Annotated in this window: 40 protein-coding genes (2 of these 40 running past the window's edge); 22 read left to right on the top strand and 18 right to left on the bottom strand. The window is 63.6% G+C overall.

Annotation, left to right across the window (positions count from 1 at the left end; translation table 11 throughout):
• Both QD172_RS15045 and gltA read right to left on the bottom strand, forming a co-directional pair.
• Positions 1-526, bottom strand: partial view of an NAD(P)-dependent oxidoreductase gene (locus QD172_RS15045; protein ID WP_279856183.1) — the 5' portion only. The gene continues 362 nt to the left of window position 1, outside the view; the window shows 526 of its 888 coding nt (coding positions 1-526); it begins with the start codon at positions 524-526; the stop codon falls past the left edge of the window.
• A 239-nt stretch (positions 527-765) separates the two neighbouring features.
• Complete coding sequence (gltA, locus tag QD172_RS15050; RefSeq protein ID WP_077379217.1) at positions 766-2052, bottom strand: citrate synthase; 1287 nt, start codon at positions 2050-2052, stop codon at positions 766-768.
• A 391-nt stretch (positions 2053-2443) separates the two neighbouring features.
• Between gltA and sdhC the strand changes: the two genes are divergently transcribed.
• The 10 genes from sdhC to QD172_RS15100 all read left to right on the top strand — a co-directional run bounded on the left by sdhC (position 2444) and on the right by QD172_RS15100 (position 14943).
• Positions 2444-2821 (top strand): succinate dehydrogenase, cytochrome b556 subunit, encoded by a 378-nt coding sequence (gene sdhC, locus QD172_RS15055; protein ID WP_043333108.1) that lies wholly within the window; start codon positions 2444-2446, stop codon positions 2819-2821.
• Complete coding sequence (sdhD, locus tag QD172_RS15060; RefSeq protein WP_077379219.1) at positions 2815-3162, top strand: succinate dehydrogenase, hydrophobic membrane anchor protein; 348 nt, start codon at positions 2815-2817, stop codon at positions 3160-3162. The genes sdhC and sdhD overlap by 7 nt, the downstream gene beginning before the upstream one ends.
• 3 nt (positions 3163-3165) lie before the next feature.
• Positions 3166-4938 carry a succinate dehydrogenase flavoprotein subunit gene (sdhA, locus tag QD172_RS15065; RefSeq protein ID WP_077379221.1) on the top strand — a complete coding sequence of 591 codons (1773 nt, stop codon included), beginning with the start codon at positions 3166-3168 and terminating at the stop codon, positions 4936-4938.
• Positions 4939-5052: 114 nt separating this feature from the next.
• Complete coding sequence (locus tag QD172_RS15070; RefSeq protein ID WP_077379223.1) at positions 5053-5757, top strand: succinate dehydrogenase iron-sulfur subunit; 705 nt, start codon at positions 5053-5055, stop codon at positions 5755-5757.
• A gap of 228 nt (positions 5758-5985) precedes the next feature.
• A complete protein-coding gene (locus tag QD172_RS15075) occupies positions 5986-8820 on the top strand; it encodes a 2-oxoglutarate dehydrogenase E1 component (protein ID WP_077379225.1) in 2835 nt (944 codons plus the stop codon).
• Positions 8821-8871: 51 nt separating this feature from the next.
• Positions 8872-10422 carry a 2-oxoglutarate dehydrogenase complex dihydrolipoyllysine-residue succinyltransferase gene (gene odhB / locus QD172_RS15080; RefSeq protein WP_077379227.1) on the top strand — a complete coding sequence of 517 codons (1551 nt, stop codon included), beginning with the start codon at positions 8872-8874 and terminating at the stop codon, positions 10420-10422.
• A 110-nt stretch (positions 10423-10532) separates the two neighbouring features.
• Positions 10533-11972: a dihydrolipoyl dehydrogenase gene (gene lpdA, locus QD172_RS15085; protein WP_077379229.1), complete on the top strand. Its 1440-nt coding sequence runs from the start codon at positions 10533-10535 to the stop codon at positions 11970-11972.
• A gap of 108 nt (positions 11973-12080) precedes the next feature.
• Positions 12081-13247, top strand: a complete 1167-nt coding sequence (gene sucC / locus QD172_RS15090) for an ADP-forming succinate--CoA ligase subunit beta (RefSeq protein WP_077379231.1) — start codon at positions 12081-12083, stop codon at positions 13245-13247.
• Positions 13247-14119: a succinate--CoA ligase subunit alpha gene (gene sucD, locus QD172_RS15095; protein ID WP_065392579.1), complete on the top strand. Its 873-nt coding sequence runs from the start codon at positions 13247-13249 to the stop codon at positions 14117-14119. The genes sucC and sucD overlap by 1 nt, the downstream gene beginning before the upstream one ends.
• Positions 14120-14400: 281 nt before the next feature.
• Positions 14401-14943, top strand: coding sequence for a DUF302 domain-containing protein (locus QD172_RS15100; RefSeq protein WP_136939005.1), 543 nt, complete (start codon positions 14401-14403; stop codon positions 14941-14943).
• Between the two features lie 185 nt (positions 14944-15128).
• On the opposite strand, the gene glpQ is transcribed toward QD172_RS15100, so the two are convergent.
• The 7 genes from glpQ to QD172_RS15135 form a co-directional block, all read right to left on the bottom strand.
• Entirely contained in the window at positions 15129-16274 is a 1146-nt protein-coding gene (gene glpQ / locus QD172_RS15105; RefSeq protein WP_279856186.1) for a glycerophosphodiester phosphodiesterase, read from the bottom strand.
• 142 nt (positions 16275-16416) lie between these two features.
• Positions 16417-17421 (bottom strand): lysylphosphatidylglycerol synthase transmembrane domain-containing protein, encoded by a 1005-nt coding sequence (locus tag QD172_RS15110; protein ID WP_077379233.1) that lies wholly within the window; start codon positions 17419-17421, stop codon positions 16417-16419.
• A gap of 63 nt (positions 17422-17484) precedes the next feature.
• Positions 17485-18300: a polysaccharide deacetylase family protein gene (locus QD172_RS15115; protein WP_279856187.1), complete on the bottom strand. Its 816-nt coding sequence runs from the start codon at positions 18298-18300 to the stop codon at positions 17485-17487.
• Positions 18293-19402 carry a glycosyltransferase family 1 protein gene (locus QD172_RS15120; RefSeq protein WP_077379411.1) on the bottom strand — a complete coding sequence of 370 codons (1110 nt, stop codon included), beginning with the start codon at positions 19400-19402 and terminating at the stop codon, positions 18293-18295. The genes QD172_RS15115 and QD172_RS15120 overlap by 8 nt, the downstream gene beginning before the upstream one ends.
• A 646-nt stretch (positions 19403-20048) precedes the next feature.
• Positions 20049-20402, bottom strand: a complete 354-nt coding sequence (locus tag QD172_RS15125; RefSeq protein WP_084209305.1) for a hypothetical protein — start codon at positions 20400-20402, stop codon at positions 20049-20051.
• Between the two features lie 272 nt (positions 20403-20674).
• Positions 20675-22621: an exoribonuclease II gene (locus QD172_RS15130; protein WP_136939002.1), complete on the bottom strand. Its 1947-nt coding sequence runs from the start codon at positions 22619-22621 to the stop codon at positions 20675-20677.
• A gap of 172 nt (positions 22622-22793) precedes the next feature.
• Positions 22794-23459 carry an NAD(P)H-binding protein gene (locus QD172_RS15135; protein WP_279856188.1) on the bottom strand — a complete coding sequence of 222 codons (666 nt, stop codon included), beginning with the start codon at positions 23457-23459 and terminating at the stop codon, positions 22794-22796.
• 406 nt (positions 23460-23865) lie between these two features.
• Here QD172_RS15135 and QD172_RS15140 point away from each other — a divergent pair, with 406 nt between their 5' ends.
• Complete coding sequence (locus QD172_RS15140) at positions 23866-24987, top strand: oxidoreductase (protein WP_240499595.1); 1122 nt, start codon at positions 23866-23868, stop codon at positions 24985-24987.
• A 100-nt stretch (positions 24988-25087) separates the two neighbouring features.
• Here QD172_RS15140 and QD172_RS15145 read toward each other — a convergent pair whose 3' ends face one another.
• The 7 genes from QD172_RS15145 to QD172_RS15175 all read right to left on the bottom strand — a co-directional run bounded on the left by QD172_RS15145 (position 25088) and on the right by QD172_RS15175 (position 35990).
• Positions 25088-26293, bottom strand: a complete 1206-nt coding sequence (locus tag QD172_RS15145; protein ID WP_279856189.1) for a TIGR01620 family protein — start codon at positions 26291-26293, stop codon at positions 25088-25090.
• Positions 26290-27777, bottom strand: a complete 1488-nt coding sequence (locus QD172_RS15150) for a YcjX family protein (RefSeq protein WP_279856190.1) — start codon at positions 27775-27777, stop codon at positions 26290-26292. The genes QD172_RS15145 and QD172_RS15150 overlap by 4 nt, the downstream gene beginning before the upstream one ends.
• A gap of 121 nt (positions 27778-27898) precedes the next feature.
• Positions 27899-29104: an MFS transporter gene (locus QD172_RS15155; protein ID WP_136939135.1), complete on the bottom strand. Its 1206-nt coding sequence runs from the start codon at positions 29102-29104 to the stop codon at positions 27899-27901.
• A 166-nt stretch (positions 29105-29270) separates the two neighbouring features.
• Positions 29271-30107 (bottom strand): DUF2927 domain-containing protein, encoded by an 837-nt coding sequence (locus tag QD172_RS15160; RefSeq protein ID WP_279856191.1) that lies wholly within the window; start codon positions 30105-30107, stop codon positions 29271-29273.
• Between the two features lie 157 nt (positions 30108-30264).
• Positions 30265-31857: a solute:sodium symporter family transporter gene (locus tag QD172_RS15165; RefSeq protein ID WP_136938999.1), complete on the bottom strand. Its 1593-nt coding sequence runs from the start codon at positions 31855-31857 to the stop codon at positions 30265-30267.
• Between the two features lie 434 nt (positions 31858-32291).
• Positions 32292-33887 (bottom strand): solute:sodium symporter family transporter, encoded by a 1596-nt coding sequence (locus QD172_RS15170; RefSeq protein ID WP_077379247.1) that lies wholly within the window; start codon positions 33885-33887, stop codon positions 32292-32294.
• Positions 33888-34280: 393 nt separating this feature from the next.
• A complete protein-coding gene (locus tag QD172_RS15175) occupies positions 34281-35990 on the bottom strand; it encodes an alkaline phosphatase D family protein (RefSeq protein WP_279856192.1) in 1710 nt (569 codons plus the stop codon).
• Between the two features lie 327 nt (positions 35991-36317).
• Here QD172_RS15175 and QD172_RS15180 point away from each other — a divergent pair, with 327 nt between their 5' ends.
• The 4 genes from QD172_RS15180 (at position 36318) to QD172_RS15195 (ending at position 41769) form a co-directional block, all read left to right on the top strand.
• Positions 36318-36944: a DUF924 domain-containing protein gene (locus QD172_RS15180; protein ID WP_279856193.1), complete on the top strand. Its 627-nt coding sequence runs from the start codon at positions 36318-36320 to the stop codon at positions 36942-36944.
• Positions 36945-37043: 99 nt separating this feature from the next.
• On the top strand, positions 37044-37289 hold the full coding sequence (locus QD172_RS15185; protein WP_084209300.1) for a GlsB/YeaQ/YmgE family stress response membrane protein: 246 nt from the start codon (positions 37044-37046) through the stop codon (positions 37287-37289).
• 259 nt (positions 37290-37548) lie between these two features.
• Complete coding sequence (katE, locus tag QD172_RS15190; protein WP_279856194.1) at positions 37549-39792, top strand: catalase HPII; 2244 nt, start codon at positions 37549-37551, stop codon at positions 39790-39792.
• A gap of 450 nt (positions 39793-40242) precedes the next feature.
• Positions 40243-41769 (top strand): catalase, encoded by a 1527-nt coding sequence (locus tag QD172_RS15195; RefSeq protein WP_084209298.1) that lies wholly within the window; start codon positions 40243-40245, stop codon positions 41767-41769.
• 126 nt (positions 41770-41895) lie between these two features.
• Here QD172_RS15195 and QD172_RS15200 read toward each other — a convergent pair whose 3' ends face one another.
• Positions 41896-44040 carry a prolyl oligopeptidase family serine peptidase gene (locus tag QD172_RS15200; protein WP_279856195.1) on the bottom strand — a complete coding sequence of 715 codons (2145 nt, stop codon included), beginning with the start codon at positions 44038-44040 and terminating at the stop codon, positions 41896-41898.
• 241 nt (positions 44041-44281) lie between these two features.
• On the opposite strand from QD172_RS15200, the gene QD172_RS15205 reads away from it, so the two are divergent.
• The 3 genes from QD172_RS15205 to QD172_RS15215 are packed head-to-tail and all read left to right on the top strand — an operon-like array spanning position 44282 to position 47839.
• Positions 44282-44800 carry a hypothetical protein gene (locus QD172_RS15205; RefSeq protein ID WP_279856196.1) on the top strand — a complete coding sequence of 173 codons (519 nt, stop codon included), beginning with the start codon at positions 44282-44284 and terminating at the stop codon, positions 44798-44800.
• A gap of 44 nt (positions 44801-44844) precedes the next feature.
• The gene (locus QD172_RS15210; RefSeq protein WP_279856197.1) at positions 44845-46959 is read left to right on the top strand and encodes a VWA domain-containing protein; all 2115 of its coding nucleotides are present in this window, start codon (positions 44845-44847) and stop codon (positions 46957-46959) included.
• Complete coding sequence (locus tag QD172_RS15215; protein WP_077379264.1) at positions 46952-47839, top strand: class II glutamine amidotransferase; 888 nt, start codon at positions 46952-46954, stop codon at positions 47837-47839. The genes QD172_RS15210 and QD172_RS15215 overlap by 8 nt, the downstream gene beginning before the upstream one ends.
• Positions 47840-47959: 120 nt before the next feature.
• Here QD172_RS15215 and cysK read toward each other — a convergent pair whose 3' ends face one another.
• On the bottom strand, positions 47960-48925 hold the full coding sequence (gene cysK, locus QD172_RS15220; protein WP_077379423.1) for a cysteine synthase A: 966 nt from the start codon (positions 48923-48925) through the stop codon (positions 47960-47962).
• Positions 48926-49395: 470 nt separating this feature from the next.
• Between cysK and QD172_RS15225 the strand changes: the two genes are divergently transcribed.
• The 4 genes from QD172_RS15225 to QD172_RS15240 all read left to right on the top strand — a co-directional run.
• On the top strand, positions 49396-51144 hold the full coding sequence (locus QD172_RS15225) for an AMP-binding protein (protein ID WP_077379266.1): 1749 nt from the start codon (positions 49396-49398) through the stop codon (positions 51142-51144).
• A 221-nt stretch (positions 51145-51365) separates the two neighbouring features.
• Positions 51366-55532, top strand: a complete 4167-nt coding sequence (gene hrpA, locus QD172_RS15230; protein ID WP_279856198.1) for an ATP-dependent RNA helicase HrpA — start codon at positions 51366-51368, stop codon at positions 55530-55532.
• 289 nt (positions 55533-55821) lie between these two features.
• Positions 55822-57066 (top strand): beta-ketoacyl-ACP synthase III, encoded by a 1245-nt coding sequence (locus QD172_RS15235; RefSeq protein WP_279856199.1) that lies wholly within the window; start codon positions 55822-55824, stop codon positions 57064-57066.
• A gap of 142 nt (positions 57067-57208) precedes the next feature.
• A protein-coding gene (locus tag QD172_RS15240) for a VacJ family lipoprotein (protein ID WP_240499592.1) crosses the window boundary here: on the top strand, positions 57209-57671 show its 5' portion. The gene runs 293 nt beyond the window's last position; 463 of the gene's 756 nt are visible here — the first part of the coding sequence; the start codon lies at positions 57209-57211; the stop codon falls past the right edge of the window.

Raw genomic sequence — 57671 nt, forward strand, 5'->3', positions numbered from 1 at the left:
GGCCGGCGCCGGTCTCCCCGATACGCTTCACCATGCGCCCGTAATGCGCCAGTACCGGTGCTGCGCGATCGTAATCTTGCGGGTCACCGCCGCACATGATGGTCAGCGCGCCATTGATGGCCCCCTGCTGGCCGCCAGACACGGGGGCGTCCACGAAGCCGACCGAATGCTCGCGCGCCGCCACGTAAAGCTCTCGCGCCAGATCAGCGCTGGCCGTGGTGTGATCCACCAGCAGTCCCCCCTCCGACAGACCGGCCAGTACGCCATCGGCGCCGTAGGTGACGCTGCGCACGTCATCATCATTGCCGACGCACATCAGCACGATCTCGGCGCCTTCCGCGGCTTCTCGCGGCGTGGCGTGATGGGTGCCGCCGTACTCCTCGCACCACTGTTCGGCGCGCGAGCGGGTCCGGTTGTAGACGCGCACTTCCCATCCTGCGCGTGTCAGGTGGCCGGCCATGGGGTGACCCATGACGCCGAGTCCGATGAAGGCGGCAATGCGTGGCGTTGCGTGTGTCTCTGACATGCGAAGGGCTCCTGGCCATCTATCAGCGAAAGGCGGACTTGCTGGGCATGACGGCGGTGTCGGTACCGCGTGACATTACGCTAGCACGTCTGGCGTGGGGCGAGGGACTGTATATGACTGATGGCTTGTGCAGGAGGGGTGACAGGGGCGTGAGGCAGGCGAGCAGGGCAGGGGCGTCAGAAACGAAAAAACCGCCTCCTGAGAGGCGGTTTCGGTCGGCTGCCGGGGTGCGACGTGGCTTACTTGGCCGGGTAGTCGCGCTGCGGGTGGCCGGTGTAGAGCTGGCGCGGGCGGCCGATACGATGGCCGCCGGCGATCATCTCGTTCCAGTGGGAGATCCAGCCGATGGTGCGTGACATGGCGAAGATGACCGTGAACATGTTGGTCGGGATGCCGATCGCCTTGAGGATGATGCCGGAGTAGAAGTCGACATTCGGGTACAGCTTGCGCTCGATGAAGTACTCGTCTTCCAGTGCGATCTGCTCCAGACGCTTGGCGATCTTGAGCTGCGGATCATCGGCCATGCCCAGCTGCTCCAGCACCTCGTCACAGGTCTCCTTCATGACCTTGGCGCGCGGATCGAAGTTGCGATAGACGCGGTGACCGAAGCCCATCAGCTTGAACGGGTCATCCTTGTCCTTGGCCTTGTCGATGAAGCGCTGGATGTTCTCCTCGGAATCCTCACCGATCTCATCGAGCATGTTGAGCACGGCCTCGTTGGCGCCGCCGTGTGCCGGGCCCCAGAGTGCCGCGATGCCGGCGCTGATGCAGGCGAACGGATTGGCACCGGTGGAGCCTGCCAGACGCACGGTGGAGGTCGAGGCATTCTGCTCGTGGTCGGCGTGGAGCATGAAGATGGTGTCCATCGCCTTGGCGAACACCGGGTTGATCTTGTACTCCTCACACGGATTGCCGAACATCATGTACAGGAAGTTCTCGCCGTAGGAGAGGTCATTGCGCGGGTACATGAACGGCTGGCCGATGTTGTACTTGTGGCACATGGCCGCAAGGGTCGGCATCTTGGCGATCAGGCGCACCGCACTGACGTAGCGTTCCTTCTCGTTGTTGATGTTCAGATTGTCGTGGTAGAAGGCGGCCAGGCCACCGACGACGCCACACAGGATCGCCATCGGGTGGGCATCACGACGGAAGCCCTTGAAGAAGTTGACGATCTGCTCGTGCACCATGGTGTGGTTGCCGATCAGTTGCGCGAACTTGTCGTACTCTTCCTTGTTCGGCAGCTCTCCGAACAGCAGCAGGTAGCACAGCTCTATATAGTTGGAGCTCTTGGCCAGCTGGTCGATGGGGTAGCCGCGATGCAGCAGGACGCCTTTCTGGCCATCGATGAAGGTGATGGAAGATTCGCAGGCGGCGGTGGAGACGAAGCCCGGGTCGTAGGTGAACATGCCTTCGGCGGTCAGGCCGCGGACATCGATGACGTCCTGGCCGAGCGTGCCGGAATAGACCGGAAATTCGATGGTCTTGTCGATACCGTCTACCGTCAGTGTCGCTTTCTTGTCAGTCATGCCGACCTCCTCATTATTCGCGTAACTCTTTGACTTGCTTGCCATGCCGGGCTTGCATCAATCCCGCCCACTATAGAAGCCCGCCAAAGATTGTCAATTCGCCACTCGGCGTAGAGACGTGCGATGCTGCGCTGTGCGTCAGTTTCCCGACGTTTGTCGTTCCATGCCCTTCAGGTTGCGTCCTGATCGCCGCATTTTGTGCAATTCGTGGTTGCGGCTATGCGACGTCGTGTCATTTGTCATGCCAATGGCCAACCCCTATAATCCTCCGTCGCGCGACTGGCGGGAAATTCGGCTCGGTACCGTGGATGGCCTGCGCCCGAGACCCTTCCTCAAACCACCGCCCCTGCGGGCTTGCGTCCGTGTTGGGCCAAGAGAGTGTGTAAGAGCCGTGAATAGCAAACGACCCGTAAATCTCGATCTGACGACGATCAAATTCCCTCTCCCTGCCCTTACTTCAATCACTCACCGTATTACCGGCGTGATTCTGTTCGTGGGCCTGGTGTTCGCGTTGTGGGCACTCGATGCCTCGCTGTCCTCCCCGGAAGGGTTCGAGGCAGTGCGTGACACCCTGGCAACCAATTTCCTTGCCAAGATCGTGGCCTGGGGCCTGCTGTCTGCCCTCGGTTTCCATTTCGTGGCAGGTATCAAGCACCTGCTGATGGACATGGACATTGGTGTCGAACTTGAAAGTGCGAATCGCAAGGCGCAGGTCACTGTCGTGATCAGTGCCGTTCTCGTGGTCCTGGCGGGAGTCTGGGTATGGTAAACAACATCACCAATTTCAGTCGCAGTGGTCTGTCTGACTGGGTGCTGCAGCGTGTGTCTGCCGTGGTTCTGGCAGCCTATTCCGTGTTCATGGTCGGCTATCTCCTGCTGCACCCGAACCTCGATTACGCCACCTGGAGTGGTCTGTTCGAGAACACGGCAATGCGCATCTTCTCTCTGATGGCATTCATCGCGATTGCCGCACACGCCTGGATCGGTCTGTGGACTGTGGCGACCGATTACATGAAGCCGACCGCGCTGCGCTTCGGTTTCCAGGTCTTCGTCATCCTTGCGTTGTTCATCTTCTTGGTCTGGGGCGTTCAAGTCCTGTGGGGAGCCTGATACATGTCCACCATGCGTAGCCTGACATTCGACGCGATCATCATCGGCGGCGGCGGCGCTGGCCTGCGTGCCGGTCTCGAACTGTCCCAGTCCGGCAAGAAGACTGCCGTGCTGTCCAAGGTCTTCCCGACCCGCTCGCACACTGTCTCTGCCCAGGGCGGTATCACCTGTGCCATCGCCTCTGCTGATCCGAACGACGATTGGCGCTGGCACATGTATGACACCGTCAAGGGCGGCGATTACATCGCTGACCAGGACGCGGCTGAATACATGTGTACCGAAGGCCCGAAGGCGGTCTTCGAGCTGGAGCACATGGGTCTGCCGTTCTCTCGCTTCGACAATGGCCGCATCTATCAGCGTCCGTTCGGTGGCCAGTCCAAGGACTTCGGCAAGGGTGGCCAGGCAGCACGTACGTGCGCCGCGGCTGACCGTACTGGCCACGCGCTGCTGCACACGCTGTATCAGGCCAACCTGAAAAACGGCACCGTCTTCCTCGACGAGTGGTACGCCATCGACCTGGTCAAGAATGCCAACGGCGACATCGTCGGTGTGATTGCCCTGTGCATCGAGACTGGCGAGACCGTCGTCGTCAAGTCCAAGGCCACCGTTCTGGCCACCGGTGGTGCGGGCCGTATCTATGCCTCCACCACCAATGCCCTGATCAACACCGGTGACGGTATCGGCATGGCACTGCGTGCCGGCCTGCCGGTCCAGGACATGGAAATGTGGCAGTTCCACCCGACCGGTATCCACGGTGCGGGCGTGCTGGTCACGGAAGGCTGCCGTGGTGAAGGTGGCTACCTGGTCAACAAGGACGGCGAGCGCTTCATGGAGCGTTACGCGCCGAATGCCAAGGACCTCGCGGGCCGTGACGTCGTCGCGCGCTCCATGGTCATGGAGATCCTCGAAGGTCGTGGTTGTGGCGAGAATGGCGATCACGTCTTCCTGAAGCTGGATCACCTCGGTGAGGAAGTGCTCAACAAGCGCCTGCCGGGTATCTCCGAGCTGTCCAAGACCTTCGCGCACGTCGATCCGACCAACGCGCCGATCCCGGTCGTGCCGACCTGTCACTACATGATGGGCGGTATCGCCACCAACGTGCACGGTCAGGCCATCGCGCAGAATGAAGACGGCACCGACCGCATCGTCAACGGCCTCTATGCCGTGGGTGAAGTGGCCTGCGTCTCCGTTCACGGTGCCAACCGTCTGGGCGGCAACTCGCTGCTGGATCTGGTCGTCTTCGGTCGCGCGGCGGGCAAGTACATCGAGAGCGCGCTCAACGAAGGCATCGAGTACCTCGAGCCGACCCAGAGCGACATCGATTCTGCCCTGGTGCGTCTGAATCGCTGGAACGAGTCCGAAAGCGGCGAGTCCGTGCCGGAACTCAAGCGCGAACTGCAGCAGATCATGCAGAACTCCTTCGGCGTCTTCCGTCAGGAAGACAAGATGGAAGAAGGCGTCAAGCAGCTGTCCGAGCTGCGTGAGCGTATCGCCAAGGCGGGTCTGGCTGACAAGTCCCAGGTCTTCAACACCGCGCGTATCGAAGCCCTTGAGCTGGACAACCTGATGGAAGTGGCGGAAGCCACCGCCATTGCGGCCCTGACCCGCAAGGAAAGCCGTGGTGCCCACTCCCGTTACGACTTCCCGGATCGTGATGACGAGAACTGGCTCAAGCACTCTCTGTTCTTCCCGAACGAGAAGCGTGTCGGCAAGCGTGACGTGAACTTCGCGCCGAAGACCGTCGAGCGTTTCGAGCCGAAGATTCGTACCTACTGAGTCTGACAAGCACCAGTTCGCACTCGCTCGAGTTCACGCTCGCTTGAGTTCGCCGTGATCCAGGTGCGTGCAGGGCATCGCACGCACCTGACCCGTTTGCCCGGAGGGGAAACCATGCTTCAGGTATCCATATACCGCTACAACCCTGAAACCGATACTGCGCCGTACATGCAGGAGTTTCAGGTCGACACCCAGGGCCGTGACCTGATGGTGTTGAACGTGATGGAAATGCTCAAGGAACAGGACAGCTCGCTGGCCTATCGTCGCAGCTGCCGCGAAGGTGTCTGTGGTTCCGACGGCATGAACATGAACGGCAAGAACGGCCTGACCTGTGTCACCGCGCTGTCCGAAGTCGTCAAGGACAACAAGCTGGTGCTGCGTCCGTTGCCGGGCCTGCCGGTCGTGCGTGACCTGGTCGTCGACATGAGCCTGTTCTACAAGCAGTACGAGCGCATCCAGCCGTACCTGCTCAACGACACGCCGGCCCCGGCCATCGAGCGTCTGCAGTCGCCGGAAGACCGCGACAAGCTCGACGGTCTCTATGAATGCATCCTGTGTGCCTGCTGCTCGACGGCCTGCCCGTCCTTCTGGTGGAACCCGGACAAGTTCGTCGGTCCGAGTGGTCTGCTGCAGGCCTATCGCTTCCTGGCCGACTCGCGTGACACGGCCACCAAGGAGCGTCTGAGCGAACTGGACGACCCGTTCTCCGTATTCCGCTGTCGCGGAATCATGAATTGTGTCGCGGTTTGCCCGAAAGGTCTGAACCCGACACGTGCCATCGGCAAGATTCGTGAGCTTTTGCTGGCAAACGCCACTTAAAAGCCGAGCGCTAGCTTGTTATGATTGCACGTCAGCTGCGGCAGGGTGTCACACCTTGTCGCAGCGCACAGCTTGCTGGAGCCGGTGCCTTGTGCACCGGCTTTTGACGATAAAAGAAGACTCAGATGGTGAAGGCCTCCATGGTTTCGCCATACAGGGCATAATCGAGTGACGCCGACAGCGCTTGTCCGGCGCCTACCCCACCCCATCAGTCAGGGTGACCGAGAGATGCAAGAAGGCACAATGGAGTTGATGTGGCGCACTTCCCATATGAGCGGCGGGAATGTCCACTACGTAGAAGATCTCTACGAGCGTTATCTTGTCGACCCGAACGAGGTTCCCGACGAGTGGCGCAACTACTTTGATACTCTGCCGCGTCATGACGGCAGCCCCTCCCAGGATGTTCCGCTGACCCCGATCCGTGAGCAGTTCTACGAGATGGGTCGCAACAGTCGCCGCTCGGTGGCTGTCTCGGCGGGCGAGAGCAGCGAGAACAAGAAGCAGGTTCGTGTTCTTCAGCTGATCAACGCCTATCGCTTCCGTGGCCACCAGAAGGCGGACATCGATCCCCTCGGTCTGCGCAAGCCGGCACCGATTCCTGATCTTGAGCTTTCCTTCCACCAGCTGTCCTCCGCTGACATGGACGTCGAGTTCCAGACCGGCTCGCTGTTCCTCGGCAAGGACGTTGCACCGCTGAAGGAAATTCACGCCGCGCTGGAGCAGACCTACTGCCGCAGCATCGGCGCCGAGTTCATGCACATCGTCAATACGGAAGAGAAGCGCTGGCTGCAGCAGCGTTTCGAGTCCGTGCGTTCCAAGCCGAACTTCTCACGCGATGTCCGCCATCACGTGCTGGAACGTCTGACCGCCGCCGAAGGTCTCGAGAGCTACCTCGCCAGCAAGTACCCGGGGACCAAGCGCTTTGGTCTGGAAGGCGGCGAATCCTTCATTCCGATGATGGATGAGCTGATCCAGCGCAGCGGCAAGTACGGTACCAAGGAAGTCGTGATCGGCATGGCCCACCGTGGCCGCCTCAACCTGCTGGTCAATCTGCTGGGCAAGAGCCCGTCCGAGCTGATCGAGGAATTCGACGGCAAGAAGCAGATCGCCAAGGGCTCCGGTGACGTGAAGTACCACCAGGGCTTCAGCTCGAATGTCATGACACCGGGCGGCGAAGTCCACCTGGCACTGGCGTTCAACCCGTCGCACCTGGAGATCGTCTCTCCGGTGGTCGAGGGCTCGGTGCGTGCCCGTCAGGATCGTCGTGAAGACGCCGAGGGTGACAGCGTACTGCCGATTTCCATCCACGGTGACGCGGCATTCGCCGGTCAGGGCGTGGTGATGGAAACCTTCCAGATGTCGCAGACCCGTGCCTACAAGACGGGTGGTACCGTTCACGTCGTCATCAACAACCAGGTGGGCTTCACCACCTCGCGTGCCGATGACGCGCGTTCCACCGAATACTGCACCGACATCGCCAAGATGGTTCAGGCGCCGATCATCCACGTCAATGGTGACGACCCGGACGCCGTGCTGCACGCCGCCCAGGTCGCCATCGACTATCGCCAGCAGTTCAAGCGTGACGTGGTGATCGACCTCGTGTGCTACCGCAAGCGCGGTCACAACGAGGCGGACGAGCCGTCCGGCACCCAGCCGCTGATGTACGCCAAGATCAAGTCCCAGAAGACCGCTCGCGAGAAGTATGCGCAGCGTCTGGTCGAGGAAGGCGTGCTCAGCGAGGAAGAGACCCGGCAGCTGGTGGATCAGTACCGCGCGGATCTCGATGCCGGCAATCACGTCGCCAATGCCCTCGTGAAGCAGCCGAATACCGGTCTGTTCGTCGATTGGACGCCGTACCTGGGCCACGAGTGGACCGGCGATGCCGATACCTCGATGGACATGAAGCAGCTGCAGGCGCTCGCCAACAAGATGTGCGAAGTGCCGGACGGCGTCTCGGTCCAGCGTCAGGTCAACAAGATCTACGAAGACCGTCGCAAGATGGCCGCCGGCGGCATGCCGCTGAACTGGGGCTTCGCCGAGACGCTGGCCTACGCCACCCTGGTGGATGCCGACCATCCGGTACGCATCACTGGCCAGGACGTGGGTCGTGGCACCTTCTCCCACCGTCACGCGGTGGTGCACAACCAGAATGATGGCAATACCTACGTGCCGCTGCAGCACATCAAGGATGGTCAGGCAACCTTCACCATCCATGACTCCTACCTCTCCGAGGAAGCGGTGCTGGCCTTCGAATACGGCTACGCCACGACCATGCCGACGGCATTGGTGGTGTGGGAAGCCCAGTTCGGTGACTTCGCCAACGGTGCCCAGGTGGTGATGGACCAGTTCATCTCCTCCGGCGAGAGCAAGTGGGGCCGCCTGTGCGGTCTGACCATGCTGCTGCCGCACGGTTACGAAGGGCAGGGGCCGGAGCACAGCTCCGCGCGCCTCGAGCGCTATCTCCAGCTGTGTGCCGAGCACAACATGCAGGTGTGCATGCCGACCACGCCGGCGCAGATCTATCATCTGCTGCGTCGTCAGGTCATCCGCTCGCTGCGCAAGCCGCTGGTCGTGTTGTCGCCCAAGTCACTGCTGCGTCACAAGGAAGCGACTTCCACCCTCGACGAGCTGGCCGATGGCCGCTTCGAGATGGTGCTGGCCGACAAGGGCAATCTTGAAGCTTCCAAGGTCAAGCGCGTCGTGCTGTGTGCCGGCAAGGTCTATTACGACCTGGCAGGCTATCGCGCCGAGCAGGGCCGTGAAGACGTTGCCATCATCCGTGTCGAGCAGCTCTATCCCTTCCCGAAGGAAGAGCTCCAGGCCGCCATCGCCGACTACGAGAATCTCGAGCAGGTGATGTGGTGCCAGGAAGAGCCGCTCAACCAGGGTGCCTGGTATCAGAGTCAGCACCACATGCGTCAGGTCGCTGATCAGCATCGTCAGGGCCTCGGCATGAGCCTGGCCTTCGCCGGACGCCCGGCCTCTGCGGCGCCTGCCGCGGGCTACATGTCCGTTCATAACGAACAGCAGCGCCAGCTGGTCGACGACGCCTTCAACAAGTAAAGGCCCGCGACCCGCAAGGGCACCGAGAGAGAATCGAGTTAAGGAACTCCAATGGCTATCGATATCAAAGCGCCGTCTTTTCCGGAATCCGTCGCCGAAGGCACAGTGGCGACCTGGCACAAGCAGCCCGGTGACAGCGTCGAGCGCGACGAGCTGATCGTCGAGATCGAGACTGACAAGGTGGTGCTGGAAGTGGTGGCACCGCAGAACGGCACTCTGGGCGAGATCAAGGTCCAGGAAGGCGAGACATGCGAGTCCGAGCAGGTACTGGGTACCATCGGTGACGCAGACGCCGCATCTTCCGACGAGAAGAAGCAGGCGCCCGCTGAAGGCAAGGACGACGCCAAGGCCGAGAGCAAGCCGGCCGCCGGTGGCGAAGGCGAGACGCTGGAAGTCAAGGCGCCGAGCTTCCCGGAATCCGTCGCGGAAGGCACTGTCGCCACCTGGCACAAGAAGGTTGGTGACGCCTGTGAGCGTGATGAGCTGATCGTCGAGATCGAGACTGACAAGGTCGTGCTGGAAGTCGTGGCTCCGGCAGATGGCGCCCTGAGCGAGATCAAGGTTCAGGAAGGCGAGACCTGCGAGACCGAAGCCGTGCTGGCACTGTTCAGCGCTGGCGCTTCCGGTGCCGCTGCTCCGGCCGCTGAGGAAAGCGACAGCAAGTCCGACGAAGGTCAGGACGAGAAGGTCGGTGACAAGATTCTCGCGCCGGCCGCTCGCAAGATGGTTGCCGAGCACGATCTGGACGTCAGCAAGCTGGTCGGTACCGGCAAGGGCGGTCGCGTGCTGAAGGAAGACGTGGCCAAGGCCGTCAAGGAAGGCACCGCAGCCAAGTCCGCTGCCAAGCCTGCTGCCGCACCGAAGGCCGCTGCACCGAAGGCCGCTCCGGCCTTCGAGGGCGAGCGTCCCGAGAAGCGCGTGCCGATGAGCCGCATGCGTCAGACCATCGCCAAGCGCCTGGTCAATGCCCAGCAGACCGCCGCCATGCTCACCACGTACAACGAAGTGGACATGAGTGCGGTGATGGAGCTGCGCAAGCAGTACAAGGACACCTTCCAGAAGGTGCACGACACCAAGCTCGGCTTCATGGGCTTCTTCGTCAAGGCGGCCACCGAAGCGCTCAAGCGCTTCCCGGACGTCAATGCCTCCATCGACGGCACCGACATCGTCTACCACGGTTACCAGGACATCGGCGTTGCCGTGTCGTCCGATCGTGGTCTGGTCGTGCCGGTCCTGCGTGATACCGACAGCATGAAGCTTGCCGATGTCGAAAAGACCATCGTCGACTTCGGTCAGCGCGCGCGCGCCGGCAAGCTGGGCATCGATGAGATGCAGGGCGGCACCTTCACCATCACCAACGGCGGCATCTTCGGTTCCCTGATGTCCACGCCGATCCTGAATCCGCCGCAGACCGCCATCCTGGGCATGCACAAGATCCAGGAGCGCCCGATGGCCGTGAACGGTCAGGTCGTCATCCGTCCGATGATGTATCTGGCGCTGTCCTACGACCACCGCATGATCGACGGCAAGGATGCAGTCCAGTTCCTCGTCGCCATCAAGGACCTGCTGGAAGATCCGGCTCGTTTCCTGCTCGACGTCTGAGACTGCAACGCCTCACGCCCGGGGCTTCCCCGGGCGTGTGCGGCCCCGATGGGTGACAGGTTGCCCATCGGGATGCCAATCCGAATCGAACTGCACCAACAGGAAGAGACATGGCCGATAAATTTGATGTAATCGTCATTGGCGCGGGCCCCGGTGGCTATGTGGCTGCCATCCGCGCGGCTCAGCTGGGTCTGAAGACTGCCTGCGTCGAGAAGTGGGTCAACAAGGAAGGCAAGACCGTTCACGGCGGCACCTGCCTGAACGTCGGCTGCATCCCGTCCAAGGCGCTGCTGGAAACCTCTCACAAGTTCGTCGAGGCACGTGACGAGTTCGCCGAGCTGGGCATCAAGGCCGATGGCGTCGAGATCGACGTGGCCAAGATGATCGAGCGCAAGGCGCAGATCGTGAAGAACCTGACCGGCGGCATTTCCGGTCTGTTCAAGGCCAATGGCGTGACCGCCCTGGAAGGTACCGGCAAGGTGCTGCCCAACAAGCAGGTCGAAGTCACCGGTCACGACGGCGAGAAGGCGACCTACGACGCCGAGAACATCGTCATCGCGTCCGGTTCCGTGCCGGTCGAGATTCCGCCGACGCCGCTGACCGAAGGTCTGATCGTCGATTCCACCGGCGCCCTCGAATTCACCGAGACGCCGAAGCGTCTGGGCGTCATCGGTGCCGGTGTCATCGGTCTCGAGCTGGGTAGCGTGTGGAGCCGTTGCGGTTCTGAAGTCACCGTGCTGGAAGCGGTCGACAGCTTCCTGCCGATGGTCGATGCCGCTGTCGCCAAGGAAGCCCAGAAGCTGCTCAAGAAGCAGGGTCTGGACATCAAGCTCGGCGCCCGTGTGACCGGTTCCGACATCAAGGACAGTGAAGTCGTCGTCAAGTACACCGACGCCAACGGCGAGCAGGAACAGACCTTCGACAAGGTCATCGTCGCGGTCGGCCGTCGTCCGTACACCCAGAGCTTGCTCGACAGCGATGTCGGCATCAATCTGGACGAGCGCGGCTTCATCCACGTCGATGACCAGTGCGCGACCAGCGTGCCGGGTGTCTACGCCATCGGTGACGTGGTACGTGGCCCGATGCTGGCCCACAAGGCCTCCGAAGAGGGCGTGATGGTTGCCGACATCATCGCCGGCCACAAGGCCGAGATGAACTACGACGCCATCCCCAGCATCATCTACACCTTCCCGGAAGTTGCTTGGGTCGGCAAGACCGAGCAGCAGGCCAAGGCCGAAGGCATTGAAGTCAAGACCGGCAGCTTCCCGTTCGCGGCAAGCGGTCGTGCCATGGCCAACAATGCCACTGAAGGTCTGGCCAAGATCATTGCCGACGCTGAGACTGATCGCGTCCTGGGTGTTCACATCATCGGCCAGCATGCCGGTGAGCTGATCGCTCAAGGCGTGACGGCCCTCGAGTTCGGCGCCAGCGCCGAAGACCTCGCGCTGATCTGCACGGCTCACCCGACACTGTCGGAAGCCGTACACGAAGCCGCGCTGGCCGTTGACGGGCATGCGATTCACATCGCAAACCGCAAGAAGCGCAAGTAAGCGTCCTTCCGAACAAGAGGCGCGTCGCCCCGGCCAGGCCGGGGCGAACGGTGGCAGCCGCATCTCGCGACTGCCGTTCGAGTCTAATGCAACCAATGGCATGACACGATGAACCTTCACGAGTATCAGGCAAAACAACTGTTTGCCGACTATGGCCTGCCGGTGTCCAAGGGCTTCGCCGTTGACACCCCGGAAGACGCTGCTGAAGCGTGCAAGAAGATTGGCGGCGACAAGTGGGTCGTCAAGGCACAGGTCCACGCAGGTGGCCGCGGCAAGGCCGGCGGCGTCAAGCTGGTCGAGAGCGCACAAGCCGCTTCCGACTTCGCTTCCCAGTGGCTGGGCAAGAACCTGGTGACCTACCAGACTGACGCGAATGGTCAGCCGGTCACCAAGATTCTCGTCGAGAACTGCACCGACATCGCCGAAGAACTGTACCTGGGTGCCGTCGTCGACCGTACCACTCGTCGCATCGTCTTCATGGCTTCCACCGAAGGCGGCGTGGAAATCGAGAAGGTTGCCGAAGAGACACCGGAAAAGATCCTGAAAGCCGAGATCGATCCGCTGGTCGGCGCTCAGCCGTACCAGGCGCGTGAACTGGCCTTCAAGCTGGGTCTGAACCCGACCCAGATCAAGCAGTTCACCAAGATCTTCCTGGGTCTGGCGAAGATGTTCGCCGACAAGGATTTCGCGCTGCTGGAAATCAACCCGCTGGTCATCACCGACGAAGGCAACCTCCACTGCCTCGACGGCAAGATCAACATCGATGCCAACGCCGTCTACCGTCACCCGGACCTGCAGGCGATGCACGATCCGTCTCAGGAAGACGAGCGTGAAGCGCATGCTGCCAAGTTCGAACTGAACTACGTTGCCCTCGACGGCAACATCGGCTGCATGGTCAACGGCGCAGGCCTGGCGATGGGCACCATGGACATCGTCAACCTGTCTGGCGGCAAGCCGGCCAACTTCCTCGACGTGGGTGGCGGTGCTACCAAGGAACGCGTTGCAGAAGCGTTCAAGATCATCCTGTCCGACGACAACGTCAAGGCTGTTCTGGTGAACATCTTCGGCGGCATCGTGCGTTGCGACATGATCGCCGAAGGCATCATCGGTGCCGTCGAGCAGGTCGGTGTCAACGTACCGGTCGTGGTGCGTCTGGAAGGCAACAACGCTGAACTCGGCGCCAAGAAGCTGGCCGAAAGCGGTCTGAACATCATCGCTGCTACCAGCCTGACTGACGCGGCGCAGCAGGTTGTCAAAGCTGCGGAGGGCAAGTAATGAGCATTTTGATCGACAAGAACACCAAGGTGATCTGCCAGGGTTTCACTGGCGGCCAGGGTACCTTCCACTCTGAACAAGCCATCGCCTACGGCACCAAGATGGTCGGTGGCGTGACGCCGGGCAAGGGTGGTCAGACTCACCTGGGCCTGCCGGTGTTCAACACCGTCGCGGAAGCCGTTGCCGAGACTGGCGCTGAAGCGTCCGTCATCTACGTGCCGGCACCGTTCTGCAAGGATTCCATCCTTGAAGCGGCCAATGCAGGCATCAAGCTGATCGTCTGCATCACCGAAGGCGTGCCGACTCTCGACATGCTGGAAGTCAAGGTCAAGTGCGACGAGCTGGGCGCGCGTCTGATCGGTCCGAACTGCCCGGGTGTCATCACTCCGGGTGAGTGCAAGATCGGCATCATGCCGGGTCACATCCACCAGCCGGGCAAGGTCGGTATCGTGTCTCGTTCAGGCACCCTGACCTATGAAGCCGTCAAGCAGACCACTGACCACGGTTTCGGTCAGTCCAGCTGTGTCGGTATCGGTGGCGACCCGATCCCGGGTTCCAACTTCATCGACATCCTCGAGCTGTTCGAGAAGGACCCGAAGACCGAAGCCATCGTCATGATCGGCGAGATCGGCGGTTCCGCTGAAGAAGAAGCGGCTGCCTACATCAAGGCGAACGTCACCAAGCCGGTCGTCTCCTACATCGCTGGTGTGACTGCGCCTCCGGGCAAGCGCATGGGCCATGCAGGCGCCATCATCTCCGGCGGCAAGGGTACTGCCGACGAGAAGTTCGCGGCTCTGGAAGAAGCTGGCGTCAAGACTGTGCGTTCACTCGCAGAGATCGGCGATGCCATCAAGGAAGTCACTGGCTGGTAAGCCTGTGATCTCCTGACAGCGCTCGGCGGCAACGCTGATTGCATGTCACCGAAAGGGCAGACCCACCGGGTCTGCCCTTTTTTCATGTCTGTCATTCGGTGAGGGAGTCATTGTCGGGAGCGATAGCTCATGCAAATGCGCATCACATCGCCTTCGCCACCCCAGACGGCAGGTGCGTTTGGATCAAGCAATTGCTAATCTGATGAGGTTCATTGGCACCTGACCAAGCGACACGTGCAGATGCCCCACGGCGAAACACGACTCACTGATGAGGATGTTCCATGCTCAAGACCTTCCCCGCTGTCACGCGTTCCGCCCGCCTGCTGGCGCTGCTGTCTCTGCCGTTGGTTACCGGCATTCCGCTGATGGCCAGTGCAGATTCCGGCGCCGCGGCAGCGTCCGCTCCTGAAGCCTCGGCGAGCATGCAGGTGCCTGCCAAGGGCATCGAGTCCGTGACCAGTCGTGAGGATGTCGCCACCGTCCAGGCGCGTCTGGAGAAGGCGCTCGAGGCCAAGGGGCTGACGCTGTTCAGCGTCATCGAGCATGAGGCGGGTGCCGAGAAGGTGGGGATGGAGCTTCCTGCCACGCATACCGTCATCTTCGGCAACCCCAAGGTCGGTACCCTGTTGATGCAGTGCAATGGTTCGGCTGCGCTGGATCTCCCGCAGAAGATGCTGATCCGTGCCGTGGAAGGGGGCAGCGTGATCGAGTGGAATGATCCGCAGTATCTGGCCAATCGTCATGATCTGGATGACTGCAAGCTGCCGCTGGACAAGATCGGTGGACTGCTCAAGGGCCTGGCGGCCGAGGCAGCGGGGCAATGAGACGTGAAGACGCCATGTTTCAGCGCTGATCCTCCCAGTCTGGACGACACTGACACGAGCACTGACATCAGACACTGACATCCGTTTCTGACATTGCGCAGGACGAAAAAAGCCGGACTCCCTGAGGAGTCCGGCTTTTTCATGTGTCACCGCTCGCTTTTCTGCAAGCCGTCCTGCCGTGAGTCCTACAGGGCTTCGCCGTTGTGCTTGAGCCACTGTACCGCGCGGTCCGGGTAGTCCGTGAAGACGCCATCGACATCGGCGTCGACGAAGAACACTCGCAGCATGTCATCATAATCGCTGGCCCAGTCAGGGATGCGACCCTCATCAAGCCGGAAGGTATAGGGCATCACGATCAGGCCTGCCGCATGCGCTTCCTTGACCAGCGGCGTGACCTTGATGTCGTCCCGGGTCGAGCTGTCCTCGATCACCATCGGCTTCCACGGCCCGATGCCATCGGCATAGCCGGCAATCCGCTGCATGGCCCCATCCTGGTACATCCAGTCATAGCTGTAGGGCTCGAGCTTGCCATCCGAGCCCGGCTGGAAGGTCATGTCCCAGCTGGTCTCGCCCATCAGCTGCACCAGTCGCAGGTCCATGCCCAGCTCGGGCTGCAGCGTGTCGTGGATGCGTTCGAGTCCATTGGGATCAAAGACCTGCACGATGGCATTGTCGTCATGGTCCACATAGCCGTACTGCTTGAGCGTCTCGAGGACGGCTCTGGAGATTTCCTTGCCCTCGGACTGATGGAACCAGGGGGCCTTGATCTCGACATACAGGCCGACATCACGGCCCGTGGAGTGATTCAGGCCCTGAATCATCTCGATCTCCTCGCTCAGCGTATGCAGACCGAAGTGGGACTTGCCCAGCGGGAAGCGCTCGGGGTAATCCGTGACACGCTCGCCATCCTTGACGGTGAAGCCCTCGCTGAAGGCCAGCTTGCGCAGCTCATCCAGGGTGAAGTCGATGGCATAGTAGCGGCCATCCTCACGAGCGCGGTCCGGGAAGACATCGGCGACATTGGTCACGCGATCCAGAAAGCGATCATGCAGCACCACCAGCTGATCATCCTTGCTCATCACCACGTCCTGCTCAAGGAAGTCGGCACCCTGGGCATAGGCCATCGACTTGGCGGCCAGCGTGTGCTCGGGCAGGTAGCCCGAGGCGCCACGGTGAGCCACGACGACCTTGTCGGAGCCATGGCCGGGGTCGATGCTGCGCAGCGTCGCGTCATCGGCGAGGGCAGTGGAGGCCGTGGTCACAAGCAATGCGCCCATCACGCCAAGACGCGTGAGTGAGCGGTGAGTCAGGAAATGAGGGGAGCCGGACATGTGGGATCACCTTGGATGTGGTTATTGTATGGACGTTCAACATCGAATCATTACCATAACAAACACTTATCCAAATGGCGATGAGCAATGGAAATGAATGATGATGCGCATGAGCTGTCCGGCAGGGGCGGGTCGCTGGGGGTCAGGCCGAGGGCGAGCGACGATTGAGCAGACGGGCCAGCATGCCGCGTCCCGCCATCACGAAGAACACCGGGGCACCGGCGATCAGGTAGAAATAGAAGGTGACGGCGCGCCAGATGACGACGGCAGCAGCGGCGGTGGAAGCGCCGATGACAGGCCCCAGCAGTGCCGTGGACGAGAGTTCGGCACCGCCTGCACCACCGGGCAGCAGCGTCAGTTGCCCGGCGGCGAGCGAGAGCATCTGCACGATGAAGGTCCAGCTCCAGTCGATGTCGCGCCCAAGTCCCGCGACGGCCAGATAGAGGATGGAATAGCGCAAGAGCCAATGGGCGCAGCACAGCAGAAAGATCAGGCTCAACGTCAGGCGAGGCAGGGCGAGCGTCTCGATCAGTGCATGGCGGAAATGGATCAAGGCACGCGCCAGTCTGAGGCGCGAACGATGACGTACCTTGAGCCAGCGCAGCAGGCGGCCACTGGCCTTGATCAATCGTCGATGATGCTTGCCGAGCGCCGCCAGCAGGCCGAAGCCGATGATCAGCAGCAGCGCCGGCACGGCCAGCATCCAGCCCAGGCGTAGATCGATGGTATGCGACAGTGCGTAGAGCCCGATGCTGGCGAGCGCCGAGAGAAAGAACAGCATGTCGGTCATCTGGTCGACGGCAAACACCGCCGAGGCGTGTGCCGGGCGTACCCCCTGACGTGCCAGCAGCCCCATCAGGGTGAGCGGGCCGCCACTGCCACCCGGCGTGGCGCTGATGGCGAACTCGGTGGCCATCACCATGCCCAGTGCACGCCGCTGTCCGAGGTGGCCGCCACGCCCGGCCAGCAGCAGGCGCAGGCGTCCGGCATTCAGGTTCCAGCACATCACGATCATGCCCAGCATCAGCGCGAAGGTCTCGAGGGGGAACTGGCGCAGCTGGCTCCCCAGCCCACTGCCGCCCAGCACCAGCGGCACGGCGATGACCAGCACCAGGCCGGCTCCCAGCATCCACAGGGCGCGATTCATGGTGGATTCTCGTGTTGAGGCGATGGGTGGAAGGGCATGGTGCCCAGGGCATGCTGCGGGAATTCAGGCAGCACTGTCGGCATTCCGTCGATCGGCGGTGAGCAGCCCCTTGTGTGTCAGCCAATCGAGCTTGGTCATCGGCAGGTAGCCATCATCCAGCAACCGTGTGACAAGTCGTGCCCAGTAGTCTCGCGAGCCCGTGTGGCGCATGTCGACCGGATGCAGTCCGAGGCGCAGGACATCGGCGTTACGCTCACGCGCCATCTTGCGTTCCGTGACCCAGCGGGACATGGCGCGCCGCGGCGCGGAGCGCGCGCTCCACACCAGTCCCGGAGCATCGATGGGGGTGAAGTCCGGCAGGCGATAGAGGTGCTGAGGGTCGCTGGTGTATTGGAAGTCCAATGCCTGCAGGGCGCGCCGTGTGCCGTCACTCATCAACCAGGCCGGTGCCACGAAGCCCGACAGCGGCCAGCCGAGCCGCTTGAACAGGGCAGCGCCTTCCTGAAGACGCCGTCTGGCTTCGCTCTCATCGAGGGGGTAGAACTCGCCTTCCCAGGTCAGTACGCGGCGCATCACGTAATCACGTGGCGTGCGGGGCGGCGGCGCATCATCGCAATGATGAAAACCATGCAGCGCCAGCTCATTGCCCTGCTGTCTGCGGGCCTCCAGCAGGGCAATGAACTCGGGAGCGTTCTCGAGAGGGTTGCGATGGTGGAAGTCCGGCACCACCAGCCAGGTGATCGGGCAGGGATGGCCAAGTCGCTCCTGACACAGCTCATCCATCTGATTGACGAAGTCGCGATAGTCCTGCCAGGTCTCGGGAGCGATGTCGTGGAGGACCAGCAGGAAATGCTTTCTGGCGGCTGGAGACTCACCCATGTGTCACCTCTTCCAGTATCGGTTGCAGCTGAGTGCCGGTGACGGCGCGATAGTGATCGAGCAGTCCATCCACCACGCGGTCCCAGTCATGGTGCTTCTCCACATGACGACGCGCCTGGCGACCCAGGGCCGCCGGGTCATTGGCGAAGATGTCCTGAACGGCACGCGCCATGGCATGCGGTGCATGAGGATCACACAGCTGGCCACAGCCCAGCGGAACATTTTCCGCCAGCGCACCGGCGCGAGCGGCCACCACTGGCGTGCCGCAGGCCATGGCTTCCAGCACGACCAGACCGAAGGTCTCCTGTGTGCCGGCATGCAACAGCACATCGACGGAGGCGACCAGTCTTGCCACCTCCGCGCTGCTGCAGAAATGGCCGGTGACACTGACATTGTCCGGCAGGTGGCGAGGCATCCCGGAGCCGATCAACAGCAGATGGTAATTCGGGCCAAGCAGACGGGCGACTTCCAGCAGCTCGTCGAGATTCTTCTCGCGTGAACCGCGGCCGGCGAAGGCCAGCAGTCGCACGTGATCCGCCAGGCCAAGTTCACGTCGCAGGTCCTGATCCCGGCAATCGGGATGGAAGGTGTTCAGGTCGACGCCCAGTGGCTGGATGTGGACATTGCGTACCCCGAGTCGATCCAGTCGCCTGGCCATCACGTCACTGGGTGCCAGCACGCGATCGAAATGGCGATAGAGGCGCTGCACATAGCGATCGACATTGGCCCCCGACCACTCGCCGAGACGGTTGGTGATCAGACGTGGCAGATCCGAGTGATAGAAGCCGATCACCGGGACATCCAGCTTGCGGCCTGCATCCAATGCCGCCCAGGCGGTGACGTAGGGGTCACCCGCCTCGATCACGTCCGGCTGCAGTGCCAGCAGGGTGCTGACCCAGCCTCCACGCCTCAGCGGGAAGCGGTAGCCATTGCCGAAGGGTATCGGGGGTGCCGGGACGTGATAGAGGTCATCGCTGACACTGGAGGACTCTCCGGGAACCAGCAGGCTGTGACGAATGCCTGGTCGGCTTCGTAGGCGTCGTCGCTTGGCTTCCAGATAGGTTCTCACGCCGCCGCTGGACGGCGCATGAAACATCGTCATGTCTGCAACGTGGAGCATCTATTTGATTCCGTTGTGTTTTCTGGCAGACAGCGCCGAAAGGTCAATTCTTGTGCCCAGTCTGAGTCTGCTATTGATCTGGGGGGGAGAGGGGTGGGCTTCAAGTAGGCTTTTGGGAACGCGGAAGTCATGTTGCGCAACTGGCTCTGCTTTCCGGTCGCTGGCTACCCCCTGCGCTCAAGAGTGACACGCCAACCCTACGCCACGGATGGCGTGACCCATGTGACAGCGGCCGGAGGATTTTGTGCGATGCCAGCCGAGGAGGCGTCATGCTGGCCCAGCAGCGAATGCGCTCGCGGGCACAACACGGTTGCGGCGTTGGTGAGCCGCGGTGCAGACAGAACGTGATGCGGGGGGAGTGATTCAGGGGAGTGATGCGGGTAGGGGACTCAGGGGACTGATGCGGGAAGGACGTGATACTGGAAGAAAGTGATCAAGGGAGATAGTGAAAAAGGGAGAGAGTGAAAAAGGGAGAAGCGACGGGACACCTGGCCATGCCATGGCAAAAAAAATCCCACCCGGGCAGCCGGATGGGAAAGTTGCGTGCACTACAGGAATTCAGGGGGATACGCGGATGGATTCCCGAGGCCTTCTCAGACGCGGACTACGCCTGGGAATGCCTCAGGACTCATGAGAATGATTGAGCGGACAGGGAGGACATCGTCTGGCCCAGCTCTTGGGAGAAGGCGGCTTCGGGCTCGGCGGGACGTTGACTGGCGAGCAACACGAGGCTCAGCAGCATGCCGGCTGCGAGCAGCAGGCGATTGCGTGTCCGGCGGCGGTCGCGCTCCAGCAGCATGGCCACATGCTCCATCGCCTCCTGCTGGATCTCACGCTGTCGCTGTGGCGTGACCGCGTCACGCGAGTGGCCATCTGACGGCTGATCGGTGATACGTGCCAGGACCATGGCCGGCTGGCGCACGATGGCGGCGTGTTCTGCAGCATGACGCTGTGAGGCAGCAGGCGAGCGATGGAATTTCATGGGAGGTCCTCTCACGGCAAGTGGCAGCATGGACAGATGGCAATGACTGACTCGGTACTTGACTCAATCAACGTTGGCGCGAGGAGTGTGGATGCCTCGTGTCTCGATGAAATGAGTGTAACGTGATTTTCTGTTTCATAAAATTACAATTTATCACGATATGATCACGCTATGAATACGTTACGTTGCAGCAACGAAAACGCCCCGGGCGCAGAGCGCTCCGGGGCGTGGGGTGCCGCCATCCTGTCAGACGGCGGTGAGCAGGTCGCGGCTTATTCGGCCGGACGACCCACCAGTGAACGACGTTCTTCACGGGCTTCGGTCAAGGAGACCTTGATGATGTCGCCCAGTGAGTAACGCAGCTCGTCTTCGATGCGCACACGGCCTTCCTTGTCATCGATCGCGACCTTCTTGCGATCAGTGTGGATCAGCGGTGCCGGAATGAAGACGCTGGCGCCATTCTCTTCCAGGCGCACACGCATGCCACCGCGGCGGATGTCGATGATCTCGCCAGTGAAGACCTGCTGCTCTTCGGCGGCCTTGGTCAGGTAACGCACGTAGAGCCAGTCCTTGACGTCGCGCTCAGCCATGCGGTTGAGACGACGACGTTCACTGAGGTGTTCGGTCAGCTGCTCGGTGGCTTCGGCCGGAGCATCCTGACCCAGAATCACGCGCTTGATCAGGCGATGGTTGACCATGTCGCCGTACTTGCGGATCGGGGAAGTCCAGGTGGCATAGGCCTCGAGACCCAGACCGAAATGCGGGCCCGGCTGGGCAGACATCACGGTGTAGCCCTGGAAGCGACGCATGCGCACGTCCAGCCAGGTATCCTCGCGGCTGTCCAGCTCCTGGCGCAGCAGGCGATAGCCTTCCAGGCTGCCCAGCTGTTCCGGCGTCGCGGTGATCTCCTGGGTGGCCAGGAATTCGATGGTGTCGTCGTACTTCTCCGGTGCAAAGCCCTGGTGCACGTTGAAGATGCCGTGACCGATGTGCTTGGAGAGCAGACGTGCGCAGCTCAGGTTCGCGGTGATCATGGATTCTTCGATCATGCGATTGCTGATGCGGCGATGGTCGGCACGCACGTTGAGCACGTTGCCTTCCTCATCCAGCTCGAATTCGAAGTCCGGACGCTCGCGGAAGATCTGGGAGTTGCGTGCACGCCAGGCGATACGCGCCTGAGTGAAGGCTTCCAGCTGACGCAGGCCTTCGGCCAGCTCCTCGGTTTCCGGCTTCCAGCTGCCTTCCTGGCCTTCGATCCAGTCAGAGACGTTGTCGTAGGTCAGGCGGTGATGCGAGCGCATGGTGGCCGCGAAGAACTTCGGCTCACCGATCACGCCGTCGGTGTCGATGTCGACGATGCACATCAGCGTCGGACGGTCTTCACCTTCCTTCAGCGAGCACAGGTCATCGGCCAGGATTTCCGGCAGCATGGTGACGTTCTGGCTCGGCAGGTAGACGGTGAAGGAGCGCGTGCGCGCCTCTTCGTCCACGCGGCTGCCTTCCGGCACATAGGCGGTCGGGTCAGCGATGGCGATGCTCAGGGTCCAGCCGCCTTCCGGGCGCTCGACGATGTGCAGGGCGTCATCCATGTCACGGGTCTTCTCACCATCGATGGTGAAGAAGGGTACGTGAGTCATGTCTTCGCGGGTCAGACCTTCCTCCAGCAGCGGCCAGTCGTTGCCGCCCTCCGGAGAGGCCTGTTCCAGCGCGTGACGCGCCAGGGTGACACGCCACGGCACGCGCGGGTTGTCCACCTCGGCGATGACTTCCTCGATCTGGGCGAAGAAGCTGCGGTCATCCTTGCGCATCGGGTGACGCAGCAGACGAGCCACGACCCAGTCGCCATCATTGAGGCTTTCCTCATTGATGCCGCGCTTCACGCGCGCTTTCATGCGCGTGTTGATGGACGGGTGATCCGGCATCACGTTGAGGCGACCGTCACGCTTGCCGACACGAGCGACGAAGCGGTCGACACCCGTCTCGATCAGCACTTCCGGCTGTACGGATTTCTTCTCGCCTTCGACCTTGACGGTCGCTTCGACGGTATCACCGTGCAGCACCTGCTTCATGGCGGGCGGCGGCACGAAATACGACTCGCCATCCTCGCACTCGAGGAAGCCGAAGCCCTTGTCGGTGCCTTTGATCACCCCCGTGACACGGGGAATTTCCTGGCGGATTTGATCTTTCAGCTGCGCCAGCAGCGAATTGTTCTGCAGCATTTCGGAAGTTCTGTTGGCGGGGTCAGTGGCTCACTATACGGACATGACGCATGGGGGGAAAGCGGCCAGAGACTCCGACGCCCGCACGGGCTGCGTGCGGGCGTCGGCAGCTGGCCGAACGAGTGGCGATGACGCCGCCGGTGGCGGTGCGTCGCTTGCGCCAGATGCGGCTTCAGACCGTGGCAGCAGCGTCCTGCAGCAGGCTGGAGACCGATTGATCACCATCGAACAGCGTGAAGACCGGTGCCTTGCGATGGCGACCTCCGATCTCGCGCGCCTGCATCATGCCCAGCAGGAATTCCGCCACGTTGGCGCGTGAGACCTGCATCTCGTCGGACTTCTCCGCGTCCTGAGTCAGCTTGCCGTTGCCGGCTTCCTCGGTGAGGCGGCCCGGTTTGACGATGACGTGGCGCAGTCCGCTCTCGGCCAGGCAGAGATCCGCCGCCTTCTTGGCCGCGAAGTAGGGACGCATGGCCGCCGGGCCTGCCAGCGGGGTCTCGGAGCGGATCGAGCTGACCTGGATCACCCGCGAGAGGCCGAATTCCGCGGCCAGTTCCGCAGTGCGCATGGCACCGTGCAGGTCGATGGTCAATGTCTTGTCAGGGCCGGTATGCGGGCCGGACCCCGCGACGAACACTGCCTGGTCACAGCCATAGAATGCTTGGCGCATCTCGCCTTCCAGGTCTCCCATGACGGTCGGAATGCCGCGTTCATGGAACCAGTTCTGCTGGTCCGTCGAGCGGATCATGGCGACGATGGGTTCGCCGGCGGCCTGGGCCTTCTCGCAGAGTTGACGACCGATCTTGCCATTGGCACCGATGATGAGCGTCTTGCGCATGTTGGCGACTCCTTGTTCGGGGGAACGAATGCAGCAGGCCGAGCTATCATCTCGAGAGAGCGATCCTCAAGCGATGACTCGGCGGGATACCTTCTTTCCTGCGGCCGGCCGGAGTGAACTTCAAGTGGTCCTGCCGTCGGGAGTCTGACAGGAGGCAAGGCCATGAGAGATGTGATGGGGGGAGTGGACAGAGCCGATCACACGCACGCGAGGCCGGCACTCGCAAGCCGCGCATGACTGACGTGAGCGCCGACACACCTACATGAGTCTTAGCTTATAAATACTGCGGTATTAAAGGCGCATGCCGGGGCTATGCCGTGACGTGCAGCCTGCTAGGATGGCGCTACAACACCCGAGAGCCCACGGCTCTCGGTCTCCACGACAGCATGAAAGACAAGGACGTCCGATGAGCGCCACGATGAATTCCGATGCCGCGCCCTCCCAGACACAAGGCAACGCCATTCGCGTCGGCCTGATCGGTTATGGCATGGCGGTACGTACCTTCCATGCGCCACTGATCGAGGCGACGCAAGGCCTGGCGCTGGTCGCGCTCTCGACCTCGCGTCCCGAGGTGGTCAAGGCCGAACGTCCCGAGCTCGAGGTGGAAGCCACTCCCGAGGCACTGCTGGCGCGTCAGGACATCGACCTCGTCATCATCGCCACGCCCAACGAGACCCACTATCCCCTGGCGAGTGCGGCGCTGGCGGCTGGCAAGCATGTGGTGGTCGACAAGCCCTTCACCGTCACGCTGGCCGAGGGTGAGGCGCTGGCCCGAGAGGCGGAGCAGGCAGAGCGGGTGCTGGCGGTGTTCCACAATCGTCGCTTCGATGCCGATTTTCTGACGCTGGTCGAGCTGATCGAGGGCGGTACCCTGGGGCGCATCGCCCACATGGAGTCCCATTTCGACCGCTTCCGCCCCAGCGTGCCGGACCGCTGGCGTGAGCAGGCCCTGCCCGGCAGCGGCCTGTGGTACGACCTCGGGCCACACCTGCTGGATCAGGCGCTGTGCCTGTTCGGCGAGCCTGCCAGCATCCAGCTGACACGTCGCACCCAGCGCGAGGGAGCCGTCACCGATGATTTCTTCCATGCCGTATTGAGCTATGCCTCACATGCCATCTATCCCTCGCTGGTGGTCGAGCTGCACGCCAGTGCCTTGGCGGCCGCACCGACGGCACGTTTCGCCGTCCACGGCACGCGCGGCAGTTACGTGACGTTCGGTCTCGATCCTCAGGAGGCATGTCTCAAGGCCGGCAGCTTCCCGGCCCGTGACGAGGCCGAGCGGCTCGCGCAGCAATGGGGGCGTGACCCGCGCCCGGGCATGCTCACGGTGCTGGAGACGGCAAGGGAGGCCGGCGATGGGGAGCAGGTGCTGGTCGCCGGTATCCACCAGGGCCGCGATGGCGACTACCCGGCCTGGTATGCGCGGCTGCGCGACTGCATCCGTTCCGGCAGTGCCAACCCGACGCCCGCCGACGAGGCACTGCGCGTGATGAAATGGCTGGAAGCGGGGATCGCCAGCGAAGGCTGAGGCTGTTGGCGGTGAGATGACTCACGAAAACGCGCGCCCCGATGACTCGGGGCGCGCGTTCTGCTTTCAAGAGAGTGACAAGGATCAGCCTGCGATGCGCTCAGGCGTTGGCGTCGTCCTCGCCCTTGTCGGCCTTGCGCATGCGCGAGAACAGCTCCGCGCGCAGCTCGCCGATGCGCGGTACCTCCTCGGTATGGAAGGGGATGGGGCGCAGCAGGCGCATGGCACGCAGGCCCAGGCGTGCGTTCATCAGGCCACTGCCCAGCCCCTGTCCGGCCTTGGTGGAGAGGCGGCCGGCCAGATTCATCGACAGCAGATCCATGCTGGCCTCGGCGGCCAGTTCACTGGCGCCGGCGAAGGCCATCGACGCCAGCACCTCCTTGAACAGGCGCAGACGGCTGGCGTAGCCCAGCTCCAGTCCGTAGAGGCGCGACAGGCGCTCCATCATGCGCAGTCCGCGCCAGGCCACCAGGCTCATGTCGACCCAGGTCAATGGCGAGACCGCCACCATCACCGCCGTCTCGCCGCTCATGCGCGAGATCAGGCGCCGCGCCTCACGGTCCCGCGGCCCCAGCACATGGAAGGCGAACAGCTCGCGGCGCTCCGACGGGGAGTGATGCGCTTCGCAGGCGGCGCGCCAGGCGCGCACGCCGGCATCATCCTCGCCCAGCTTCATCTGACGGCGCAGCTGTTCGAGCAGGTCTTCCTGCTGGCCGTCGGCCTTGCCGCCTGCCTTGTTCGAGTCCTCGCCAGTCGTGAGCGGCGCATCACCGCGCTGGCCAAAGCTTTTCTGGCCAAAGCCTCCTTGACCAAAGCGCTCCTGGCCAAAATCATCCTGCTGATGTTCTTCCAGCTCGGCACGCAGCGCGACGTGCTTGCGCAGATGACGCAGTCGGAAGAGCTCCTTGCCCAGCGCGCGGGCGCCGAGCCCGATGGCACCAAGCCCCAGCAGGCCCCAGGCCCCGGCGATCAGGTCACCGCCCATGGCCGCCTGATACAGCGCATGGCCGGCCTCGACACCACCGAGTGTCAGGGTGCCGAGCAGCAGCCATTTGAGGCCACGATGGCGTGGCCTGGCGCTCAGCGTTGCATCGAGTCCCGGCGTGGCGGGCTCCGGTTCGGCCGCGGCCAGTGGCTGGCTTTCCATCTCCGGCGAGAAGTGGCGCGCGCCGCGCAGGGCCTCTGCCGCGCTCTCGGTGGGGCGCTCGGCGTAAGCCGTCGAGGTGGCATCGGCCCGCGCCGAGTCGGCAGAACCGGGACTCGTGAAGCGTTTGCCCGGGCGCGGGTGGCGGGATTCGGTGGTCATTTCAGGTGGTCTCCCAGCAGCCAGTCGAGCACGGCGTCCATGCGAATGTGAGGTGGTGCCTTGCCGTCGACCTGCGGCGGCGCGAAGTGGGGGAAGTCGAAGCGGCTTTCGGCCCAGAAATTCGGGTCGGGCAACCGTGAGGGCACCTCGCCCGGGAACAGCAGCACGGACTCGCGGCCAGCACCCTGCGTGCCTGAGTCGCTCGACCCTTCGTGCTCACCGAGCAGGTGTCCCGCCAGCGCCGGATGACGCTGACCATTCTCGACCACTTCACGCGCCTCACTGGCGCAGATGGCGGCGATGGTGAAGGCCTTGAGCGGCACGTCGCGATAGCGCAGGCGTTTGAGCGGGCCCGCCAGCAGCTGCTCGAGCAGGTCGCGCATCGCGCCATGCTGCTCGGGGGTGACGTGGTCGGCCTTGGTGGCGGCGATGGCCAGGCGGTCGATGCGACGGTCCATCAGGCGCGCCAGCAGGTGACGGCGGCCATAGGCGAAGCTGTCGAACAGCTTGTCCAGCGCGCGGCTCAGGTCGCGGAAGGGTGCCGGGCCGGCATTCAGCGCACCCAGCACGTCGATCAGCACGATCTGGCGGTCAAAGCGCCGGAAGTGGTCGTGATAGAAGGGACGTACCACGCGGCGGCGATAGTGATCGAAGCGCCGCGCCAGGGTGCGATACAGGCTGGTTTCCGGCAAGGCGGCCAAGGCGTCGGCTGTCCAGTCGCCAAGCCCCGGCAGCGGGAAGAATTGCAGCACCGGTGCCTCATCCAGCTCGCCCGGCAGCAGGAAGCGGCCCGGTGTCAGGTCGACGAAGCCCCCCTTGCGGCGTGCGGCGTGCAGATAGTCGGTATACAGGCTCGCGATCTCGGCGAGGCGGTCTTCATCCACTTCGCTGTCCGGCGTCAGGCCCGCGATGGCGCCCATCCAGTCATGCGCCCAGTCGCCGCGCCCATCGGCCAGCTGCGTCTCGCATTCGCTGCTCCAGGCGGTGAAGTCCTGCTCCAGCATCGGCAGGTCCAGCAGCCATTCGCCGGGATAATCGATCAGGTCCAGTGTCAGGGTGGCGCGCTGGCTGTCGAGCATGCGCGCGGCGCGTGAGGTGGGGCGAAAGCCGATCTTGAGACGCAGCTCGCTGATGCTGCGGGTCGGCGTCGGCCATTCGGGGCCATGGGGCGAATGCTGGCCGGACAGCGAGCGCAAGCCGGCTTCCAGCGGAAAGCGCGGGATGGAAAGATCCGGCTGACTGACACGCTCTGCCCCGAGCAGACGGCCATCTCGGGCGGCAGGCAACAGCTCCAGACGCGCGCCGAGCCCTGCGTGGCGCAGCTGCTCGATCAGCGAGACGAGAAAGGCCGTCTTGCCGGCACCGGACAGACCGGTGACGGCAAGACGCAGCTGACGATCGAGGCCGCGCTCCAGCAGGTCATGGGCTTCGCGGCCCACCTCGCGGGCAAGCTGGCGGGCGTTGCGGGTCATGGTGTTGAACATCAGGCATTCCCTGTCAGTGGGGGCGAGGCGGCGACACGACGTGACGGCAGATCGGCAGGTGATGGTGAACGCGAATCCGGCAATGGCCAATGGCCGACGTCGTGCGCCGTGATGCTCGCCGTCAGTGCTGTATCTGCGGGCGATCGGTACGCAAGGCAAGCTGTCGCCATGCCAGCAGTGCCACGGGCAGCAGGCAGGCGGGGATCAACAACAGGTTGAGCAACGCCCAGCCCAGCGTGCTGACCAGTGGTCCGGCCAGCAGTGCCGTCACCGCGCCTGTGGTGAAGACGAGGAACTCGTTGGCGGCCTGGGTGCGGGCCTTCTCGTTGGGGCGATGACAGCGGGTCAGCAGCGTGGTGGCGGGCAGGAAGGTGAAGTTCCAGCCGATGCCGAGCAGGATGAGGCCGAGGAAGAAGCCCTGGGTACCGGTCAGATAGCCGGCGGCCAGCAGCTGCGCGGTGCCAAGGCTCGCCAGCAGGAAGGCGCAGCCGGTGATGATCATGGTGCCGGTGCCGAAACGTGCGGTCAGGCGTCCGGTGAAGAAGGAGGGCAGGAACATCGCCACCACGTGCCATTGGATGGTGGTGGCGACGTGATCGAAGTCGTGTCCGGCATGGGCCATGGCCAGTGGCGTGGCCGTCATCGCCAGGTTCATCACCCCATAGCCGACCATCGCGCTGAGCACGGCCAGCAGGAAGGTCGGTTGGCGCAGGATCACGCCCAACGGGCGCGCGGGTTCGGGTTCATCATCGCCGTCCGACTGGGCGCTGCCTTCGCTGGGCAGCCGAATGATGGCCAACAGCAGCAACGCCACCAGATACAGCGCCCCCAGCCCGAGAAAGCTGCCCAGGAAGGGCGTGTCGGCCAGTGCATGACTGGTGCGGGCAAGCCAGGGGCCGAAGAAGGCTGCCAGCACGCCGCCACCCATCACCAGCCCGATGGCGCGCTCCCGCTGCTCCGGGGGCGCGGCTTCCATGGCGGCGAAGCGATACAGCTGGCCGAAGCCGATCCCGATGCCCACCAGCCAGGTGGAGAACAGGAACAGCCCGAAATGCTGCAGGTGCAGCGCCAGCACGGCCAGCCCCGCGCCTGCCAGCCCGCACAGATTGCCGAGCACGAAGCCGCGGCGTCGTCCGAGGCGTGCGGTGATCAGCGAGGCAGGGATGGTGGCGCACATCAGGCCCAGCCATTGGGTCGCGACCGGCGCGGTCGACCAGCTGCTCGAGGCAAGCTGGGCACCGATCAGCGGCGAGACCGCGATCAACAGGATGTTGCCGCTGACCAGCAAGGCCTGGCACAGCGACAACAGCGTGACGGCCAGCGGCAGGCGGGCCCGACCGGCAGTGGAGGATGAGGATGACATGATGACGCAGCTCCGACGGATTGCGGCGCCTGGTGCGCCTGTCCTGATTATGCCTGTGCTCCGCTCAGGCGTTCCAATCCTCCGTCAGGCATCGAGGAGTCCGGGGCGGAGCGCGTGATGACTTGCATGCCTACTCTCCCGCCCATTCCCGCAGGCTACCTTTGCGCACCCGCCGGACAGCATGTGACAGCTCGCCCTGCTCGGCAAGACGCTGGATGACCGCAGGCAGCGCGGCGCGCACCTGCTCGGCTGACATGCCGGGGGAGAGCTCCGGGGCATAGAGCATCTTGAGCAGCACGTAATCCAGCGGACTCAGCCAATGATCCACCGTGACGTCGCTGAAGATGGAGGGGAACACCCTGTCCGAATCATTGGGCAGCCCCATCAGCTGGGCGCTTTCCTCGACGACGCAGTCCACCAGGCGTGCCTTCTGGCGGGCGTAGTCGACCGGAATCAGGATCAGCCCACTGGCGATGGCCTGGTCGGCCCCGGTCTTGAACAGCGTCAGGCACACGCCTTCCCGCAGTGCCTTGCGCATGCCCGGTGTGCTGGCTTGCTGCTTGCCGACGTAGGCGGCGGCCTCGTGAGTCATGTGGTCCCGGGCGATGAAAGCGATGCGCAGGTTGGCCTCTCTGGCGGAGGACACGAAACTCAGCGGCTGGCCGGTGATGGCGGAGAGATGACGAAACTGGACCTGGCTCAATTGGCGTTGCAGGCGGGCGTCACCCAGCTGCGAATCGAGCCAGACCGTGATCGGCACCTGCCAGCGGGTGAGCGAGGCGCTGCTGCCGGGCTGGTATTCACGCTTGAGCGCCACCTCCAGAAAGCTGTCCGTCAGCACATCGGCGCGCTGCCAGCGCTCGGCGGCCTGGCTGACAGGCACCGACATCAGTGAGGCGAGCAGGGAGATCGACAGTGACAGCACCTTGAGGCGCGGACGACGGCTACGCAGGCGACAGCGGGACATGGGAGGCCTCGGTGATGAGCGACTCGTCCAGCATGCCTGAAAGCGGTGCAGCAAATGCACAAATGCACGAATGCCCCGGCTGTCCGGGGAGACAGGGCGGGGCATTCGTGTCATGGCGGATGTGCTGCTCGCGGGGCGAGTCAGCAAACGGCGCGGGTCAGATGAAGGCCAGATAGATGGCGATCACCAGCACGACCAGCAGCAGCGCACAGACCTTGGCACCTTTCCAGGGGGTCATGTCGATGGCGCCGACATCCTGCTGGATCCACGGCTCGTCACGCGGTGCCAGCTTGCCGATGATCAGCATCATCGCGATCAGCAGCACGAACACCAGGCCGACGAAGTGGAACTCGTGGATCACGTCCAGCACACCGGAGAAGGCCGGCACGAAGTAGACCACGCCGATCACGCTGCAACCGATCAACAGCGCCAAGTTGGCGGCGATGGTCGGCACGCGACGCGTCAGCAGGCCCATCAGCACCACGGCGAAGATCGGGATGAAGTAGATGGCATTCATCTTCTGCAGGTAACCGAACAGGCTCTCCTGACCGGCCAGCAGCGGCGCGAGGGTCATGGAAGCGATCGCCAGCACCCAGCCGAAGCCCTTGGAGACCTTGACCACTTCCTCGTCGCTGGCATCACGGCGCAGGTGCGCCTTGTAGATGCCGGTGGAGAACAGCGTGGTGGTGGCGTTCAGCGCCGAGTTGAAGGATGACAGGATCGCCCCGACCATCGCGGCGGCGAAGAAGCCGGTCAGCGGTGCGGGCAGCACGTCGAACACCAGCTGGCCGTAGGCGCTGTCGGCCTTGACGCCGGAAGAGGCGTAGAGGTGATAGGCGATGATGCCGGGAATCACCAGATACAGCGGGCCCAGCAGCTTGAGCGCGCCGGTCAGCAGCACGCCTTTCTGGCCCTCGGCGAGGGTCTTGGCGGCGAAGGTGCGCTGGATGATCTGCTGATTGGTACACCAGTAGAAGAAGTTGATGATCATCACGCCGGTGAACAGGGTCGAGAAGGGCACCGACTGGTCTTCACTGCCCATGGAATTGAATTTCTCGGGATTGGCGGCGGTCAGCGTGTCCCAGCCAGCCATCACGCCCTGGCCGTCGCTCACGGCATCGAGACCGAACCAGACGATCAGCATGCCGCCGATCAACAGTCCCACGCCGTTCAGGGTGTCGGAGATGGCGATGGAGCGCATGCCACCGAACAGCGCATAGATGGCACCGATGATGCCGACCACCCAGATGGTCATCCACAGCAGTGCATTGGGAGAGCTGATCCCGGTCAGCGAGGGCAGGTCCAGCATGCCCTGCAGGCCGATGGCACCGGAGTACAGGATGATCGGCAGCAGGATCACCGCATAGGCGAACAGGAAGATGAGGTTGGTGATCAGCTCGGTGCTGCGCCCGTAACGCAGCGCCAGCAGTTCCGGCAGGGTGGTGATGCCGCTCTTGAGGAAGCGTGGCAGGAAGAACAGCGCCATCACCACCATCGCCAGCACCGCCATGACCTCCCAGGCCATCACCGACAGACCATCGGTGAAGGCGGCGCCATTCAGACCGACCATCTGTTCGGTGGACAGGTTGGTCATCAGCAGCGAGCCCGCGATCAGCGGGAAGGTCAGACTGCGTCCGGCGAGAAAATAGCCGGTGGAATGCGAGGTGTCATCGCGATGTGTCCACCACCAGGTCAAGGCGGCGACCAGGCCGGTAAAGAACACGAAAGAAACAAGGGTAAGGGCGTGCATGGGAGGAGGGTTCCTTGATGCTGGCTGGCGCGACGTCTGGCTCACGGGCACTCGGTCCGCGCGGCGATTCGGCGATCAGTCCAGCAGTATCGATGCAATGCACACAGCGAGCTGTGTCATCGTCCGTGACGAGACTCACCGGTAACATTCGCGGCAAGTCTGGCGACAGTGTAGGTATCTCCCGAGTTCCTGCTATCCGCCATTTGTAGAACATACGTTGGTTTCGGGGCTTGGCTCGCCCCTGTCGGCGTGATGGCGGGCAGAGGAAACGTGTGTCAGGCCCGCCTTGTAAGGCCGCCTTGTGAGACCCGCCTTGTAAGACCCGCCTTGTAAGACCCGTGACGCGAGGCCTGCCGCGCAACGCAAGCGCCCCGTCTCGGCGAGGAGAACGGGGCGCAGGCGTGCCAGGGGGACACCGTCAGGTCATGCAGTGCTCAGCCGGCGAAGGCCAGATAGATGATCATCACCAGTATGAGAAGAATGATGCTGGCGATGCGCGTGCCAGCCCAGGGCGTCATGTCGATGGCACCGACATCCTGCTGGATCCAGGGCTCGGCACGCGGTGCCAGCTTGCCGATCACCAGCATCAGGGCGATCAACAGCACCAGCACGATGGCGATGAAGTGGAAGTTGTGCACCTTGTCGACCAGCTCGGAAAGCACCGGCACGAAGTAGAACAGGCCGATGACCGCACAGCCCAGCACCAGCGCCAGATTGGCGGCGATGGCTGGCACGCGCCTGGAGAGAAGTCCGACCACGATCACCGCCAGCAGCGGGATGTAGTAGATGGAGTTCACCTTCTGGATATAGACGAACAGGCTTTCCTGAGTCGCCAGCAGCGGCGCGATGGTCATCGCGGCGGCCGCCATGATCCAGCCCGCCCATTTGGACGCCTTGACCACCTCTTCATCGCTGGCATCCGGCTTGAGGCGTGCCTTGTAGACATCGAGACTGAACAGCGTGGCGGTGGAGTTGAGCGCCGAGTTGAAGGACGACAGGATCGCGCCGACCATCGCCGCGGCGAAGAAGCCGGTCAGCGGGGCAGGCAATACGTCGAAGACCAGGCGACCGTAGGCGGCGTCAGCCTTGATGCCATCACCGGCGTAGAGCTGGAAGGCGATGATGCCCGGCAGTACCAGGTACAGCGGGCCCAGCAGCTTGAGCGCGCCGGTCAGCAGCACCCCCTTCTGGCCTTCGGCCAATGTCTTGGCGGCGAAGGTACGCTGGATGATCTGCTGGTTGGTACACCAGTAGAACATGTTGAGCAGCAGCACCCCGGTGAACAGGGTCGAGACCGGCACCGACTGGTCATCACCGCCCAGCGAATTGAGCTTCTCCGGGTGGGTCTCCTTGAGTGTCTCCCACCCGGCGAGAATGCCGTTGCCATCACTGATCCGATCCAGCCCGTAGTAGACGATGATCATGCCGCCGATCAGCAGCCCGATACCGTTCAGGGTGTCGGAGATGGCGATGGAGCGCAGACCGCCGAAGAGGGCATAGATGGCCCCTGCGATGCCGACGGCGATCACGGTGCCGGTCAACAGCACCATCTGGGAATCGATGCCGGTCAGGGCGTGCAAATCCAGCACGCCCATCAGGCCGAGGGCGCCGGAATAGAGGATGCTGGGCAGCAGGATGATGGCGTAGGCCAGCATGAAGATCAGGTTGGCCAGCAGCTGGGTGGTGCGATCGAAACGCAGTGCCAGCAGCTCCGGCAGGGTAGTGATACCGCTCTTGAGGAAGCGTGGCAGAAAGAACATGGCCATCGCGACCAGCGAGACCACGGCCACCACCTCCCAGGCCATCACGGAGAGGCCATCGGTGAAGGCGGCCCCGTTCAGGCCCACCATCTGCTCGGTGGAGAGATTGGTCATCAGCAGGGAGCCTGCGATGATCGGGAAGGTCAGACTGCGGCCGGCAAGAAAGTAGCCGGTGGAATGGCGATGGTCGTCACGACGGGTCAGCCACCAGGTGATCACGGCGACCAGCCCCGTGAAGAACACGAAGGAGCTCAGGGTGAGGGCATTCATGGCGTTATCCTTGTTGAACAACAGGGCTCGGAGGCCTGCCTGCTCAGTTGCCATCACCCGATTGGCCTGCCTCACCGTTGGCGCGCGGTACCTCGAGGCAGGCGGTCAGTGATCGACAACCAGCGTGCCGATCAGTGTCAGAGAAATGCGCTCACCTCTCCATTGACAATTTGTCTGACATTTTTCCCCAATTGTCTGAAGCGTGCAGACATAGCAGCGTGACTGGATGTCCTCTTCCGGCGCAGCGGTCTTCTCGAGTGGCTCTGGGGAAGGCGGCACCCGACAGGCGGCCCAGACAGGCGAATGCCCCATTCACTCGAGAATCCGCCCTCGGGATCCTGTCGTGCACGGGGCATTCGGGGTAGGGCGTGAACCGCGTGTGTCGCGGGAAGATCAGCCCATTCGCGACTCAGGCGTCAGCACCTTCTGATAGAGCGAGGCACCGTGGATGTCCTTGAGCGTGACGGTCAGTGCTTCGCTCTCGGGATCAAGATCCACCTGACCGAAGAACTGGAACCCTTCGCTGGGCGACATGTTGGCACGGCCTTCCGGCGGTGCCTTCACGAATTCCAGTCTTGGCCCGAAGGTATTGTCCAGCTCGCCAGGGCCGTAGGTGCCGGCATGGATCGGCCCGCTGACGAATTCCCAGAACGGCGTGAACTCCTTGAAGACGGCGCGCTCGGGCGAGTAGTGGTGCGCGGCGGTGTAATGGACATCCGCCGTCAGCCACACCAGGTTCTGGATGTCGTGATCGCGCACGAACTTCAGCATCTCCGCGACTTCCTGTTCGCGTCCCAGCGCCTCACCATCGCCATTGGCACCGTTCTCGAAATTGTCGCCGTCACGCACCAGCAGGCCGATGGGCATGTCGGAGGCGATGATCTTCCAGGTGGCGGTGCTGGCCTTGAGCGACTGCTTGAGCCATGCCAGCTGATCGCGCCCCAGGAAGTCGGTCTCGGGGCCACGCCCGGACTGGCGATTGGCGGAATTGGGGCCGCGGAAGCTGCGCATGTCGAGCATGAACATCTCGAGCCCCGGGCCGAAGCTGAAGTTGCGGTGGATGCGTTCCGGCGCGGCTGGGCCGGTCCGCAGCGGCATGTTCTCGAGGAAGGCACGACGCGCATTGGCGGACAGCACGTCGAGATTCTTCTCGGTGTAGCGATCGTCCTCGAGAATCTCGCCCGGATACCAGTTGTTGGTGGTCTCGTGGTCATCCCACTGGGCGAACATCGGCACCTCGGCATTGAAGCGACGCAGGTTCTCATCCATCAGGTTGTAGGCGTACTGACCACGATACTCGTCCAGGGTCTCGGCGACCTTGGACTTGGCCGGTGTGACGATGTTGCGCCACAGGCTGCCATCGTGCTGAGTGACGCTCTCCTCGAGCGGGCCATCGGCGTAGATGGTGTCGCCGGAATGCAGGAAGAAGTCCGGCTTGACCTGGCGCATCGTCTCGTAGAGGCGCAGGCCACCGAAATCCGGGTTGATCCCCCAGCCCTGGCCGACGGTGTCACCGGACCACACGAAGCGCAGCGCACGCGGTGTCTGGGCGCTCGGCGGCAACACCAGGCGACCGGCGGTGGCCTCGCTGATGGCGCGGTGGTCATCCAGCGCCGCATAGCGTACCCGGTAGAAGACTTCACCGCTGGCATTGGCGCGGGTGTTGATGCGGGTCAGATCCAGCTTGCTGGTCAGGCCGTCGGCCGGCAAGGCCACGGGGCCGCGCATCTGGAAGGCGCCACGCATCTCGATGTTGTCGGCCAGCTCGATCAGCATGCGGGCCGGCTTGTCGGTCTGACTCCACAGCATGGCGCGGCTGGCGGTCACGTCGCCGCTCATGACGCCAGAGGGCATGCCCGGGCGACGGCCCTCGGCCATCACGATGGCCGGGGCGCCCAGCAGGCCTGAGCTTGCCAGCAGGCCCACGCCGGCACCCTGAAGGCCACGGCTCAGCAGGCGTCGGCGGTCCATTCGCGAAGGTGCGCCGGCGCGTGCGGCATGCGAGTCACCGGGGCTCGCGTTCGCGTCGTCCTGCGAGGTGGGCGAGGCAGGTGTCGTGCGCGAGGAGCGGGAAGGTAGCAGATCAGACAGACGGCGGGACATGAAGGGCTTCCTTGTTACGGTCTGGCATCAGGATGGCAGCGGCGGCAAAGGTGCCGCGGTGGCTGACAGGGCTCACGGGAGAGGCTACTTTCCATGCTCAAGATGACGATCAGGTGTCAGAACCATGATCGCCATGCAGTCCCGTGAACCGGCAGCGCGACGTCCGGCCGTCAGAGCCTCCTTGCGGTGTTGCTGTGTTGCGGATTCTCTTTGCCTTGTGGCCGCTCGCTCGCTTTCTCGCTCTCTTTCTCACTCGCTTTCTCTGTTTACCTCTTCCCTTTGCGACTTGCTGTCACTTCTTGCCACTCCCGGATCAGGACACCTTTCATGAGTCCCTCACGCCCCTCCAACCCGACACCTTCATCGTCCACCCCCGCGCCATCGGATGCCGACAGGCTGATCGCGGATAGCCATCCCCAGACACGGCCGGTGCTCGCACATTGGTTCACTCGACTGACGCCCAAGGACTGGTTTCGCAAGAGCGAGGCCCTCGATGCTCAGCTGCGCGAACGATTCGCGGAGCTGCTCGAGCAGGCACTGGTCTGTGAACTGTGGGAGTGGCGCACCACTCCCGGTGGTCGGCTGGCGGAAATCCTGGTGCTGGACCAGTTCGCGCGCAATATCCATCGCGATACCCCGCGTGCCTTCAGTGGCGACAGCTTGGCACTCGCGCTCTCCCAGCAGGCCGTGGCGCTGGGGGATCTCGAACGCCTCCCGCTGGCCTGGCAACCCTTCGTCATCATGCCGTGGATGCACAGCGAGTCGTTGCGTGTCCATGAACACGCTGAAGCGCTGTTTGCACGCCCAGGGCTCGAGGACACGCTGCGCTTCGAGCGACGGCATGCGGACATCGTGCGTAGATTCGGCCGTTACCCGCACCGCAACGCGATTCTCGGCCGTGTTTCCACGCCACAGGAGGAGGCATTTCTTCGCCAGCCCGGCTCCTCGTTCTGACAATCGGGAAATCTGACCCTTTTAATTTCGCGAGATCGTCTCCAAGACATGTTCATCGGGCGCACAGCGCCACTTCATCCGCAAGAAAGGAGACAGCAGATGGGTATCATTCTTGGATTGATCATCGGTGGTCTGGCTGGCTGGATCGCAGGCAACATCATGCGTGGCGGCAGCTTCGGCATTCTCGGCAACATCGTCGTCGGTGTGGTCGGTGGCCTGCTGGGCAGCGTCATCTTCAAGCTGCTGGGGCTGGCCTCCACCGGCATCATCGGCTCGCTGGTCGTCTCGATCGTGGGGGCGGTGGTATTGCTGTGGATCGTCTCGAAGGTCAAGTCCAAGGCCTGACGACGCGGCGCCGGCGAACATCGTCAGGCGTTCCACAGCAGTTCAGGTCGCAGGTGCATCAAGTCCCACGTGGGTGTCCTAAGGGATTCATTCGAGACACCCGCCGCATGGAAGTCGCCTGTCATCGGTTGCCCCTGACAGCCAGACGGTCCTCGTGACCGTGACAAGGCAGCCTGACAGGACACCGCAAGGCCGAATCAACTTCGACGCCATCCCGGATGGCGCGTTGCAGATCTAGCGAAAACAGGAGCGTTTGAGCATGGCGAGCAATGAGCACGATTCAGCATCCTCACCCCAGTCAAATGCCGACAGCGCCAAGTGCCCGTACCACGAGGGCCAGAACCGCTCGGCAGAAGCGGAGAACCCCTATACCCATCCCAATCGCAACGGGCCACATGACACCCAGCCCAATGCCGGGGATGGCAAGGCCAAGGACGAGGCGCTGGAGACCTATCGCGCGGATGCCGAGGGGCATGACCTGCGTACCAACCAGGGATTGCGCATCGCGGACAACCACAACTCGCTGAAGGCGGGGGAACGCGGTCCGACCCTGATGGAAGATTTCATCTTCCGCGAGAAGATGAACCACTTCGACAACGAGCGTATTCCGGAGCGTATCGTCCACGCGCGTGGCGCGGCCGCGCACGGGTATTTTCAGGCGTACGACAATGCCGCCAGGTACTCCAAGGCCGGCGTGTTCCGTGATCCGTCCAGGAAGACACCGGTGTTCGTGCGTTTTTCCACCGTACAGGGCTCGCGCGGCTCCAATGACACCGTCCGTGACGTGCGCGGCTTCGCGACCAAGTTCTATACCGATGAAGGCAACTGGGATCTGGTCGGCAACGACATCCCGGTGTTCTTCATCCAGGATGCCATGAAGTTTCCGGACTTCGTGCACGCGGTGAAACCGGAGCCGCACAATGAGATTCCCCAGGGGCAGTCGGCTCACGACACCTTCTGGGATTTCGTGTCGCTGATGCCGGAAACCACCCACACCGTGCTGTGGACCATGTCGGATCGTGCCTTCCCGCGCCATTACCGCAACATGGAAGGCTTCGGCGTGCATACCTTCCGTCTGATCGACCGTGAAGGCGTGTCGCGCTTCGTCAAGTTCCACTGGAAGCCGGTGGCGGGTACCTGCTCGCTGATCTGGGATGAAGCCCAGAAGCTGTGGGGACGTGACCCGGACTTCAATCGCCGCATGATGTGGGATGACATCAAGAACGGTGCGCCGCTGGAGTGGGAACTGGGCATCCAGGTGGTGGAAGAGAAGGATGAACACAGCTTCGATTTCGACATCCTCGACCCGACCAAGCTGATCCCCGAATCGCTGGTGCCGGTGGTGCCGATCGGCAAGATGGTGCTGGATCGCAATCCGGACAACTACTTCGCCGAGACCGAGCAGGTGGCCTTCAATCCGGCCAACATCGTGCCGGGTATCGACTTCTCCAATGACCCGCTGCTGCAGGGGCGTCTGTTCTCCTATCTGGATACCCAGATGCTGCGTCTTGGTGGACCGAACTTCCACGAGATCCCCATCAATCAGCCGGTGTGTCCATTCCACAACAACCAGCGCGATGCCCAGCATCGTCAGACCATCAACACCGGGCAGGCGTCCTACGAGCCGAACTCCATCGATGGTGGCTGGCCCTCCGAGACGCCGCCTGCGGATGAACATGGCGGCTACGAGCCACATCATGAGCGCATCGAGGCGCACAAGGTGCGTGCGCGCAGTGCCTCCTTCGGGGATCACTACTCCCAGGCCACCCTGTTCTGGAACAGCCAGACCGAGGTGGAGAAGGAGCACATCATCGCGGCCTACACCTTCGAGCTCTCCAAGGTCGAACGCCCGTGGATCCGAGAGCGGGTGATCACCGAGATCCTGCCCAACATCGATCTGGAGCTGGCGCGTCGTGTCGGTGAGAACCACGGTATCGAGGCGCCCACCACCCAGCCGGCGCCGAAAGGGGAGCTGGGCACCAGTCAGGTCGAGAGCGACCCGGCGCTGAGCCTGATGGCGCGCATGCCCGACAGCATCGCGACCCGCAAGGTGGCGATTCTGGCGGCCGATGGCGTGACGATGGAAGATGTGCGCTCCATCCAGAAGCAGCTCAGCGATGAAGGTGCCGAAGGGCTGCTGATCGCGCCGAGCATGGCACCGATCAAGGCCAGCGATGGCAGCATGCTGGCGCCGGACGCGATGCTCAATGGTCTGCCGTCCGTGGCGGTGGATGGCGTGGTCGTGGCCGGTGGCGAGGGTAGCGTCAAGGCGCTGGCCGCATCAGGGCTCGGCCTCTACTACGTGCAGGAGGCTTACAAGCACCTCAAGCCCATCGTGGCGATCAGTGAAGGCAAGGAATTGCTGGCCGCCGCGCGCGTGCCGGTCGAGGAGGGTGTCATCCTGGTGGATGATGTGCTCGCCGCCAGCCTGCCATTGCGGGATGCCCTGTTGGCTCACCGGGTGTGGTCGCGTGATGCGCGTGCCAATCAGATGCCAGCATGAGGCGCTGACGCCCCACAAGGCATGATGTGACCCACCAAGCCCCCTGACCTTTGAAGGTCAGGGGGCTTTTTCATGGTCATGATGCGGTCATTTGTGGACGTGAAGATGGGGTGGCGGTGAAAGGTGTAAACAAGGTTGGTGATGCCGCCAGGTTGAGTGCCGTCCTGCGGTTCACGCCGCTGAGAGTGGCTGATAGGCTCGGTGATAGGGGCTGATTATCGAAGGCATGCTGGTAATTGATTATCGCTAGAAGCACCAGGTGCGTAAGGTAAGCAGGCATCAAGGGGCCACAAGCCAGCACATGCCGGGCAGGCATCGGCCCCGACCCGATTCGACAATGGGCTGCAGGCTTTCACATCAAGCAGCGCATGAAAATGTGACATCAGCAGCATCTGGCCTTGCCAGTCGAGTTTGATAGCGCTTTTTTCTACCTGACAGGAGAACGTCAACATGTCCCAGACTCCACGCTATACCACTGGTAATGGCGCCCCGGTGCCTCACGATGACATCAGCCAGACAGCGGGCCCGAATGGCTCCCTGACCTTCGACAACTGGCGTCTGTTCGAGAAGCTGGCGCACTTCAACCGTGAGCGCATTCCGGAGCGTGTCGTCCACGCCCGCGGCGTCGCAGCCTACGGCACCTTCACCCTGACCCGTGACCTGTCTGACCTGACCATTGCCCGCTTCCTGCAGGGCGTCGGCAAGCAGACCCCGATGCTGGCACGTTTCTCCACCGTGGCCGGTGGTCAGGACAGCGGCGACAACACTCGTGACGTGCGCGGCTTCTCCCTGAAGTTCTACACCGAGGAAGGCAACTGGGACATGGTCGGCAACAACACGCCGGTGTTCTTCATCCGCGAGCCATCCAAGTTCCCTGACTTCATCCACACCCAGAAGAAAGACCCGCGCACCAACATGGTCGACTGGCAGAACCGCTGGGAGTTCTGGGCCAACCATCCGCAGGCGCTGCATCAGGTCACCATCCTGATGTCCGACCGCGGTATCCCGAAGTCGTTGACCACCATGAACGGCTACAGCTCGCATACGCTGAGCCTGTGGAACGACAAGGGCGAGCGTGTCTGGGTCAAGTGGCACTTCAAGACCGACCAGGGCCACGAGACACTGACCGATGACGAAGCGGCACAGGTCGCACCGGACTTCCACCAGCACGACATGTTCACCCGCCTCGAGCGTGGCGAGCGTCCGAGCTGGACCGTCAACCTCCAGGTGATGACTGAGCAGCAGGCGCGCGACTACCACATCAACCCCTTCGATCTGACCAAGGTGTGGCCGCACGGTGACTTCCCGCTTATGGAAGTCGGCAAGATGGAACTCAATCGCAACCCGGAGAACTACTTCGCGGAGGTCGAGCAGTCCGTCTTCTCACCGTCCAACTTCGTGCCGGGTATCGGCGCCTCCCCGGACCGCGTGCTGCAGGCACGTCTGTGGGCCTACGCCGATGCACACCGCTATCGCGTCGGTGCCAACGCCGAGCAGCTGCCGGTCAACCGTCCGGTCTGCCCGGTCAACCACTACCAGCGTGATGGCGTGATGGCGGGCATGTGCCCGGTCACCGGTCACGGTGGCGGTCCGCTGGGCGGCCAGGTCGGCCAGGGCGTGCCGGGAGAGACGAAGGAAGGTGGCCAGTACTCGCGCACCAACTTCTACCCCAACGAGCGTGCCGATCACGGCGCCCCGGTGCCGGACGCCACTGTCGCCGAGCCGCCGATGCCGCTGGAGCAGAACGCCTGGATGGGCTATCACGACAACAGCGATGAGGACAACTACAGCCAGGCCGGCAATCTCTACCGCCTGTTCGATGAAGGTCAGAAGTCGCGCATCACGGACGTCATCGCCGGCACCATGGTGGGTGTCAGCCACGTCGTGCAGGACAAGATGATCGCGCACTTCCGCCAGGCGGATGCCGACTACGGCGAGCGTGTCGCGACCAAGCTGGCCAGACTCGATCCGCGCTGAGTCAGTCATGTTGCACCCTTCGTCAGGTCAGTCATGACCCTTTGAGCTGACGAAAACCTCAAGGCCCCCGCCGGTTACCCGGCGGGGGCCTTGTCGTTAGGTGAGTCGCAGAGCGCCGTGCGAGCGTCAGCCGTTGCTGCGGGCGGTCGTTTCGCTGCCTGCTTTCTCGCACACGCCCAGTGCCCACAGCAGGAAGGCGTCCTGGCGCGCATTGTCACGCCAGGCCTTGAAGCGTCCCGAGGCACCGCCATGACCGGAACTCATGTCGGTGCGCAGCAGCACCGGATGCGGCGTGCAGTCCATCTGGCGCAGGCGGGCATACAGCTTGGCCGGTTCCCAGTAGGGCACGCGGGTATCGTGCCAGCTGCCCTGCAGGAACAGCGGCGGGTAGGGGGCGGCGCTCAGGTTGTCCAGCGGGGAATAGGCGCGGATGCGACGCCGCGCCTCGCTCTCGTGCGGGTTGCCCCATTCGGTGTATTCCGCGGTGGTCAGCGGCAGCTCCGGATTTTCCATGGTGCGCAGCACGTCCACGAAGGGCACATCGAGCACCGCGGCGCAGAAGGCCTCGGGGCGCTTGTTGAGGCTGGCCCCGACCAGCAGGCCACCGGCGCTGGCACCGTAGGCGGCAATGCGTTCCGCGGCCCCGACGCCTTGCTCGACCAGCGCATCCCGCGCGGCGAGGAAGTCATTGAAGCTGTTTTCCTTGTGCTCCAGCTTGCCGGCCAGATACCAGGGCTCGCCACGATCCCCACCGCCGCGCACGTGGGCGACGGCAAAGGCGACGCCACGGCTGAGAAGCTCCAGCCGCGCGATGGAGAACCAGGGGTCCAGTGTTTCGCCGTAGGCACCATAGCCATAGAGCAGTACCGGCAGCGGGGCGTGGGGGATACCCTCGCCATCACACAGGTCACGGCGCATCACCACCGAGACGGGCACCTGCTCGCCATCGTCGGAGGTGGCCCACAGACGACGGCTGATCAACTGCTCTGGCGCGAGATCGCCATGCACGGTCTGGCGCTTGAGCAAGGTGCGCTCACCCGTGTCAAGATCCAGCTCGATCCAGCTCGGCGGCGTGGTGAAGCTTTCCTCACGGATGCGCAGGCGGCGAGCGTCGAAGTGCGGGCAGTCGCCCAGCCCCTGGCTCAGCGGTTGCTCCGGCATCGCCAGGCGTTCGTCGCGGCAGATCGTTTGCGTAGGCGCCGTGCCCTCGAATTCGATCACGCGCAGCCAGGCCTGGGCCTGACGGTGATCGCGTTCATCGACCATCAGGCCCCAGGAAAACGCCTCCACGCCTTCCAGCGTCACGTCGTCGCGAGTGGTGATCAGCGGCTGCCAGTCGCCGGGGGCATGCTCGGTGGCGATATCCAGCTGGAAATGCGGCGCCTCCTTGTTGTGCAGCACATAGAAGTGGCCGGGGCGGTGATCGATGCCATATTCGACGCCGGTCTCGCGTGCGCGCACCAGCGTCATCTCGCCCAGTGGTGCCGCGGCCGGCAGCAGCCAGGATTCACTGGTGTCCTTGGACGCGGTTTCCAGTACCAGCCAGTCCCGTGAACGGGTCTTGCCCATGCCGACCCAGAATTCGCTGTCTTCCTCACGGTAGAGCAGCGTCTCGGCACGGCTCTCGATGTCCAGACACCAGATCTCGAAGGGGCGCTGGGTGCTGTCATAGCGCGTGAACAGCAGGTGCCGACCGTCCTCGGCCCACACCAGGTCCGGCCCGATATCCTCCAGCAGACATTCATCGTCCTGCCCTGCAGGCCGGGCCTCGCCACGCACTGGCGTGCGCGCGTCGCGGTCAGCCGCGCTCAGTGTTGCAAGCCGCAGGCTGAACACCTCGTCGCCGCTGGTGTCCAGAGTCCATGCCAGTCGTTGCTCATCGGGCGAAATGGCCATGTCGCCCAGTTCGACGAAATCGTGATGGCGCGACAGGGCCTGCAGGTCCAGCAGACATTCATGGCGCGAGCGATCCGTGGGGTCCGCCTCCAGCGGATGGCGCCACCAGACGGGATACTCCGCGTCAGCGGCGGTCTCGCTCCAGTAGACGTGATGGTCGAGGGCTTCCGGCAGACTGGAAACGGCGAGTTCGCGACGGGCCAGATGTCCGGTGTAGAGGGCGTCAGTCAGTGACTCGAGTGGCGTGAACCAGGTATCGCTCTCGGCATTGGCAGCCTCGAGAAAGGCCTTTACCTCTGGTGTGTCGCGCGCTTCAAGCCAGTGCCAGTGGGGGTCTTCGGCACGATAATGACGCTGGACGGGGCTGTCGGACATGGCTACCTCTTGAATGTCGTGTGCCCGAGTGTGTCGGGCGGGCTTGGAGTGTAACATTGAGCCTGTCCCACAGTGTTCGCAAGCCCTTGCCGCGAGCGGCATGTCGCGTCCCTGGTTGGCGATGAGCCGTGTCTGACGTCATGCGGTGAGCGGCCCCCTGAGTGGGGAGGATGTGATGGCTGGCCTTATATCGAAGACCTGACACAGGTCTCGCCAGGAAGTTCTGACAGGAGTGAAGGGCATGTTGATTTCGGATTCTCTGCCGCAGATGTGGCTGATCTATCTTGGCCTGGCGGCAGTGGTCTTGGTGACCGGTTATCTGGCGGTTCGCGCCTTGCCGCGCTTCATACGCTGGATCGTGGTGGGAGCGGTGGCCGGCATGATCGCGGTGCCGACCGGTTTCCACGTGACGGCCAGCGTGCCGGAAGATTCCTATGGTGGTACGGCGCCAGCCATCGTGGCCTTCGCGGTGAGCCTGATCCAGAAGGATGGCAGCGGCATGGCCTCGGCCTTTGCCATGCTGGTACTGGGCATCGGAGCGGGCGTCGCGGCGGGTCTCGGCATCTGGTGGCTGGGTCGTGGCCGTGAGCAGCGTCGGCGTGAAATGGCCCGCTCGCGTCAGCGTCGCGCGTCAAGTGCCGACGAAGAAGAGAACGACGACCTGCACGGAGAGGGCCTGCGTGCCGAGCGTCGTGACATGTCCGCCGGTGGCGCCACACGCTCGCGCGCCGCGCGGGATCGTCAGGAACCTTCTCTCTGATCAACGCTGCCCGGGCTTGCCCATGGGTGGAACAAGGATCTGCAATGGCTCGTGATGTGAATGCCTCGTCGTCTCTCGCTCGTCCCGTCGTTCGGCGCGCCCGCCGGCGCCTGTCAGATCCCCGCGCGTGGCGCCGGGGGCTGGCCGGTCTGGCCATCTCGCTGCTGAGCGCTTTTTCAGGGCTGGGGGCCACCTCGGCATGGGGCGAAGAGACAGCCTCTGCCCCCAAGGTCTCGGCTTCACCGAGCGGGAGACAGGAAGGCGCAGAGGTGTCGCCCAGCGAGGTGTCGCCCAGCGAAGTGTCGCCCAGCGAGGCGGCAGCGCCGGGCAAGACACCGGATCTGCGCCTGGCCATCGATGTCTCGGGCAGCATGAAGCACAACGACCCGGCCAATCTGCGCGCCAGTGCGCTGGATCTGCTGGTGACGCTGTTGCCGGAGCGCTCGCATGCCGGGGTATGGGGCTTCGGTGAGCAGGTGCAGTCACTGCTGGCGCTGGGGGCGGTGGATGCCGGCTGGAAGCGGTCTGCCCGCGGACTCGAGAGCCGTCTCGACGACTATGAGCAGTACACGGATCTGGAGGCGGGCCTGCGCGCCGCTGCTCAGGGAAATGATGCCGGCGTGGGTGGTGATGCACCGCGTCAGATCATCCTGCTCTCCGATGGCATGGTCGACCTGCGTGAGCCGAGCACCCGCAAGGCCGCCGCGGACAGCGCCTCGCGTCAGCGCATCACGGATGAGCTGACGCCGCAGCTTGCCGCCCACGACATCACGGTGCATACGGTGGCGCTGTCGCGCAATGCCGATGTGGATCTGCTTCAGCAGATCGCGGACGGTACCGGCGGCCTGGCGACGGTCGCCGAGAGCCCGGAAGACCTGTTGCGTGCCTTCCTCGCGGCGCTGGATCGCATCGTGCCCGGTGAGCAGGTACCGCTGAACGACAAGCACTTCGTGATCGATGACAGCGTGCAGGAATTCACCGCCCTGGTCTTCCACGGCCCCGATGATCGCTCGCCGGTGCTGATTTCGCCGCAGGGGCAGCGTTACCGTCTCGCCGACCAGGCGTCACTGCCGGAAGGGGTGCGCTGGGAGCACCAGCCGCGTTATGACCTGATCACCGTGACGGACCCCCAGACCGGCAAGTGGCAGCTCGAGGGTGAGGTGGGGGCCGATAGCCGCATCACCATCGTCTCGGAACTGGCATTGGTCTCACGGCCCCTGCCTGCCACGCTCTATCGGGGTTTCGACTACTCGCTGACCGCATCGCTGGTCGATGGCGCGCGCGCCGTCAATGATGAGGACTTCCTGGCGACGCTGGATGGCAATGCACGTCTGGTGCCGGAGCAGGACGTGCAGGAGGGAGAAGGCGCGGCGGAGGATGTCACCACCGCGCAGCAGCGAGGCCTTGAGCGTGACGGCGCCGACTTCCATGTCGACATGCCGGCCCCCGACCAGCTCGGTGGCGCCCGCCTGACCCTGACCGTGATGGGCTATCGCGACAATGCCTCCTTCGCGCGCCAGCTCAGTCAGCGTACCAGCGTGGTGGACCCGCTGCTGGTCGAGCCCGTCGGCGCTGACCCGCGTACCGGCAAGTCGCCTGACGCGCTGGAAGTCAGTGCGCGTCATCCGCTGCTCAATACCGCCAACACGCGTCTGGTCGCGACGCTGCATGGGGAGGCCCTGAGCGTGGCGGAGGATGGCGAGCGGCAATGGCGCATCGACCTGCCGCCCCTGGACTCGGATGTCCAGGCGGATGTGCAGATCAGCGCGCGTCTCGCGCTCGACGGAGCTCCGCCGGTGCTGGACCTCGCGCCCTATACCCTCAATGCGGACGCGGCGCGTCGGGCGGCCAATCTGGATCGCACACCCATCGAGGGGGAGCGCTTCGGTGAGATCGAGGGGCTGGATCAGGCCGGGGAAGATGCGCCGGAAGACCTCAACGCCCTGTTGATGAAGGGCCGTCTGCCCATCGACAAGGTACCGGCGTTGATCGGCCAGTGGTTCGAGGGCGCTTCCGACTTCGCGCGCCAGGAAGCCGGCTCTGCCCGGAGCCGCATGATCGCCTATGCCGTGGCCGGCGCATTCGGCCTGCTGATGCTGATCCTGCTGGTGCGCCGCATGACACGCAAACCGACCCGACGGGAGGAACCCCATGTGTGAGCTGCTTGGCATGAGTGCCAATGTTCCGACCGATATCTGCTTCAGCTTCGCGGGCTTTCTGCAACGCGGGGGTGGCACCGGCCCGCACCGCGATGGCTGGGGTATCGCCTTCTATGAAGAGGGTGGCTATCGCGAATTCCGTGACCCGCACCCTTCAGTGGATTCGCCCATCGCGCGGATGATTCTCGACTATCCCATCAAGTCACAGATGGTGATCAGTCATATCCGCCAGGCCAATGTCGGCCAGGTGACGTTGGCCAATACCCACCCGTTCACGCGGGAGCTGTGGGGGCGCCAGTGGTGCTATGCTCACAATGGGCAGCTGGCGGACTGGCAGACGCTTCCCTTGCCGTACTATCGCCCCGTGGGCAGCACGGACAGCGAGCACGCTGCCTGTTTCCTGCTCGGCGAGATCCGCCGTGCCTTCCCGGAACCGCCCTCTCGCTGTGAGGACCTGTGGCGTCACCTGCATGCCCAATGCGAGCGTCTGCGCGCGCTGGGGGTCTTCAATTTGCTGCTCTCCGATGGCGTGCATCTCTACGCCTACTGCTCCACCAAGCTTGCGCACATCACGCGCCGAGCGCCCTTCGGGCAGGCGAGCCTCACCGATTTCGAGATGAGCGTCGACTTCCAGCAGCACACCACCGATGCGGATGTGGTGTCGGTGATCGCCACCGACCCGCTGACCGACAACGAGCAATGGCAGCGGCTGCTGCCCGGGCAGCTGGTCGTGTTTCGGGAAGGTGAGCTGGTCGCCAGTCTTGGCGGTGAGTTGCCGCTGAGTCAGGAAGAGCAGGGGCAGGCCGAGAGCGGGGCGGTCGATCGCACCGCCACCGCGCGTCGCAAGCCGGACTGGCTGGCCTCGGACCTGAGTTGCTGATGCCTGAGCGCTAGAAAAGTCGTTCGATCGCCAGACACATGAAGGGCCGCAATCGCGGCCCTTCATGTGTCTGGCTTCCCGGTCTTCACTGACGTTTGCGGTCAGCGGCAGGCATCAGATTCAGCCTTCGACATCATCGAACATGCCGGCGAACATCGGCGAGGACAGGTAGCGTTCGCCACTGTCCGGCAGGATGACGACGATGGACTTGTCGGCGTAGGCCGGGTCTTCGGCCAGGCGCAGTGCCGCGGTCATTGCCGCACCACAGGAGATGCCGCACATGATGCCTTCTTCCTGCATGATGCGACGTGCCATGGCCATGGCGTCTTCGCTGACCACCGACTCGACGCGGTCGATCAGCGTCAGATCCAGATTGTCGGGGATGAAGTTGGCACCGATCCCCTGGATCTTGTGCGGTGCCGGGGTGATGGGCTCGCCCTTGAGGCGCTGGGCAATGATGGCCGATTCCGCCGGCTCTACCGCCACGGCTTCCAGCGTCTGGCCACGCACCGTCTTGAAGTAGCGTGCGATACCGCTGATGGTACCGCCGGTGCCGACCCCCGCGACCAGCACGTCCATGTCGCCGTCCAGCGCATCCCAGAGCTCAGGGCCGGTGGTTTCCTCGTGGATGCGCGGGTTGGCCGGATTGGAGAACTGCTGCGGCAGGAAGTAGCGCTCCGGCTCGGCCTTCTTGAGTTCGCAGGCCTTGTCGATGGCGCCCTGCATGCCCTTGGCGGGGTCGGTCAGCACCAGATTGGCACCCAGTGACTTCAGCACCTTGCGGCGCTCCATGCTCATGGAGGACGGCATGGTCAGGGTGACGGGGTAGCCACGCGCCGCACCGACGAAGGCCAGCGCGATACCGGTATTGCCGGAGGTCGGCTCGACGATCTCCATGCCCGGCTTGAGCTCGCCGCGCGCTTCCGCATCCCACACCATGCTGGCACCGATCCGGCATTTGACGGAGAAGGCCGGGTTGCGGGCTTCCACCTTGGCGTACAGGCGCGGGTGGCGGCTGAGGCGGTTGATCTTGACCAGCGGTGTATTGCCGATGGCCTGTGAGTTGTCCTGGTAGATCTTTGCCATGGGGAAATCTCTCTGATCGATGAACAGTGACATGAGTGACGAGAAACAGACGCCGGGCATGCGGCTGCCACTGGCGTTCTGTGTGGATGGGCTTCAGAGTAAGAGGTAGCGCGTCGCGATTCAAAGGCCTTGAGAGCATAACGACATGTCAGCGTCGTCAGGGCCCCATGTGATGCATGCCGTCATGGCCGACAGCAGTCGATTCCCGTAATGTGAACGATGGTTTCAATCGATCGTTTTACAATCTTGAGACGGCTGGTTAAGGTAGCCTGACAGCATGAGAGGGTGGGGTGGAGTGCCATCTCGGCATCCCCCGTCATTTCCTGCGTGTCCGTCCAGCTGCGGACACCACGTCCCGATAACAACAAGTGTTGCGATCACTCGCGAGGGCTGTCGTCAAGCAGCCGCCAGCGGTCTCCACCGCCTCTCGGGGAATGCACCAGACGAACGATGCCATGGAGCCAAGTGCCATGCGTGATGCCAATCCTGCCGCCCCTGCGGCAGCCCATGATCCGCACCAGTCAGGCTCGGCAGAGGCCGCCGATTCCCTGATTCTCAGCGGTGAGCCGTTGTCCGGTCTCGAGGAGTACCCCTCGATTCTGGAGGTCTTCGAGGCCAGCTGCGCCAATTATGCCGAGCGCCCGGCCTTCAGCTGCATGGACAAGACGCTGAGCTACGCCGATGTGGATCGCCTGTCGCGCGACTTCGCCGCCTGGCTTGAGCATGAGACCGGCCTTGAGCCCGGGGATCGCATCGCCATCCAGCTGCCGAACCTGCTGCAGTTCCCGGTGGCCGTGTTCGGGGCGCTGCGCGCCGGTCTGGTGGTAGTCAACACCAACCCGCTCTACACCGAGCGTGAGATGCAGCACCAGTTCCATGACTCCGGCGCACGCGCCATCGTGATTCTGGCCAACATGGCGGACAAGCTCGAGAAGGTGCTCAAGCGCACGTCCATCGAGGAGGTCATCATCACCGAGATCGGTGACCTGCATGATTTCCCCAAGCGCCCGTTGATCAACCTGGCCGTACGCTACGTCAAGAAGATGGTGCCGAAGTACCATCTGCCCGACGCCCACTCGCTGCGCAGCGTGCTCAAGCGCGGCGCGGGGCTCTCGCACACGCGTGTCACGCGAGAGGCTGACGACATCGCGGCACTCCAGTACACCGGCGGGACCACCGGGGTCGCCAAGGGCACCATGCTGACCCACCGCAATCTGGTGGCCAACATGCTGCAGGCGCGCGGTGTGATCAGTGATGTGCTCAATGAAGGCCAGGAGGTGCTGATCGCGCCGCTGCCGGTCTATCACATCTATACCTTCACGGTGAATTGCCTCTACAGCATGGAGAGCGGCAACCACAGCGTGCTGATCACCAATCCCCGTGACATCGATGGCTTCATCAAGACGCTGGCCAGGACACCGTTCACCGCCTTCGTCGGCCTCAATACGCTGTTCTCGGCGCTGTGCCAGCGTGATGATTTCAAGGCGCTGGACTTCTCGAGCCTCAAGCTGACCATCTCCGGCGGCATGGCCCTGACGCGCAGCGCGGCTGAACGCTGGGAAGCCGTCACCGGCTGCCCGATCGCCGAGGGCTACGGCATGACCGAGACCTCGCCCATCGTCAGCTTCAACCCCCCGCGTGAGCTGCAGCTGGGGACCATCGGCAAGCCGGTGCCCGGCACCGAACTCAAGGTGGTGGATGCCGAGGGCGTGACGCTGGGGCGTGACGCGCCGGGTGAGCTGTGCGTGCGCGGTCCCCAGGTGATGAAGGGCTATTGGCAGCGTGATGACGCCACGCGTGAGGCGATGGATGACGAGGGCTTCATCCGCACCGGCGATATCGCGGTCATCCAGCCGGATGGCTTCGTGCGCATCGTCGATCGCAAGAAGGACATGATCATCGTCTCCGGCTTCAATGTGTTCCCCAACGAGATCGAGGACGTGGTTAGCGGGCATCCGGATATCGTCGAGGCCGCGGCGGTCGGTGTGCCGGACGAGCAGAGCGGTGAGGCGATCAAGCTGTTCGTCGTGTCCAGCAACCCGGATCTCGACCGCGACAGCCTGCGCAGCTGGTGCAAGGAGCAGCTGACCGGCTACAAGGTGCCGCGTTTCGTCGAATTCCGCGATGAGCTGCCCAAGACCAACGTGGGCAAGGTGCTGCGCCGTGAACTGCGTGACAGCGACGACGAAGGAGGCAATACCCCGGTGCGCGAGACCTGAAACCCGGCGTTGAGACGGGCCGCCGGCATGAGCGGGCGGCCACCAAGGTTGGGCGTGGCTACGCGCGGGGCTACAATGGACGGCCCGTCACTTGTTGGCGGGCCGTTTCGTCATTCAGGTCTCGTGGCTCGCTGCCCTGTGCAGTCGGGCGAGAGGCTGAGTTCCCGAGAGTATCCGGCTGCGCGCGTGGCGTGTGGTCGCTGGTTGAGAAGAGGCAGTCCTTGAGCGACACCGCTACCGCACCGTCCGAACATGCGCGTCTTGAAGCCCTTGCGGCTCGCCTCGAACGCGCCCTGAGCCGTGATCAGCGCGAGCTGGGCAAGCGCCTGGCTGGCCTGCGTCGGCGTCTCAAGGAAGGCAAGCCGGTCGATCGTGCCATCAACGATATCGAGAGCCGCCTCGAGGCGAGCATCGCCCAGCGTGCCGCGCGCGAGACGGCGCTGGCGCGCTGGCAGACACCGGCCGCACTCAACTATCCGCCGGAACTGCCGGTGGTGGAACGTCGCGAGGACATCCTCGCCGCGCTCGCCGAACATCAGATCGTCGTGGTCGCCGGTGAGACAGGCTCGGGCAAGACCACCCAGCTGCCCAAGCTGTGTCTGGAGATGGGGCTGGGGCGCAATGGTCTGATCGGCCACACCCAGCCACGCCGTCTGGCGGCGCGCTCGGTGGCGGCGCGTCTGGCCGAGGAACTCGAGACGACCCTCGGCGAGACGGTCGGCTATCAGGTGCGCTTCAACGACACCACCGGCCCGTCGACGCTGATCAAGCTGATGACCGACGGTATCCTGCTGGCGGAAACCCAGCATGATCCGGACCTGAGCCGCTACGAGGCGATCATCATCGATGAGGCCCACGAGCGCAGTCTGAACATCGACTTCCTGCTCGGCTATCTCAAGCGCCTCACCGCGCGCCGTCCGGATCTCAAGATCATCATCACCTCGGCGACCATCGACGTGGAGCGCTTCAGTCAGCACTTCGCGGCCCAGGATGGCACGCCGGCGCCCATCGTCTCGGTCAGCGGGCGCAACTTCCCGGTCGAGACCCAGTACCTGCCGCTGGTGCGCGATGCCGAGGATGAGGAAGACCTCAGCCTGCAGGAAGGTATCCTGCGCGCGGTGGAAGAGCTGTCGCTGATCGAGCGCGAGAAGGGCTGGATGCAGGGGCCGCGTGACGTGTTGATCTTCCTGCCCGGCGAGCGCGAGATCCGCGCCACCGCGGATACCCTGCGTCGCGCCCAGCTGCGCGATACCGAGGTATTGCCGCTGTACGCGCGACTCTCGAACGAAGAGCAGAATCGCGTCTTCCAGCCGCATCGTGGCCGGCGCATCGTGCTGGCCACCAACGTCGCCGAGACCTCGCTGACCGTGCCGGGCATCCGCTACGTGATCGACCCGGGTCTGGTGCGCATCAGTCGTTACAGCTATCGCTCCAAGATCCAGCGACTGCCGGTGGAACCGATCAGTCAGGCCAGCGCCAATCAGCGCAAGGGCCGCTGCGGGCGTATCGCCGAAGGCCTGTGCATCCGTCTCTACAGCGAGGAGGATTTCCTCGCGCGCCCGGAATACACCGAGCCTGAAATCCAGCGCACCAATCTGGCCTCGGTCATTCTGTCGATGCTGTCGCTCAAGCTGGGCGACATCGAGAAGTTTCCCTTCGTCGATGCGCCGGATTCGCGCTTCGTCACCGATGGTTTCCGCCTGCTGCGCGAACTGGGCGCGGTGGATGAGCACAACCGCCTGAGTCGTGATGGTCGCACCCTGGCACGTCTGCCCATCGACCCGCGTCTGGCGCGCATGGTGCTGGAAGGCGCCTCGCGCGGCTGTCTGCGTGAAGTGCTGATCATCGTCAGTGCACTGTCAATCCAGGACCCGCGCGAGCGTCCCGCCGACAAGCGCCAGCAGGCGGATCAGATCCACCACGAGTGGGACGATGACAGCTCCGATTTCGTCAGCTGGCTGAATCTGTGGGAAGGCTTCGAGCTGGCGCGTGATGCCCTGGGCGCCAACCCGCTGCGTCGCTGGTGCAAGGCGCGCTTCCTCAACTATCTGCGTCTGCGCGAGTGGCATGACACCTTCCGTCAGCTCAAGCAGCTGACGCGGGATCTCGGGCTGGAGATGACCAGCAGCCAGCACGAGCGCGACGCCGAGGCACAGGCCGAGGTCACCGCGCGGGTACTGGCGTCTCCGGGCCAGGGCCGTCGTCCGTCGGTGGCCATTGATCATGAAGCCCTGCATCGTGCGCTGTTGACCGGGCTGCTCTCCAATCTCGGCCTCAAGCAGGAAAATCGCGAGTATCTCGGGGCGCGCAACCGACGCTTCTTCGTGCACCCGGGCTCCGGTGTGGCCAAGAAGTCGCCCAAGTGGGTGATGGCGGCCGAGATGGTCGAGACCACCAGGCTTTACGCGCGACAGGTCGCGGCGATCAAGCCCGAGTGGGTCGAGCCGCTGGCCGAGCATCTGGTCAAGCGCAGCTACAGCGAGCCGCACTGGGAGATGAAGCGTGCCCAGGTGGTCGCCAGTGAGCAGGTCACGCTGTTCGGCCTGCCCATCGTCACCGCGCGCAAGGTGCATTACGGCCCGCTGGCGCCACAGGAATCCCGCGAGCTGTTCATCCGCCGGGCGCTGGTCGAGGGTGAATTCCAGACCCGCGCGCCATTCTTCGCCCACAATCGTGGCCTGATGGAGGAAGTCGGGGAGCTTGAGGATCGTGCGCGCCGGCGTGACATTCTCGTCGATGAGGAGACGCTGTTCGCCTTCTATGCCGAGCGGATTCCGGAAGGCATCTACAACGGGCGCGGCTTCGACAAGTGGCGCAAGGATGCCGAGCGCGACAATCCGAATGTCCTGCATCTGGATCTCGATGACCTGATGGCGCGCGATGCCGAGGAAGTCACCGCTGCACGCTATCCCGAGCAGCTGCATCACAATGGCGTCGCCTACCCGCTGAGCTATCACTTCGCGCCCGGCGCGGTGGATGACGGCGTGACCATGACGGTCCCGGCGGCGATGCTCTCCCAGCTGCCGCGCTATCGCATCGAGTGGCTGGTGCCGGGACTGCTGCGGGACAAGGCCATCGGCCTGATGAAATCGCTGCCCAAGCAGTATCGCAAGCAGGTGGTGCCGATTCCCAACTGGGTCGATGCCGCGCTTGAGGCGTTGACCCCGGACGACGTGCCGCTGACCGACGCGCTGGCCGAGTTCATGCGCGTCAAGACTGGCCTGCGCCTGCCGTCGGATGCCTGGGCGCCGGAGACGCTGGAGCCGCACCTGAACATGAACCTGCGCATCGTCGATCAGGACGGCAAGGTGCTGGGGGAGGGGCGTGATCTTGAAGTGCTCGAGGCGCGTTTCAAGGACTCGGCCGCCGCCGCGGCACGCGCCATGGCCAGTCGCAGCCGCGATGCCGACAGTGAAGTGCTGGAAGACCTGCCGGAGGCGCCGATCGCGACCTCCCACAGCACCACCCAGGCAGGCATTCGGGTCGAGGCCTATCCGGCGCTGGTGGTGAAGGCGGCGGCGCCCGCCGAGGGCGGCATGAGTGCCAAGGAACGCAAGCTGGCACGCAAGACCGGCAGAAACAGTGCACCGTCAAGTCACTCGCCCGCGAATGCTGCCGCCTCAAGCGAGCAGCAGCTGAGCGTGGAGCTGTTCGATCATCCGGCCAAGGCCGCCGCCGCGCATCGTGATGGCATCACGCGTCTGGCGATGGCGCGCCTGCCGGACCAGGTGCGCTATCTGGACCGGGAGTTCAAGGCACTGGAGCGCTACGCGCTGCTGTTCGCCAAGGTCGGCACGCGTCGCCAGCTGGCGGATGACTTCCTCTACAGCGTCTTCGAGCAGGTGATGGCCGTCGAGCCGCTGCCGCGTTCGCGCGGTGAGTTGCAGGCGCGTCTGGATGACAAGCGGGCCGAGCTGGTGCCCCACGCCGAAGCACTGATCAAGCCGTTGGAGGCTGCGCTCACGCAGCACCTTGAGCTTTCCAAGCGCCTCAAGGGCAAGATCGACTTCTCGATGGCGCTGGTGGTGGCAGACCTCAAGGCCCAGCAGGCCCGCCTGGTGCACCCGGGCTTCATTCAGGAGGCGGGTGCCTGGCTGCATCAGCTGCCACGCTATGTGGAGGCGATGCTGATCCGCCTCGACAAGGCCCCGCGTGAGCGCATGCGTGATCAACGTGACATGGAGGCGGTCAAGAGCTTCGAGACACGCCTTGATGCCCGCCTGAGCAAGGCCCGCGAGCAGGGCCTGCCCGATGCGGAGCTGGAGGAGTTCGGCTGGTGGTTGCAGGAGCTGCGCGTCTCATTGTTCGCCCAGCAGCTCGGTACGCTGGAGACCGTCTCCCCCAAGCGGCTGGAGAAGCGCTGGCAGGAATTGATGGCGCGGCGCTGAGTCGAGCCGCCATCCGCTTGCGTGACTGCTGCGTGGAGGCGTGATGCTCGCGTATGGCTCAAGCTGCATACAGAGAAAGCTGTTTAAGAGACGGCTGTTATCACGGGACGGATGCCAGGTTCAGGCGTCCGCCTGGCGCGAGACAGCGTACACTGAAGACAAGGGGGTGACACTGTCTCGCTGCCGGCGCGGACCCGGAGGCTCGGCATCCGCCGCATGGGATGTCAGCCGCGACGTCACCCGATCAATCGGTGGTCTCCGACGAGAGGCCACTGTCAGGAGTGGATGCATGCCCAGCAACGACAATCAGCACGCTGCCGACCCTCGCGCCACCACGGCGGAGCGCCAGCTGGACGCCACTGGCAACCACCGCGTGCTGATCACCGGCACCGGCCTCTACACGCCGGAACATGCCGTCAGCAACGAGGCGCTGGTCGCCTCCTTCAATGCCTGGGTGGCGGCGGACAACGCCGCCAATGCCGAGGCCATCGCTCGGGGCGAGCGCGAGCCGCGTACCGAGTCCAGCGCTGAATTCATCGTCAAGGCCTCGGGTATCCACAGCCGCTACGTGCTGGATGCCGAGGGTATTCTCGACCCTGAGCGCATGCGCCCGCGGCTGCCCGCGCGCGACAATGATCAACCCTCTGTGCAGTGCGAGATGGGCGTGGCGGCCGCGCGTGAGGCGCTGGCCGCGGCGGGCGTGAAGGCCGAGGAACTTGATCTGGTCATCGTGGCCTGCTCCAATCTCGAGCGCCCCTATCCGGCCGTGGCGGTGGAGCTGCAGGCGGCGCTAGAGGCCGGTGGCTATGCCTTTGACATGAACGTGGCGTGCAGCTCCGCCACCTTCGGGATCGAGACCGCAGCCAACGCCATCCGCAGTGGCAGCGCGCAGCGGGTGTTGATGGTCAATCCCGAGATCTGCAGCGCGCATCTGAATTTCCGTGATCGCGACAGTCACTTCATCTTCGGCGATGCCTGCACGGCCGTGGTGCTGGAAGCGGCGGATGTCGCCACGCGCACCGATGGCTTCGAGGTGCTCGGTACGCGACTGGTGACCCGTTTCTCCAACGCGATACGCAACAATTTCGGCTTCCTCAATCGCACCGCGGTGCTTGAGGATGATGTGGCATCTGCCACGACGCTGGAGAGCGCCACGCACCGTGAACAGGCCGATGACAAGCTGTTCATCCAGGAAGGTCGGCGCGTGTTCCGCGAAGTCTGCCCGATGGTGGCCGAGCTGATCACCACGCATCTGGGCGAGCTCGAGGCCGATGGCGGTGATCTTGATCGCATGTGGCTGCACCAGGCCAATCGCCACATGAACGACATGATCGCTCGTCGCGTGCTGGGGCGTGATCCGTCGAGCGAGGAAGCGCCGATCATTCTCGACCGCTACGCCAATACCAGCTCGGCGGGGTCGGTGATCGCCTTCCATCTGCATCATGCGGATCTGCCCGCTGGCAGCCTGGGTGTGCTTTGCTCCTTCGGGGCCGGCTACAGTGCGGGAAGCGTGCTGCTGAAACGCTGTGGATGATACGCGCTGATGGCGTGCTTGAGCGGATGGCGCACTGGCTCCTGGCGTGAGCGGAACGTATAAAGAAGACCGGACCTGACAGCCATGGATGTGGCAAGGACCGCTGCAGGATTCCAACAGACTTACAGGTGATGCGATGCACATGATCAAGACTTCCCTGCCGGCACTGCTGGCCATGTCTCTGCTGGCCGGTTGTGCCAGTACAGGTGACAGCGAGCCGAATCCCCAGGACCCGTGGGAGGGCTTCAACCGCAACGTCTACACCTTCAATGACACCCTGGATCGCTATGCGCTCAAGCCGGTGGCTCAGGGCTACGATTACGTGACGCCGGAGCTGGTTCAGGATGGCGTGGGCAACTTCTTCTCCAACCTCGGGGAAGTGCGCACCATGTTCAACTCGGTGCTGCAGTGGAAGTGGGCGAATGCCGGGATTTCCACGGGGCGCCTGCTGCTCAATTCCACCGTCGGTATCGGCGGGCTGTTCGATCCGGCCAGCGAGCTTGGCTGGACGGTCGACGAGGAAGATTTCGGTCAGACACTTGCCGTGTGGGGCGCCGGCCAGGGGCCTTACCTCATGTTGCCGCTGTTCGGTCCGAGCACGCTGC

It is taken from the genome of Cobetia sp. 10Alg 146, from assembly GCF_029846385.1.
Classification (GTDB): Bacteria; Pseudomonadota; Gammaproteobacteria; order Pseudomonadales; family Halomonadaceae; genus Cobetia; species Cobetia marina.

Coding starts and splice junctions, on each gene's coding strand:
- QD172_RS15200 (WP_279856195.1), bottom strand. CDS start 44,040: ATGTCCGACAGCCCCGTCCAGCGTCATTATCGTGCCGAAGACCCCCAC.
- QD172_RS15195 (WP_084209298.1), top strand. CDS start 40,243: ATGTCCCAGACTCCACGCTATACCACTGGTAATGGCGCCCCGGTGCCT.
- katE (WP_279856194.1), top strand. CDS start 37,549: ATGGCGAGCAATGAGCACGATTCAGCATCCTCACCCCAGTCAAATGCC.
- QD172_RS15135 (WP_279856188.1), bottom strand. CDS start 23,459: ATGCGCAAGACGCTCATCATCGGTGCCAATGGCAAGATCGGTCGTCAA.
- QD172_RS15180 (WP_279856193.1), top strand. CDS start 36,318: ATGAGTCCCTCACGCCCCTCCAACCCGACACCTTCATCGTCCACCCCC.
- QD172_RS15170 (WP_077379247.1), bottom strand. CDS start 33,887: ATGAATGCCCTCACCCTGAGCTCCTTCGTGTTCTTCACGGGGCTGGTC.
- QD172_RS15205 (WP_279856196.1), top strand. CDS start 44,282: ATGTTGATTTCGGATTCTCTGCCGCAGATGTGGCTGATCTATCTTGGC.
- QD172_RS15150 (WP_279856190.1), bottom strand. CDS start 27,777: ATGTTCAACACCATGACCCGCAACGCCCGCCAGCTTGCCCGCGAGGTG.
- QD172_RS15160 (WP_279856191.1), bottom strand. CDS start 30,107: ATGTCCCGCTGTCGCCTGCGTAGCCGTCGTCCGCGCCTCAAGGTGCTG.
- QD172_RS15235 (WP_279856199.1), top strand. CDS start 55,822: ATGCCCAGCAACGACAATCAGCACGCTGCCGACCCTCGCGCCACCACG.
- QD172_RS15115 (WP_279856187.1), bottom strand. CDS start 18,300: ATGGGTGAGTCTCCAGCCGCCAGAAAGCATTTCCTGCTGGTCCTCCAC.
- QD172_RS15100 (WP_136939005.1), top strand. CDS start 14,401: ATGCTCAAGACCTTCCCCGCTGTCACGCGTTCCGCCCGCCTGCTGGCG.
- QD172_RS15070 (WP_077379223.1), top strand. CDS start 5,053: ATGCTTCAGGTATCCATATACCGCTACAACCCTGAAACCGATACTGCG.
- QD172_RS15110 (WP_077379233.1), bottom strand. CDS start 17,421: ATGAATCGCGCCCTGTGGATGCTGGGAGCCGGCCTGGTGCTGGTCATC.
- QD172_RS15215 (WP_077379264.1), top strand. CDS start 46,952: ATGTGTGAGCTGCTTGGCATGAGTGCCAATGTTCCGACCGATATCTGC.
- sucC (WP_077379231.1), top strand. CDS start 12,081: ATGAACCTTCACGAGTATCAGGCAAAACAACTGTTTGCCGACTATGGC.
- QD172_RS15210 (WP_279856197.1), top strand. CDS start 44,845: ATGGCTCGTGATGTGAATGCCTCGTCGTCTCTCGCTCGTCCCGTCGTT.
- sdhD (WP_077379219.1), top strand. CDS start 2,815: ATGGTAAACAACATCACCAATTTCAGTCGCAGTGGTCTGTCTGACTGG.
- odhB (WP_077379227.1), top strand. CDS start 8,872: ATGGCTATCGATATCAAAGCGCCGTCTTTTCCGGAATCCGTCGCCGAA.
- QD172_RS15130 (WP_136939002.1), bottom strand. CDS start 22,621: ATGCTGCAGAACAATTCGCTGCTGGCGCAGCTGAAAGATCAAATCCGC.
- sucD (WP_065392579.1), top strand. CDS start 13,247: ATGAGCATTTTGATCGACAAGAACACCAAGGTGATCTGCCAGGGTTTC.
- cysK (WP_077379423.1), bottom strand. CDS start 48,925: ATGGCAAAGATCTACCAGGACAACTCACAGGCCATCGGCAATACACCG.
- QD172_RS15165 (WP_136938999.1), bottom strand. CDS start 31,857: ATGCACGCCCTTACCCTTGTTTCTTTCGTGTTCTTTACCGGCCTGGTC.
- QD172_RS15075 (WP_077379225.1), top strand. CDS start 5,986: ATGCAAGAAGGCACAATGGAGTTGATGTGGCGCACTTCCCATATGAGC.
- QD172_RS15185 (WP_084209300.1), top strand. CDS start 37,044: ATGGGTATCATTCTTGGATTGATCATCGGTGGTCTGGCTGGCTGGATC.
- lpdA (WP_077379229.1), top strand. CDS start 10,533: ATGGCCGATAAATTTGATGTAATCGTCATTGGCGCGGGCCCCGGTGGC.
- glpQ (WP_279856186.1), bottom strand. CDS start 16,274: ATGTCCGGCTCCCCTCATTTCCTGACTCACCGCTCACTCACGCGTCTT.
- QD172_RS15125 (WP_084209305.1), bottom strand. CDS start 20,402: ATGAAATTCCATCGCTCGCCTGCTGCCTCACAGCGTCATGCTGCAGAA.
- gltA (WP_077379217.1), bottom strand. CDS start 2,052: ATGACTGACAAGAAAGCGACACTGACGGTAGACGGTATCGACAAGACC.
- QD172_RS15145 (WP_279856189.1), bottom strand. CDS start 26,293: ATGACCACCGAATCCCGCCACCCGCGCCCGGGCAAACGCTTCACGAGT.
- QD172_RS15120 (WP_077379411.1), bottom strand. CDS start 19,402: ATGACGATGTTTCATGCGCCGTCCAGCGGCGGCGTGAGAACCTATCTG.
- QD172_RS15140 (WP_240499595.1), top strand. CDS start 23,866: ATGAGCGCCACGATGAATTCCGATGCCGCGCCCTCCCAGACACAAGGC.
- sdhA (WP_077379221.1), top strand. CDS start 3,166: ATGTCCACCATGCGTAGCCTGACATTCGACGCGATCATCATCGGCGGC.
- QD172_RS15225 (WP_077379266.1), top strand. CDS start 49,396: ATGCGTGATGCCAATCCTGCCGCCCCTGCGGCAGCCCATGATCCGCAC.
- QD172_RS15175 (WP_279856192.1), bottom strand. CDS start 35,990: ATGTCCCGCCGTCTGTCTGATCTGCTACCTTCCCGCTCCTCGCGCACG.